Genomic DNA, 56,535 nt, shown 5'->3' on the forward strand with positions numbered 1-56,535 from the left:
ACCATAGACGTTTGTTCAAACCCGTACACAACATGTTGTATCAAGAAAAATAACTAACCATTTGATTCAAAAAAGAAATTGACCGCGAATCATCTGTCAGGGCATCCTAGTCTCAACCAAGAGCACACAATGTGCCGGGGCAGAGGCAGTTATTATGAAGACGATCACAAAGGGTGCAGACGCACTTCCCTTGAACACAATTATTGCGGGCGATTGCATTGATGCGATGAATGCGCTGCCCGAGGGATCGATCGATCTGATCTTTGCCGACCCACCCTATAACCTGCAATTGCGGGGCGATTTGCATCGTCCTGACAATTCAAAGGTTGATGCGGTTGATGACGCGTGGGACCAATTTGCGAGCTTTGCCGTATATGACGAGTTTACCCGTGCCTGGCTGAAAGCCGCCCGCCGGTTGCTAAAGCCGAATGGCGCAATCTGGGTGATCGGCAGCTATCACAACATCTTCCGTGTCGGATCGGCCTTGCAGGACCAAGGGTACTGGATTCTGAACGATGTTATCTGGCGCAAATCCAACCCGATGCCAAACTTCCGCGGGAAGCGCTTTACCAACGCCCATGAAACGATGATCTGGGCCGGGAAAGACGAGAATTCGAAATACACCTTTAACTATGAGGCGCTGAAAGCCCTAAATGAAGGTATCCAGATGCGCAGCGATTGGGTTTTGCCGATCTGCAACGGTCACGAGCGCCTGAAAGACGACGCTGGCGACAAGGCGCATCCAACGCAAAAACCCGAGAGCCTGCTGCACCGTATTTTGGTCGGCTCTACCAATCCGGGCGATGTTATTCTTGACCCGTTCTTTGGCACAGGCACAACCGGTGCTGTTGCCAAGATGCTGGGCCGTGATTTTATCGGGATTGAGCGTGAGGAAGCGTACCGCAAGGTTGCCGAGAAACGTATTAAATCGGTGCGCAAATTTGACAAAGAAGCGCTGCAGACCACAATATCCAAGCGCGCCGAACCACGTGTGCCGTTTGGCCAATTGGTTGAACGCGGGATGTTGCGCCCGGGAGAAGAGCTTTATTCGTTGAACGGTCGCTATTCGGCCAAGGTCCGTGCCGATGGCACGCTGATCGGCAACGAGGTCAAAGGTTCCATTCACCAAGTGGGGGCCGCCTATGAAAAGGCACCCAGCTGTAATGGATGGACCTACTGGTGCTACAAAAAAGATGGCAAGCGTGTGCCGATCGATATTTTACGCCAGCAAATCAGGGCAGAAATGGCCAACTAGGCCGCGCCTTTTCACACAGTTTTACGAACACCGCCGGTGCCCCGCGTCCTTCCACATGAAGGTACGCCCCAAAGGGTACTCACCTTGGCCCCGCCTGTATGGCGGGGTCTTTTTCGTTTGAAGACGTGTCAGTGCAATTGCGGTTTCGCATTTTTAGCATGGTTGAACGCGTCCATCAGATAGTGCTGTCCGAACTCTGACTTGTTGACCACATGCAGCACGCCTGCTGTTGCGGCTTTTTCCCACATAAAGGGGGAGGGCCAATCGCTGACCATGACAACGGTGACATGGGAAAAACCCCCGAGTGTTGACAGTTCAACGGCAAAGTCGGCACCAAGGCCGTCTGGCAGGCGATTGTCGAGCAGGATCATCGACACAGGGTATTTTGCCAGTGTCTGCCGTGCCTCTCTTAGGGTGGCTGCGACATAGACTTGCATGCCTGAAAGGCTTCGGCTGATCATTCGCTTCATCTTGAGTTGGTCGAATTTGCTGTCTTCGATGATCAAGCAGGCTTGTGGCACGAGTGCGCTGTTTGCCTGTTGGAAAAGTTGCTGACTTGGCATGAATACCTCCACCATGATCGAGAATAGCTTCAATCATGGCAGAGGTAGATTAACATGCCGTCAACGGGGATAGGGGGTCGTTCCCTTGTTATAGTCGGACCAATCCGTGATTTCGGGGTAATACATGTCGCGCCATCTGCGCACGCGCGGGTTCATGACGCGCCGCCAGACCCAAGGCATCATCGCCATAACGGTCATGACCGGATATCCATAGGGCAGCTGCGGGGCCGTTGCGTCGCCATAGTTCTGGAGCACCGGAAAACGGCGATCCGGTTTGTAGTGATGGTCGGAATGCCGCTGCAAGTTGATCAAAAGCCAGTTTGATGCGCGATGCGCTGCGTTCCACGAATGGCGCGGCTGGACGTGTTCGTATTTTCCATCGCCCAGATGTTTGCGGGTCAGGCCGTAATGTTCGATGTAATTCACCAGTTCAAGCTGCCAGATTGCAGTGCCTGCTTGGACCAAAAAGAGCAGCAATCCGGTCCAGCCGCCCAGAATAATGGCCAGGGTTAAAAACACCGCCTGCAATGCCCAGTATTTGAAGAACGGGTTGCGCCTGTCAGTCCACGGTTTGTCTTTGCGCGCCAGCATGGCTTTTTCTGCGCGAAACGCGGATTTCATGCTTTGCCGCAGCACCCGGGGGTAAAAGCGGTGGAAGCCTTCGTTATAATGCGCCGTGACCGGGTCGCGGGGCGTCGCGACATAGCGGTGATGCACCAGCAGGTGTTCGGACCTGAAATGCGAATAGAGAACCATCGCCAAAAGAACGTCGGCCCAGAACCGTTCAAGCTTGTTCTTTTGGTGCATCAATTCGTGTGAATAATTTATGCCAACAGTGCCGGTCATCACACCCACACCAAAGAACACAAAGAACTTTTCCCAGCCGCCCAAATGGTCAGCTTGCGGCACATACCACAGCAGCCCGAACACCGTCAGAAACTGCGCTGGCATCCAAAACAGGGTGATCATGCGGTACCAGAACAGATCATCATCGGTCGCTTCGGGGTCTGCGTTATCGAGGTTCAGCCCAACGATGCTGTCGATGATCGAAAACAGATACCACGTGACGAGGGGCAGCAGGATCACGGTCCAGCCGCCGACAAAGGCGGTGATCCACGCCAAAGGAACCAGCGCAAAGGACAGCGCAAATGGTACAGCCCTTTTGAGTTGCGCCAACTGGTCGGTGCTGATGTCGGGGGATGTTGGGGTCATGCTGATATTGCTTTCGAAATCACTGTCTCTTCATAGCGCATCATTGCACCGTTTGTCACTGTGGCGCGCTGCCGCTAGCGGACCAAATCAAACGCCTTGCGCATGACGGTGGGCAGGTCGGACGGGCGGAACTGGTCGGGCGCAATGAATTCTGCATCCGGGTGCAGAATGCTGTCGGGGGCGGCGGTATACATAACGGTCAACATCAGGTGAAAATGCGTAAACGTATGGCGCACTTCGCCGGGCACCACCTGCCAGTCGGCTGTGGCAGGCGGGGTGCCTTGGGGGCGGGTTTCACTGGCGTCGATCCAGTCAGACCCCGGCCAACCGAGCATACCGCCCAGCAACCCTTTTTCGGGGCGGGTTTCCAGCAGCCACGCGCCATCGCTGCGCCGGGTCAGGTAAACGGTGCCGTGGCGGATGGGTTTGGGCTTTTTCGGGGTCTTTTTCGGCAATTCGGGCGCTGTGCCGCGTTGCCGCGCAAGGCATGGGCTGCGCCACGGGCAAATGCCGCAGGCCGGTGATTTGGGGGTGCAAATGGTGGCCCCCAGATCCATCACCGCTTGGGCGTAATCCCCGGGCCGGTCATCTGGCGTCAGGTTTGCGGCGCGCTGCATCAATTCCGGTTTGGCGGCCGGCAGGGGTGTGTGAATGTCGTAAATCCGCGCCAAAACACGCTCTACATTGCCATCAAGCACAGCGTGGGGCAGATCAAACGCAATCGATGATATGGCGGCGGCGGTGTAGGGGCCGATGCCCGGCAGTTTCAACAGCTCTGCGTGATCTGCTGGAAACTGCCCGTCATGGTCGGCAACAACCGCGCGGGCACATTTCAGCAGGTTGCGGGCGCGGGCATAGTAGCCAAGGCCGGCCCATTCCCCCATCACATCCGCGTCTTGGGCCGCAGCGAGATCGGCAACAGTGGGCCAGCGGGCGGTGAAGCGCTGGAAATAGTCGCGCACCGTGGCCACGGTCGTTTGCTGCAGCATCACCTCGCTTAACCAAATGCGATACGGGTCTGGATATTGGCCTGCTTTGCGGTCAGACGGGGCGACACGCCACGGCATTGCCCGCGCATGAACATCGTACCATTCGAGCAAGATAGGTGGCAGGTCGCTTGTTTCGTCTGTGTCACGCAATCTTTATGGCCTTTGCAGTTGGGATGGGCTGGCGATACGGTCCAGTATCGCTATGTTGTGTTGCATCGCTACGTTGAACTTTGTCATCCAGGAAAGATAGTCATGCCGCCGCGGCGTTCCAGTACAAAAGGGTTCAAACGCACAGACAGCCTGCTTTCGGCAAAGATCCGTCAGGCCAGCGAAACGCGTGGCTTTGCGCAATCGCGGCTTTTGACCCAATGGGCCGAGATCGTGGGCGAGGATGTTTCCTCCATCTCGAGGCCGGTCGAAGTCAGCTATGGGCGCGGCGGCATGGGGGCGACCCTGACCTTGCTGACCAACGGGTCAAATGCACCGATGCTCGAGATGCAAAAAGAACAACTGCGCGCCAAGGTAAATGCGGTTTACGGCTATAACGCCATCGCACGGGTGCGGGTCACGCAAACGGCGGCGACTGGCTTTGCCGAAGGGCAGGTCGCGTTCGAGGCAAAGCCAAAGGCGCGTGTTGATCAGGCCCCTGATCCGGTCATCCGCCAACGCGCCGCCGAAACCGTCGGGACAATGGGTGACGAAAGCCTGCGCGATGCCCTTGCACGTCTGGGCGAGAACATATTGAACAAGACGAAACGCTGACAAAGGAAATCAAATGAAACGCACTTTTCCAATTCTTGCGGCTGTTGCCGTGGTCGCTGCTGGCGGCTGGTATGTATTTGGCGGCACGGATGCAGTGAACAGCACATCGCTCAGCCCCATTGCAGGGGCTGCAAATGCGCAGACCACCGAAGCTGCCGAAGTCGATACGTCGACAATTCAGGACATGAGCCTGGGCAACGCCGAAGCCGCTGTGCAGATCGTTGAATATGCGTCTTTCACCTGCCCGCATTGCGCCGCATTCGATCAAGGTGCCTACAAGCAGCTCAAGGCCGACTATATCGACACCGACAAAATCGGCTTTACCTACCGCGAGGTGTATTTCGACCGCTATGGTCTGTGGGCATCCATGGTCGCGCGCTGTGATGGCGAAAACAAATTCTTTGGCATCGCTGACCTGATTTACAAAGGTCAGTCCGAATGGGTGCGCGCAGGCGAACCCGCTGCCATCGTGGAAGAGCTGCGCAAGATTGGCCGCCTTGCCGGTATCGAGAACGAAACTCTTGAGGCCTGTTTGCAAGACGGTGAAAAAGCACAGACTCTTGTGGCCTGGTGGGAAGAGAACCAAAAAGCCGATGATATCTCAAGCACGCCAAGCTTTATCATCAACGGCAAGAAATATTCCAACATGCCCTACGCCGAGATGAAGGAAATCATCGACGCGGCACTGGCCGAATAATGGCGGCCCCACTGGCAGGGCTCAAGGTGATTGAGCTGGCACGTATTCTGGCAGGGCCTTGGGCCGGCCAGACCTTGTCTGATCTTGGGTGTGAAGTCATCAAGGTGGAAAGCACCGCCGGTGACGACACACGCCAGTGGGGCCCCCCTTTCATCGAACGGGGGGATGACAAATCAGCATCCTATTTCCATTCGACCAACCGGGGCAAAGCGTCCGTTATCGTTGATCTAACCACCGCCGAAGGTCAGGCCAAGATGAAAGAACTGCTGGCCGACGCGGATATCCTGATCGAGAATTTCAAGACCGGCGGTCTGGCGAAATACGGCATGGATTATGCCAGCCTGTCCAAGGAATTCCCCAAGCTGGTCTATTGTTCGATCACCGGGTTCGGGCAGGACGGCCCCTATGCACACCGCGCCGGATACGACTTTATCATTCAGGGCATGTCCGGCCTGATGTCGATCACCGGAGAAGCCGAGGGCCAGCCGCAAAAACATGGCATGGCGATTACGGATATCTTTACCGGAATTTATGCGACGACTGCAATCTTGGCGGCCGTGCACCAGCGCAGCCACACGGGCGTCGGGCAGCATATCGACATGGCCCTGCTTGACTGTGCCGTGGCGGTCACGGGCAATCAGGCGATGAACTATCTTACCACGGGCAAGCCCCCGCATCGTATGGGCAACGCGCATCCCAATTTGACCCCGTATGAAGTGTTCGAATCCTCTGATGGTCATTTGATTATTGCCACCGGCAATGATGGCCAGTTCCAGCGGCTGTGCCGGATGCTGGGGCTGGACGATATGGCGGAAGCCGCGGAATATGCCAAGAATGCGGACCGTGTGGCGAACCGGCCGGAAATGATCCGTCGGTTGAATGATGCAACACGCCAGCGCACACGGGATGACCTGCTGGCAGCCTGCGAGGAAAAGGGCGTGCCTGCCGGACCGATCAACAACATGGAAGACATGTTCAATGATCCTCAGGTGATTGCGCGCGGGATGAAGATCGAACTGGACGGCGTGCCCGGTATCCGGTCGCCCTTCGTGTTTTCGGGTGCCGAACTGGCGCTGCATCGCGCGTCCCCCAAGCTTGGCGAAGACGACATTGGCTGACAGGTGGCGGCGTTTTCTTTAAAGAAAACGGGTCGGAATTTTTGAAAATTCCGACCTACCTAAGCGTGCTTGGGAAGCGCATTCAGGGCCTGAACAAGCGCATTGTCATCGGCCATTTTCAACCGCACGGGCAGGGTGATTACCTTCATCCTGAACGCCGCAGGCAGTCGCACGGCGTCTTTTTCTGTCGTTACCAGTTGCGCCCCGCTGGCAAAGGCATCTGCCTCAAGCCGGGTCATCAGCGCGCGTGTCAGCGGCTGGTGATCGTCCAGCGCTTCGGCATGAACAATCTCGGCCCCGAGTGCGCGCAACGTCGCGAAAAACTTTTCCGGATGGCCAATCCCTGCAAAGGCCAAAGCGCGGGTATCCGACCAGTCCATACCGGTTTGCAGGGGGGCCAATTCGGCCTGCACATGGGGCAAGCCCGCGGGCAGTGGGGTATGGTTGAACGCGGCCTGATCTTCGGCGCTGCCAATCGACAGCAGCAGATCAGCCCTGGCCAAACCGGTTTGTACCGGTTCGCGCAGCGGTCCGGCAGGCAAGCACAGCCCGTTGCCAAACCCTTTGGCGGCATCCACCACAACAATGCTGAGATCCTGCTTGAGCGCGGGGTTTTGAAATCCGTCATCCAGAACAATGACGCTTGCCCCTGCCGCCGCAGCGGCCTGTGCACCCGCAGCGCGGTCACGGGCCACCCAAACATCGGCAAAGGCAGCCAGCAAAAGCGGCTCATCCCCGACCTGCGCCGCTGAATGCCGCGAAGGGTCTACCAAAAGCGGCCCTTTTTCGGTGCCGCCATAGCCCCGCGATACGATGTGTGGCGTGTGGTAAATGTTGCGCAGATGTTCGACCACGGCCATCACTGTCGGCGTCTTGCCCGTGCCGCCCGCGTTAATATTCCCGACACAAACAACCGGAATGCCCAGGTCCAGGGGCTCTCCATGCGCCAAACGCCGCGCGGTGGCTTTTGCGTATAGCGCGCCCAGGGGCTGCAACAGGCGCGCGCGCCAGTCGGGCTTGGGCGAAAACCAAAAGGAAGGGGGGCGTTTCATCGTTCGGCCTCTTGCTGGTCAAGGGTGTCCTGGACCAGATCTATCACCTTGTCCGTCAGGGCGGCACCGCGGCTGATCACATCCCAACCGGCATGTGCCATCACGGCAGCCTGATCCGGCGCAATCAAGCGGCTGACGGCGGTTGCAAGGGCCGTTGCATCATTCACAATCCGCGCGGCCCCTTCAGATGCAAGGCGCGTGTAGGACGGCAGAAACCGCCGCACCTTTGGGCCATACAAAACCGCCGACCCCAGGGCTGCCGCCTCGAACGGATCACAGCCGCCGGGCCCCCCGGTCAGCGAACTGCCCAGAAAGGACACAGGTGCCAGACGATAGAACAACCCGATTTCGGCAGGATCATCGGCCAGCATGATCTGGGTCGAGCTGTCGGGATATCCATCGTCCCCCCAGCGAAGAACGCGAAAATCCTGTTGCGCCATATAGGTGGCAAACTTGTCGGCTTGACCCGGGTCGGCCGGCATCACGACCAGCAGCAACCGATGTGACAGACGCAAAGCCTGCCGGTGCGCCCGAAGCACAGTGGGAAGTTCGTCTTCCAAAATCTGATTGGCAAACCAGACGGGCCGCCCGACCAAGGCGGCAGAAAGATCCGCCATGTCGGAAACGATACAGGGCAGCGCCTGCCCTCCGGCCTGAAGTGCGGGCGTCATTTCGATGCTATCGCGCGAAATACCAAGACGGATCAACCGTTGAAAACCGGCTTCGGACCGCGCCAGAATCGCTGAAAAGGTCGATACCAGTTCAAAGGTCAAATCCCGCATCCAGCGGTCACGACGCCCGTCAAACCCGCCGCTATCTGCATCGATCAGAAACAGCGGGCATTTCCGTTGCGCCGCAGCCAGGATCAAATTCGGGCGGAGCCTTCCCCAGGCCCAGATACATGCGTTGGGTTTCCAGTGGTTCAAAAACGCGGCGACGGATGTTGGATGATCATCGGGAAGATCATCAATGATAACGTCCGCGTGGGGTGATGCCGGGCGTTCGGCACCGGTATCGCTTTTGGGCAGTGTAATCAGAACGCGCAGGCCCGACCGGCTGCGGCATAAACGTATTGCAAGGTCTTGAATGGCCAGCAAACTGCCCGGTTCGGGGGCATGGCACCAAACCAGCTCACCGTCCGGGCGATCTGCAACAGGCGTATACGGCACCGCTGAGCCGCGCCCCGAGTAGGCGCGATACGCAGTCAGCGCAAGGGACCGCGCCATATGGAATTAGCCCAGTTCTTCGGTCGAGGACGCAGCGGCTTCCTCGTCGCGCAAGCGGTGCAGATGCGCGATGAAATACCGCATATGCGCGTTGTCTACGGTGCGCTGCGCTTCGTTCTTCCAAGCATCATAGGCGCTGGCATAATTCGGGAAAATGCCGACCACGTGAATGTCATCTACATTTTTGAACGCTGTGCCGGTCGGTGAAACCAGTTCTCCGCCAAAGACGAGGTGTAGGCGTTGGGTCATGGTGCAATCCTTTGTTTTCGGATGAATGCCGATGCCGGTATCTAAGGCAACGGGTTATGCGGGGGCAAGGCTGCTAAGCAAATCCGCATGGATCGAAGCGCTGGCCGCAAGGACGCCATTTAGTCGCGGATCAGGGTTGTTGAACCGTAAAGCCGCGCCGGTTTTATCGGTGCAATAGCCGCCGGCTTCGGTCACGATCAGCGCACCGGCAGCAATGTCCCATTCCCAGCTTTTGCGCAAAGTGACCATGCCGTCGAACCGCCCTTGCCCCACCAGCCCAAGCCGGTAGGCCAGCGACGGGCGGTGTGCCCGTTTGAAACCCGGATCACCTGCGATCCAGTGGTGTTCGGCCATGACAGGTTTGGTTGCCAGCACTGTTGCGTTGCTCAGACCTTGGGTGGTTGATGCCGCGATTTTCAGATCATTCAATGTGGCACCACCGCCCAGCGACGCGGCATAAAGCCGGTCGAGCATTGGCAGGAACACAACGGCTGCGGTGATCTTGCCGCCTTGGGCAATCGCCAGCGAATGGGACCAGGTATCAGACCCTTCGATAAAGCTGCGGGTGCCATCAATCGGGTCGATAATAAAGACGTGGGATTGATCCAGCCGCCTGTCGCCGTCTTCGCTTTCCTCGGACAGCCAGCCGTAATCGGGGCGGGCTGTCGTCAGGGTTTCGTGCAGCATTGCATTCACGGCCAGATCGGCCTCGGTCACGGGGCCGGCATCGCCGGGCTTGTCCCAGCGTTTCGCGGTTTGCCCGGTATAGGACGTGGCGATCTGGCCAGCCTTGCGGGCGCAGTCGATCAATAGGTCAAGATCACGCACCGGCAAGGGTCATTCCTGGAACAAGCAAGGACGGCACGACGCGGCTGAGGTGCGTGCGTGCGTCATTTGCGGGGATAATGCTGCGCAGCATGTCGCGCAAATTCCCTGCGATGGTGCATTCATTTATCGCATGGGTAATTTCGCCATTTTCGATCCACAGACCAGAGGCACCCCGCGAATAATCGCCCGTGTTAGGGTTGATCGTAGAGCCTATCATAGAGGTCACGAGCAATCCGGTGCCCATCTGTTTGATCAGGTCGTCACGGGTCGCATCGCCTTGGGTCAGGGCAATATTCCAGACCGCAGGGCCGGGGTTTGATCCGGTGCCGCGCGCGGCGTTGCCGGTCGGAGCCATGCCCAGTTTGCGGGCAGTCGCCAGATCAAGGGTCCAGCCTTTCAGCGTCCCGTTTTCGACAATCACACGCCGGTTGGTCGGCAGGCCTTCACCGTCAAAGGGGCGCGATCCAGATGTGCGCGGGCGGTGGGGGTCTTCGATGATCGACAGGCCGTCCGGCAACACCTGTTCGCCCATCGCGTCGCGCAACCACGACGCACCGCGCGCAATGGCAGCACCGCTGACCGCCGCCAGAAGATGCCCGATCAGCGTGGATGAAATCCGTTCGTCGAACAAAACCGGATAGGCCCCTGTCGGCGGTTTGCGGGCATCCATCCGCAGCAAAGTCCGCTCTGCTGCGGTGGTTCCGATGTCTTCGGGACTGCGCAGGTCGGCCTGAAAAATCCGGCTGTCGCCGTCATAGTCGCGTTCCATCGCGGTACCGCTGCCTGCGATGGTGACACAAGACAGCCCCCGATCCGTGCGGGTATACCCACCTTCAAAACCGTTGCTGGCCGAAAGATAAACCTGCTGCTCCCCATAGGCTGCGCTGGCGGATTGCACCTGCGAGATACCTTTGACGGCCAACCCTGCCGCTTCGGCCCGTGCGGCATCGTCTTGCAACGTCTGCGGCGATGGCTCCGGCGTCGGGTCGGACAGTTCGAGCGCGTCAATATCCCAGCTGGTCGCCAATTGGTCTGGGTCGGCAAGGCCGGAATAGGGGTCTTCGGGCGCTTCTTTTGCCATTGCAACGGCCCGCAGTGCCATTTCCTCGATCGTGCGATCTGAGGTGTCGGACGCAGATACGTTTGCCGACCGTTTGCCAACAAACACCCGCAGGCCGATGTCGACGCCTTCGGACCGTTCCGCTTGCTCAAGGGCTCCGCCACGGACGTCAACACTGACCGATGTACCGCGCACAGCCATTGCATCGGCGCTGTCTGCGCCGGCATCTTTGGCAGCGCGCAGCAATGATTTTGTCAGCGCATCAATGGACTGCTGCATGGGAATTCTCCTAAATATCTCAATGGTTAGCTAGCGACCCCACTGCCAGTCTGCAAGGGATGGGGGTCGCATCGACAAGGGCCGCGTCTTTATTTGATCCGCTGACCATTGGCCAAAATCGCGCCTGACCGGGTAAATTCGATCTTTGTCTCAAGCGTATCTTCGCCGTCGCCGGGGATCGTAAACATACCCATCACCATGCGCGCACCCATGGCCATCTGATCTGGCAGCAGACCTGCTTCGACAAGGCTGTTGATCAGGGTGTTGCCGCCCACCAGTTTCAGATCAACCGCCCCCGTCGGCTTGAGCGTGCCATCCTGTGTATCGGTGCCCGAATTGTCAAAAGTTGCAGCACCATAGCCGGTCAACCGCGCCCCGAGCGCGTCAACAATCAGCGAATTCAGCTTTACGCTTTCAGGTTTTGCAGGAACGTCCATGGCATCCGACATCTGATCGGCGTTTTGCATATCCAGGTAATCTGCCAGCAGCGTCGCAGTGCCGGTCATATCAAGCGCAACCGTGGCCGGATCGCGCGGCAGAGTGCCCTGAGGGTTCAGCATCCCCCAAACCAGATCCGACATCGTGAAATCCGTCAGGTTCAGGCCCAAGGCAAAATTCTGGGGCGCGTCCGATCTCATCACAGGCGCGCTTAGGTTAAAGGCGGCGTTATCCATGGCAAAGGACAGCAAGAACGGGAATTGCGGCGGCTGTACCGACACTGTCATGCCTTCGCGGGTTCCGGCATAGCTGAAGCCATCCGCACTGGTCTCTACCGCAAGCGTGCCGCTTTCAGCGGCCATCGCAATGGCCATATCGCCGCTGACGGGGTCCTCAATGTTGAGGGTCATTGTGCTGTTTCCGGCAGTCACGGTGCCTGCAACATCCATACCGGCACGCAACAGCCCGGCCGTATCGCTGACCTGCGCCAGTGCAAGCGGCAGAATTCCGTTCGCCTTGAAACCCAGGTTGGCCGATGTTCCCTGTACCGTGGCAATTGCCGGTTCGTTCGGATCCTTGAACCGCATCTCATAGGTGGCGGACCCGATTGTCGCGGTTTGATCATAGTCGCGCATGCTGGCCAGTTTGCTGTCTGTTCTGCTTTGAACATCCTGCATCGTAATGGCCATCTTGGCGTTCTCGGGGCCAACAGTTTCACTGCCGACGGTCAATTGATCCAGGGTTAGTCCCACCATCCCGGCGGAATAGCTGCTGGTCATGTTGGTCGGGGTCCCGCTGACCACCATATCCTGGGCGGACTGGTTGATGGTCAGGGTCATAGTGACCGGTTCGCCTTGTCCTGTGGCGGGGCTGACGCTGACTGATACCGGCATGACCGGGGGAAACAGCACGGTTACGCTGCCGTCGTCATTCTGGGCAAAACCGATGCTGCCAAGGGTCACTGACATGTCGCCCTGATCGGGGTCCATTGCCAGATCAAGCCGCAGGTCGCTGACGGTCAGCGTATTGCCCGAGGTGCTTTCCTTGGCGGTCAGGCTGTATCCGATGCTTTGAATGTGGTCGCGCCAATCCTGCCAGACATCATTGGGGGTCACATCTGCGGTTGCGAAATGTGCACTCGACAAAAGGGCAAAGGCTGAACAGCCAAGCAATGTTTGAAATCGGTTCATCGTGAAAGTTCCTTTGTCGGGCGGCTGCGGCACGGGGTCATTTGTGCCTAACAGATAATTGGTATGGATCATCTTACAAGGCAAAGCGCCCTTCGTCCAAGATTGGGCTTTTGGCTGGCATCGGGTTATGTAGATGCTAAGTATCTTCTGATTACACGGTTAATTACATGGTTTGGCGGATTTCCAAGCCTGATAACGATGAAAGATGGGATGAACGATATGGAAATGGCAGGCAAAACCGTCATGATCACCGGCGCAAGCCGCGGTATCGGTGCCGAAACGGCACGTCTTTTCGCCAAAGCGGGGGCGAATGTGGTGCTGCTGGCCCGATCCCAAGACGCCATCGCCGATCTGGCGGGCGAGATCGGGCATAAGGCCATCGCGATCCCCTGCAACGTGGCCCGCTTTGGGGAAATGTCGTCGGCAGTAGAAACGACGGTGCAGGCGTTTGGCAGTCTGGATGTGCTGATCAACAATGCCGGTGTGATCGACCCGATTTCGCATCTGGCCACCTCTGACCCCGATGCTTGGGGGCTGGCGATCGATATTAACCTCAAAGGTGTTTACAACGGCATGCGGGCGGCATTGCCCGTGATGAAACATGCCGGTGCCGGCACCATTCTGACGGTCAGTTCCGGTGCTGCGCATCACGCGATCGAGGCATGGAGCGCCTATTGTGCGTCCAAGGCGGCGGTGAACATGATCGGCCGGTCTGTCCACCTTGAGGAAGCCGCCAACGGCATCCGCGCCATCGGTTTGTCACCCGGCACCGTTGCCACCCAAATGCAACGCGAGATCAAGGCAAGCGGCATCAACCCTGTCAGCGAACTGGCGTGGGAAGACCACATTCCCGCCGACTGGCCAGCCCGCGCCCTGCTGTGGATGTGTAGCCCAGCGGCAGACCGCTTTTGCGGCGAGGAAATATCGCTGCGTGACGAAAGCATCCGCAAAGAGGTTGGCCTGATATGATTGATTTTTCCCGCGACGGCGACATCTGGACCGCGACCCTGAACCGCCCTGAAAAGGCCAATTCGCTTACCCATGAAATGCTGGTGTCTTTGGCCGAGTTCATGGAGGACGCGCAAGCCGCCCGCGCTGTCATCCTGACCGGCCAAGGCAAGGTATTCAGCGCGGGGGCCGATCTGGACGAAGCCCGCGCAGGTCTTGCGACTTCGGATATCTGGGAACGGCTGTCGGGGGCCATTGCAGCGTTGCCGGGTCTTAGCATCTGCGCGATGAACGGCACATTGGCGGGCGGTGCGATGGGCATGGCGCTGGCCAGTGATCTGCGCATCGCAGTGCCCACGGCCAAGTTTTTCTATCCGGTGATGAAGCTGGGGTTCTTGCCGCAACCCAGTGACCCCGCACGGATGTCGGCATTGATCGGCCCCGCGCGGACCAAGCTGATCTTGATGGGCGGGCAAAAGATCACGGCGGATGAGGCCCTGTTGTTCGGTCTGATCGACAGGATCGTCGAACCGGATACCCTGCTGGAGACAGCCCGTCACATCGCCGCAGATACCGTCGCCGCCACGCCTGAAATCGCGGTCGGAATTAAAGCCATGTGCACACCACAGTCCGGTGCATCAGATGCGCCCCTTAGATAAAGGGCACAAACGGCACGCCACAGGCGCTAACTGCGGTTAATGTGGTCAAAAGAATGTAAAGCCGCATATGGGTGTGCCTGCCTGTTTTGGGTCAATTGCCATCATCATCGTGCAATTGCCTTTCGGTCAAGTTAAGTCAGGCCCTTAGTTTCGTATTTTCAGCAAAGGCATCCCCATGACCTCTTTGGCAGTGACAGAAAAACAGGCGGTCGTAATTGGCGCAGGTCCGGCGGGGCTGATGGCGGCTGAAATGCTGGCGGCAGCCGGTCTGTCGGTGACGGTCTGCGACCATAAACCGTCGGTCGGGCGCAAATTCCTGATGGCGGGCAAGTCGGGGTTAAACCTGACCAAAGTTGAACCGGATGATGCCTTTTTGAACGCCTTCACCGACGCCAAGGGCGTGCTTGCGCCGATCATATCTGCATTTGACAGCGCTGCGGTTCAGGAATGGGCCACAGGGTTGGGGCAAGAGCTTTTTACCGGGTCGACAGGCCGGGTTTTTCCGACAGTGATGAAGGCGTCGCCCCTGTTGCGGGCCTGGCTGGTCCGGTTGACCGAGGCCGGTGTCCGGATCAACACACGCTGGGATTGGACCGGCTGGGACGCAGACGGGCTGGTTTTCGAGACACCCGATGGCCGGCAGGTTTTGCAGCCGGATGTGACCGTTTTGGCGATGGGCGGGGCAAGCTGGGCGCGGCTTGGGTCAACCGGGGATTGGGCCAAAGTGATGGCAAGCGACACGCCGTTCACGCCATTCGCGCCCGCAAACGTGGGCATCGCGGTGGATTGGTCCTCGCATATGGAGGCGCATTTCGGCACGGCGCTGAAAGGTATCGCGCTCAAGTCCGGCACGTATCGTTCGCGGGGCGAGGCACTGATTTCGCGTCAAGGGTTTGAGGGCGGTGGCATTTACACCATCTCGCGCGGGGTGCGCGAAGGGCATCCGCTGATGTTGGACCTGCTGCCGGATCAAACGGTCGAGGCTTTGACGAAAAAGCTGGATCAGCCGCGCGGCAAGATGAGCATGGCCAATTTCATGCGCAAGGCGCTCAAGCTTGATCCGGTAAAAATCGCTGTTTTGCAGGAAATGGCGCGGCCCTTGCCGCAAGACACCAAGGCGCTGGCGAAACTGCTTAAGGCGCTGCCGATCAAACACGCGGGTTTGCGCCCGATGGATCAGGCAATTTCGACGGCTGGCGGGGTAAAGTTCGACGCCGTGGATGACGCGTTGATGTTGCGCAACCGTCCCGGTGTTTTTGTCGCGGGCGAGATGCTGGATTGGGAGGCCCCCACAGGCGGCTATCTGATTTCGGCCTGCCTTGCGACAGGCCGATGGGCGGGGCAACATGCCGCCGCTTGGGCGCAAAAGGCCTAGCCTTCTTTGGTTGCGGCCGCTTTGAACGCGGGGCGGTCGCGCATGGATTTGGCCCAGTCGCCCAGCTTGTCATCCACACGGTCGAACCCCGCGCCGATGGACCAGTTGATGCAATGGGTGGCCAGCAGATCAGGCACGGTTATCTCATCCCCCATCAAAAACGGCCCTTCCAGACGATCTGACAGAATCTTGGCCGAACGGGCGAACTCTGCCTTCAGGCTTGGCTTGATCTCGGGAACGCGCTGTTCTTCGGGAAAGACAAAGCTGTGTTTGGCCGCGGCCCACAGGATCGCGTCCATTTCGTCGATCAGCCAAAAGGTCATGGCATCCTGACGTGCGCGGGCGGGGGTGCCGGCCGGGGCGGTCAGCATGCCGTGTTTGTCGGCCAGATACTGCATGATCGCCACAGAATCGGTCAAAACCTCATCGCCATCGACCAATGCAGGGATTTTTCCTGACGGATTGTATTTCTTGGCCTCGTCTGACGCCGGCCCACACGGGACATGCTCGTATGGCTGGCCCAGTTCTTCCAGCATCCACATGACGCGCAAGGCGCGTGATTTTGTGGCTCCGATGACTTTGTACATTTCGCTCTTCCCTTGATATTTCAACCAAGGTTAGCGTTGTGCGCCCAACATTGCCAGCCGGATGAACGCCCGTTCGACCAACGCCATCGTGGGCGCATGTTGCCCCGCCGATCGCAGCGTAAGGTCGGTATCTGTCAGCACCGTCAAAGCGGTTTCCAGCTTGGTGGCACCCCAGTTTTTGGCCTGCCGCATGGCGCGGTCACGGTCGCGCACACCCCAGATCTGGCCGCCGGGGTTGCTGGCGATGCGGTACAAGGTGCGAAAGTGGCGGGTGGCCATGATGATCAAGGTCACGGCGTTCACGCCTTGCGCTTGCAGCTTGGCCATCACCGGCCCGATATCGCCGGCACGGGCTTCGGCCACGACATGCAGGATATCGTCGACTTCGGCCTCGGTAGAGGTGGGCGCGCAATTGCCAACGTCCAAGGCGGTCAGGGGACCATTGTCACCGATCTTGTAAAGCGTGATTTTTTCGACCATCTGGCGGAAATCGCCGGGGTCCAGCACGCGGGCAAGCTCGCTGAGCGACCCCATGGCATCGGGTTCGGGGCTTAGCTTTGCCTCGGACAGGATACGCTCTATCTCGGCGCGGTCGGGCGGAGTGTCATAAATCGGCGTGGCAAAGGCGGTTTTATGCGCCTCGAATGCCTTGAGCACCTTTGACGTTTTCTTGAGGTCACCAGCCGTCACCACGATCTGTGCATCACCGGGCTGCCAATCGGCAAGCGCGTCGATCAGTATCTTGGCGATGTTGTCGTTGGCATCTTCGACAAAGGCGGCGCGAGGGCCGGGAAAGAAACCAACCGCTTTTAACGCATCCAGCAGCATTGGCGGGTCGCGGCGCAGGTCGGCGGCCTGAATGCGGGTCAGCCGCATTTCTTCTTCGGCATTGGTGCCTAGCAACGCCTTTAGAAATTCCTGCCGTTTCAAGGCAACGCGCATCGCATCGCTGCCATAGATTAGCAGCCCTGTTTTGTTCGGGTCAGGCTTTTTGAAATAGGCAGTTGCGTCGCGTGGCGGCAGTTTCATTGTGTCAGGTCAGCCGCATAAAGCCGGGTCACGATCTGATCGGCCAGCATCGTCATCAGGCGCACTTGGGCATCGCGTTCAGCGGCGAGGGTCGCAACGGTAGACCCGGTCGCGGAATAGCCGGTAAAGTTTTCGACATCACCCGATGAGACGATTTGCCCGGTGCCAAGGTCACGCAGCGCAAAATCGGCTTTGCCAATCAGATTATAGCGTCTGGTGTTATCGGCGCTATCAATCGCCAGACCTTCTTGGCTGGTGGTCACGGCAAGGGCCAATCCGTATTTGGCAGCTGCCGGACGGCCCAGACGGGTTTCGATCTCGCGGACCAGCGTATAGCTGAACGCGTCGTCTGGCGCGTCCACTGCAACACTGTTTTTCAAGGCTGTCCCCGTGCCGCCGGGGCCGTAAACCGGCTGAAACCCGCAGGCGGCCAGCGCCAGCAAAGGCAGCGCCAGCATAAGGCGGCGGCTAGGCAACGACATTGACGATCCGTCCGGGCACTACGATCACCTTTTTGGGCGTGGCACCATCAAGGGTGCGAATAACAGCTTCGTGGCTGAGCGCGATCTTTTCAACCTCTTCTTTCGACATATCGGCGGGCACCTGAATTTCTGCGCGCCGTTTGCCGTTGATCTGGATCGGCAAGGTCACGGTGTCATCAACCAGCATCGCCTCTGATGCCTTGGGCCAAGGTGCCGTGGTGATCAGGCCCGTGCCGCCCTGTGCGGACCAGATTTCTTCCGACAGGTGCGGGGTCATCGGGGCCATAAGCTGTGCAAGGGTCATGATCGCCTCGCGCTGTGCGGCACGTCCGGCCTTGGATTTGTGCAGTGTCGCGGTAAAGGCATAGAGCTTGGCAATGGCTGCGTTAAAGCCGAAGGATTCGACGCCCATGGTCACATCATGAATGGTTTTATGCATGGCGCGCAGCAGATCGTCGTCGCCTTCGCCATTGGCATCATTCGCCATCTCGGTGATCCGGTTCGAAATATTCCAGACGCGGCCAAGGTGTTTATAGGCGGCTTCGGCACCTGACGCTGTCCATTCCACATCCCGTTCGGGGGGGGAATCGGACAAGACAAACCAGCGCGCGGTATCTGCGCCATAGCTCGCGATGATTCCCAGCGGATCGACGACGTTCTTTTTCGACTTCGACATTTTGGCCGAGGGGATGATCTCCACTGGTGTGCCATCGGCAAGTTTACCGTCGGTGACGTCCTCGGGCAGGTGATAGACAGGGCGGCCGTTTTCGCCCTTGGTCTGGTAAATCTCGTGGGTCACCATGCCTTGGGTGAACAACGCGTCAAAAGGTTCGATCGCTTTTTCCGGCAAATGGCCGGTGATCTGCATCGCGCGGGCAAAGAACCGCGAATACAGCAGGTGAAGAATCGCGTGTTCAATGCCACCGATATACTGATCGACGTTCATCCAGTATTCGGCGTCTTCCATGACAGTCGGTGTATCGGCGTGGGGCGCGGTAAAGCGGGCAAAGTACCAGGACGAATCAACGAATGTGTCCATTGTGTCGGTTTCACGCTTGGCAGGCGCACCACAGGACGGGCAGGCACAGTCGCGCCATGTCGGGTGGCGGTCCAAAGGATTGCCCGGCACGTCAAAGCTGACGTCATAGGGCAGTTCGATCGGCAGGTTTTCTTTCTTTTCAGGGACCACACCGCAGGCATCGCAATGCACCACGGGGATAGGGCAGCCCCAATAGCGCTGGCGGGACAGGCCCCAGTCGCGCAGGCGGTATTTGGTCACGCCCTGACCGACGCCTTGGGCTTCGCAGGCTTCAATCGCTGTTGCGATGGCCTCGTCGCCGGTTTGCCATTTCTCGCCGGCAAAGCCGCCATTGTAGTAAACCCGTTCGGATTTGGCCGGAACAAAGGCTTCGGTGATCTTTGGATCGGCATCTTCGGCCGGAAGGAAGGTCGAAATGATCGGCAGGCTGTATTTTGTCGCGAATTCAAAGTCGCGCTGGTCATGTGCGGGGCAGCCAAAGATCGCACCCGTGCCATAATCCATCAGGATAAAGTTGGCGATGTAGACAGGCAGTTCCCACGACGTATCAAACGGGTGACGCACGCGCAGGCCGGTATCCATCCCCAGCTTTTCAGCGGTTTCGATGGCTTCTTCGGTCGTGCCCCCCTTGCGGCATTCCGTGCAGAATGCGGCGAGTTCAGGGTTGTCCTTCTCGAGGGTTTTGGCCAGCGGGTGGTCGGGCGAAATACCGACAAAGCTGGCACCAAGCAACGTATCGGGGCGGGTGGTATATACCTCGATCCGGTCAAAACCGTCCGGCGCGTCGATGGTCGAGAACGCGAATTGCAGACCGCGCGATTTGCCGATCCAGTTGGCCTGCATCAGTTTGACCTTGGCGGGCCAGTTATCAAGCGTGTCGAGCGCGTTGAGCAATTCTTCGGAGTGGTCGGAGATCTTAAAGAACCACTGCGTCAGCTCGCGCCGTTCAACCAGCGCGCCCGACCGCCAGCCGCGCCCGGCCTCGACCTGTTCATTGGCCAGAACGGTCATGTCGACCGGGTCCCAGTTCACCACGGCATTCTTGCGGTAAACCAAACCTTCCTCAAGGAAATCAAGGAACAACGCCTGTTGCTGGCCATAATATTCCGGATCGCATGTGGCGAATTCGCGGGACCAGTCAATGGACAGGCCCAGCGGTTTCATCTGGCCGCGCATGTCTGCGATATTGCCATAGGTCCAGTCTTTGGGGTGGCCGCCGATGGCCATTGCCGCGTTTTCGGCGGGCATCCCGAAGGCGTCCCAGCCCATCGGATGCAGCACGTTATGGCCGGTCGCGATCTTGTAGCGCGCGATCACGTCACCCATCGTATAGTTGCGCACGTGGCCCATGTGGATACGGCCCGACGGATAGGGGAACATCTCGAGGACATAGTATTTCGGCTTGTCGGCAGAGCGGACAGCCTTGAAAACATCGTCTTTTTCCCAGGCGGCTTGCCAGCGGGCTTCGATTTCGGCGGGGGTGTAACGGGACATCTTGGCTGACCTTATCAAACGAAAAACGCCGGGCGAGCGACTAGCGCGTGGCCCGGCGTTGGAATGGAGAATGGGGTAGAAGCGGGCTTAGAATTTATTGTCGGCAATCCGCATTTCGCGCGCACGGCTAAGAATCGCATCTTCTACGGCACGCGACGTCGCTTTGTTGACCGCGCGCCCGCCACGGGTTTGCAGCGAAATGTTCAATGACCGCGCATCCAGCGCCGGATCGTCGATCAGAACGGTGGCGCGGTAGGACTGGCCGCTGCCGGGCGGTGTGCCGTATCCGGTCACGATAACCCCGGTGTAAGGGTCGATCGACTGGATCGGCAAAAAGTTGAGAACCTCGAGCGACGCAGACCACAGATACTTGTTAACGGATACGCTTGTGTCTGTGTTCTTGCGGTTGAAAATCGACCAGATCGTGTTCTCCTGGTTCGTCTCGATGCTGCTTGGCACGTTCGGGCCGGCGGCTTCTGCAGCAGAGGGACCAACAGGCGCACCTAGGTTAAACGCACCACATGCGCTTAGCGATGCAGCGGCCATAAGGGCCATTGTGGATTTAAATACCGAAGCGTGCGCCATTCCAGCCGTCCTTTGCCTATTTGGACACTGGTCTAAACAAGCAGGGTACTATCGGCAAGCGCAATGTCGGATCGCACATAGTATAGCGCTCTTTAATAGATGTTTTACCTGTGCGACGGCCCGCCTGCTGCTGCTGCCCCTCAAGTCGGACTGTGGCAAAGCTGCATCAGAGTTTTCAACATTGAGGCAAACCGTTTCGCGATCCTTGCCAAAACTGGGGCAAAAGAACAAAAGACCTTCATACCCTTTCCGGATTCCCCGGTCAGGGCATGTGAATTCAAACCGATGGGATAACTCATGAAAAAAGTTCTCTTCGCTACAACAGCCCTGGTCGCAACCGCAGGCGTAGCAGCAGCAGACGTAACATTTGGTGGCTACGGCCGCTTTGGTGTTCTGTACAACTCCACCGCTGGTGCGGACAACATCTTCGACACAGCAGATGACGTTTCGTCCTCCAACATCACATCGCGCTTCCGCCTGCAGATCACTGCAACAGCAGAATCCGACATGGGTGTTTCCTTCGGTGCGATGACCCGCATCAACCAGGACAATGGCGGCTCCGGCACTGGCCTGAACGGCGTTCGCTTCTTCGCGAAATCCGGTGGTCTTGAAGTTGGCGTTGGCAACATCTACGGCGCTCTGGAATTCATGCCTGGCATGTACCCAATCGATCTGGGCCTGACCGGTCTGGGTTACGACTACACCGCATATAACTTCAATGGCGATGCGTACTCTTCCGGTGGTGCCGGTGCATCCCAGCAGAACGGTGTTGAAGTAACGTACAAAATGGGCGACCTGTCCATGCACCTGTCGGCTTCCGACGGTGGTACAACATTCAACAACAACACAGTTGCTGGTAACCCAGTTGTTGGCGCAACAGCCATTCAGCGTGACCGTGTTGCTGCGCACATCGCGTACACATTCTCCGGCTTCACGTTCGCTTTGGGCGGCCAAGACTCCAGCGACGATGGCGACACAAAGTTCGCAGCATCCGTTGGCGGCAACGTTGGCATGGCAAACGTAACATTGGCATATGCTGACAACGGCACAAACGGCGACCAAGTTACTTTGGCTGCTTCGTTTGATGTTGGCGCGGCTACAAAAGTCCAAGCTTACTATGCTGACCGTTCCGGCGCGACAGCTCTGCGCGGCAACGACGGCACAGTCTACGTTGCAGGTACCGAGTACAATGGTGACTCGTACGGTATCGGTGTTCACCACGACCTGGGTGGCGGTACTTCCATCCGTGGTGGTGTTGCACGTCAGTTCACAGGCATCACACGTGCCGACGTTGGTGTTCGCTTCAACTTCTAAGTTGAACGCAACCATCTAAAAGAGGGGCAGGCCATTGGTCTGCCCCTTTTCTTTTGTGCCAAGCTGTAGTTCTGTGCCACCGGAAACAGGGGGCGTATCATGAGCTTGCACGACATCAAAATCCGCATCGCAAAAGCCGAAGAAAACGCAGGCCGTGCACCGGGCAGCGTCAAACTGATCGCTGTCAGCAAGGTGCAGCCCAATGCGCGGGTGCAGGCGGTGCTGGACGAAGGCCACCGTTGTTTCGGTGAAAACCGCGTTCAGGAAGCCGAAGGCAAATGGCCCGACTTCAAAAAATCCTATAGCGGGATCGAGCTGCATCTGATCGGGCCGCTTCAGTCAAACAAAGCCCGCGCCGCGATGGAGCTGTTCGACGTTATTCACACCTTGGACCGTCCGAAACTGGCCACAACCTTTGCCCGGCTGGCGCAAGAGATGGGCCACTGTCCCGACATGTTCATTCAGGTCAACACAGGTGAAGAAGACCAGAAAGCAGGTGTGATGCCCGCCGATGCAGACGCATTTATCAAGGAATGTCAGGGTCTTGACCTGCCGGTGCGTGGTTTGATGTGTATCCCCCCCGTAGACGAGGAAGCCGCGCTGCATTTCGCGCTGCTGGCCAAGATCGCAACGCGCAACGGGTTGGATGGCCTGTCGATGGGCATGAGCAGTGATTTCGAAAAGGCCATCGCCTTGGGTGCGACCCATATCCGCGTGGGATCAGCGATCTTCGGGGAGCGCGTTCCTGCCTAGCGGGGCGGTGGGTTGGCACCCAGCTTACGCAACAATCAGGCGGGTTCGGTGTTTGATCTTGGGTGCAATGTGATGCAGATGCGCCCGTGAAAGGGCAATGCACCCTTCAGTCGGATAACCGGGCCGGCGATATTGGTGCATGAAAATCGCCGAACCCCGCCCCTTGACCGCATAGGGCCAGTTCCAATCGGTCAGCAAGATCAGGTCGTACAGCGGATCAGCGCGGCGCAAGCGTTCATGGCTGTGCGGGTAGGGCGCACGGACCATCATGTTGTAGTCTTGATCGCGAGGATCATCTGACCACAGATCCAGCGGGCCAATCGGTTTTGCCCACTGCGCAGGCCGCGCAATACGGTCGGGGCGGTACAGCATACCGACAATCCGGTGAATGCCCCTTGGCGTGGCCCCGTCGCCTTCGCGTTTGCGCGACGTGATGCCGGTTTTGCCGATGGTGCAGGGATAGGTAAGGCCCTGAAACCGCAACCCCATTGGCGTCAAAACCATATCGTCAGGGGTCACAGCAAATGCCCCGATTTGGCGGCCTTGGTTGCAAGATATGCGGTGTTGTGACGGTTTTCACCGACTTTAAGGGGGACCCTTTCGGTGACTTTGATGCCGCTTGCCTCCATCATCTCGACTTTGCGGGGGTTGTTGGTTAGCAGGCGCACGGCTGAAAATCCCATTGATTTCAGGATGTCAGACCCAAGGCGAAAATCACGCTCGTCATCCTCGAACCCCAAGCGGTGGTTGGCTTCGACCGTGTCAAACCCTTGATCCTGAAGGGAATAGGCGCGCATCTTGTTGGCCAGACCAATGCCGCGCCCTTCTTGATTCAGATACAGCAAGACGCCGTTCCCCTCGGCCCCCATCTGGGCAAGTGCGGCGTGCAACTGTGGCCCGCAGTCGCATTTCAGGCTGCCCATCAGGTCGCCGGTAAAGCAGGCGGAATGCAATCTTGCCAACACGGGTTTGCTGCGGTCGGGGCGACCGATTTCGATGGCATAATGTTCTTCGCCGCCATCATCGGGCCGGAAAATATGCAGCCGACCCGCCTCCGATACCTCCATCGGGAGACGTGCGTTGACAACGGGGTGCAGCGGGCTGCGGCTGGCAAGGGCGGGCAGGGCTGCCGCCAAATCAAGGGTGGTCAGGCCGTGGGTCGCGGCAAAGCCGGCGGCTTCGGGCAGACCAAGGACAATCGCGGCGGGCAAAAGCCGCGCAGATTTCACCAGTTGCAACGCGGCCCCATGGGCCGAAGCATCCCCGCCGCGGGCGCATTTCAGCGGCCCTTTCATCGGGCTGCGCAGATCGTCTGCGGGGTCTGCGATGGCTTGCACCCATCTTGGCGTCGCGTCTTGGGGCAGCACAACACGGGCAAGGGCCCCGTCATAGGCCGGTGCCTTGAGGGTTTCGGCCCGCCGCGCTGTGATTGCCAGAACGGGATCACCGCCAAGCGCCAGCAGGTCGGTCAGACGCTGGGCGCTCAACGTCTCGGCGGCAATGACCAATACGGGGGCATCGCCCAGGAAAACGACCGGCACACCCATGCGCAAATCTGCGCGGGCCCGGGCCAGTTGTTCGGTAATGTCGGGGCCAAATGCCATCTTTTGTAATCTTTCAGGTCTGTTGTGACAGAATACTTAGGTGAGTTGGGCTGGAAATGAAACATTTGCTGTGTTTTGCGCACGGTCCTGTGAATAAAGCTCTGGCCCCCTTGTCCGCACGGGTTTGTGAACACACCTTTAGTGGGAGTTGTAAAGGATGAGTAATATGGCCCAGTTGAAGAAAATCCTGCTTGTGGATGACGACGACGACCTGCGCGATGCGCTGAGCGAGCAATTATTGCTGACCGAAGATTTCGACGTTTTCGAAGCCGCCAATGGCGCAGACGCAAAAAACCGTGCAGCCGAGGCGCTGTACGATCTGGTGATCCTTGATGTGGGGCTGCCCGATATCGACGGGCGTGACCTGTGCCGTGAATTGCGGACTCTAGGCGTGAAAAGCCCGATCCTGATGTTGACGGGTCATGACAGTGATGCCGATACCATTATGGGGCTGGATGCCGGTGCCAATGACTATGTCACCAAACCGTTCAAATTCCCGGTTTTGCTGGCGCGTATCCGTGCCCAACTGCGGCAACACGAGCAATCCGAAGAGGCGATTTTCCAGCTTGGGCCCTATACCTTCAAGCCGTCAGCGAAATTGCTGGTAAGCGAAGACGACAAGAAAATCCGCCTGACCGAGAAAGAAACCAACATCCTGAAATTCCTGTACCGTTCTGCGGCAGGGGTCGTCCCGCGGGATACTTTGTTGCACGAGGTTTGGGGCTATAACGCAGGCGTGACCACCCACACGCTGGAAACCCACATTTACCGTCTGCGCCAAAAGATCGAGCCCGATCCGTCGAATGCACGGATTTTGGTAACTGAATCAGGTGGTTACAGATTAATTTCCTGACGTTGGAACTTAATTAATACTGACCTGTTATATTCCCGAGCGGCGGGGTTTTCATGACCCGCCAATCGGTTTGAACCCCGACGCATGTATCCGGGTTATGATACATTCCTCCCTGTTGGACTTGGCCGGGCCATTGCGCCCGGCCTTTTTTTGTCCGCCGATGCGCCCAATTCGTCATGGTAGCCACAACGCCTTTCAGGTTAGGTTGCGCAGGATCAGATTTGGGGGATTATCCATGCCATTTACGCTTGCGACTTGGAACATCAACTCGGTTCGTTTGCGCGAACCGCTTGTGCTGAAGCTGCTACAAGAGCACGGGCCTGACGTTCTGTGTTTGCAGGAATGCAAAAGCCCGGTTGATAAAATCCCGACCGAGGCATTTCACGCCGCCGGATACACGCACATGGTTGCGCGCGGCCAAAAAGGGTACAACGGCGTTGCGATCCTGTCGCGTCTGCCGCTTGAGGATGCGGGCGATCAGGATTTTGCCACGCTGGGCCACGCGCGTCATGTCGCGGCGAGACTTGAAAACGGTGTGACCATCCAGAACTTCTATGTGCCCGCAGGTGGCGATGTGGCAGACCGTGAAGTGAACGAGAAATTCGGCCAGAAGCTGGATTACCTTGCCGGTATGCGTGACTGGTTCCACAGCGAGAAGCCCCAGAAATCCATCCTTGTGGGTGATCTGAACATCGCCCCGCGCGAAGATGACGTATGGGGGCATAAACAGCTTCTCAAGGTTGTCAGCCACACCCCGATCGAGGTGGAAAAGCTGGCCGAAACCCAGGACGCAGGCGGTTTTGTCGACATCACACGTCAGGACATCCCCGAGGGGAATTTGTACAGTTGGTGGTCGTACCGTGCCAAGGATTGGGATGCCGCCGACAAGGGCCGCCGGCTTGACCATGTGTGGGCCACGCCGGATATTTCGAACGCAGCGCATTCCAGCAAAATCCTGCGCGATGTGCGCGGTTGGGAAAAGCCAAGCGATCACGTGCCGGTCTTTGCAACATTCGACCTTTGAATTAACGGGGCCAGCCCACATATAGAGGGCAACCCCAAGTGAGGATATTGAAATGATGGATTTGAACCTTTCGCCCGCACCAGGCACCAACCTGATCAAGGACACGACCGAGGCGACGTTCATGGCCGATGTGGTCGAGGCATCGCAAGACGTTCCGGTTATCGTTGATTTCTGGGCACCGTGGTGTGGCCCCTGCAAGACTTTGGGCCCTATGCTGGAAGACGCCGTGCGCGCCGCCAAGGGCGCGGTCAAGATGGTCAAGATCAACGCAGACGAGGCGCAACAGATCGTCGGTCAGATGCAGATCCAGTCCCTGCCGACTGTCTATGCGTTTTTCAAAGGCCAGCCGGTTGACGGCTTTCAGGGCGCGCAGCCGCAATCCGAGATCAAGGCGTTTATCGACCGTGTGATCAAGGCAGCCGGTGGTGAGGCCCCCGGCGAGGCGTTGAACGAAGCCGTTGCCGCCGCCGAAGATATGCTGGCCGAAGGGGCGGCACAGGATGCCGCCGACACTTTTGCCGCCATTCTGGGCGAAGACCCGAACCACGCCGGTGCCTATGGTGGCATGGTGCGCGCCTACATCGCGCTGGACCTGCTGGACGAGGCCGAGGCCCATCTAAACGGTGCCCCGATCGAGATCTCGAAATCACCCGAGCTTGAAGCGGCCCATGCGCAGCTGGAACTGGCCCGTCAGGCTGCCGATGCCGGTCCGGTGGCCGAACTGCAAGCGGCCGTGGATGCCAACCCCGATGACCTGCAGGCGCGGCTTGATCTGGCCAAGGCGCTTTATGCCCATGGTGACATTCAAGGTGCGGTTGACCAATTGCTGACCTTGTTTGGCAAGGACCGTGAATGGAATGACGGGGCTGCCAAGACACAGCTTTTCACCATATTCGATGCACTAAAGGCCAATGATCCGATTGCGCTGAACGGGCGCCGGAAACTTAGCTCGATGATATTTGCTTAAGGTGTTTCGCGCACTAGATAGACCCTCATGATAAAGCAATCAGAGCTACCAGACACGATCGCAATTTTCCCGCTTGGGGGGGCTTTGTTGCTGCCCCGTTCGCGGCTGCCATTGCACATCTTTGAACCCCGTTATCTTCAGATGATCGAGGATAGTCTAAAGACGTCCGGACGTCTGATCGGCATGGTTCAGCCCAATGTTGTGCCCGGCCGTGAAGGGCCGGGTTTGCAAACGATCGGGTGTGCAGGGCGAATTACCCAGTTCTCTGAAACCGAAGACGGCCGGTACATGATCACATTGGGTGGCGTGTCGCGGTTTCGTGTGGTCAAGGAAGTCGAAGGCTTCACACCCTATCGGCGCTGCGAAGTGAACTGGGACGGGTTCGAGCGTGATCTGGGCAAAGACGAGGAAGACTGCGATTTCGACCGCGAAAAGTTTCTCGATACGCTTGGCCGGTATTTCGACGCGCGCAATCTGTCGGCGGACTGGGATACGTTGCAAGAGGCCGATGACGAATTACTGATCAATTCGCTGTCGATGATGCTGGACCTCGAGTCCGAGGACAAGCAGGCACTGCTCGAAGCTCCGTCGCTGTCGACGCGCCGCGAAACGTTGCTGACATTGATTGAATACACCCTGCGCGGTGGACATGAAGGGGAGATGATGAATTGAGCAGTGAAGAAATCCAGTTCGACCGCCGGATGCTTGAGGCGTTGATTTGCCCGCGCACGCGGACAACCCTCAGCTATGATGCCGAGAAACAAGAGCTGGTGTCCAAAGCGGCGGGTCTTGCCTATCCGATCCGCAACGGTATTCCCGTGATGCTGGTTGACGAAGCGCGGGTTCTGGACTGACCGCTTACAGCGGTTCACCCTGCATGAGCCGTGGCAGATCACCCGTCAAACCGGCCGCTTCGCGGATAAACCCGCGGCGCGCGCCGGGCAGGGCATTAATAGCGGCCATGCCCACATCACGTGCGATGCGCAGCAACGGGTTATCATTTGAAAACAGTCGGTTAACACTGTCGGTCGCCAGTGCCAATGTGGTGTTATCAAAGCGCCGCCAGATCTGGTATTGATCCAGAACCGTAACGCTGCCGACGTCCTGACCGCGGCGCATGGCATCTGCGATGACCTCGGCCAAGGCGGCAACGTCGCGCATCCCCGCATTCAGCCCCTGGCCCGCAATCGGGTGAACCCCATGCGCGGCATCGCCCAGCAAGGCCACGCGGTCCGCCACCATCGAATGGGCCAGTGACAGGCTTAGCGGGTAGGTGAACCGCGCCCCTGCCAGTGATATTTCACCCAGAAAATCGCCAAAGCGGGGCCGCAAAACATCCAGATATGCCGCGTCCGGCAGCGCGTTGATCCGTGCGGCATTTTCGGCGGTTTCGCTCCAGACGATGGAGGACCGGTTTTCGGTCAGGGGCAATATCGCAAGCGGGCCGGGCGGCATAAAGAACTGGTGCGCGACCCCGTTGTGGGGCTTTTCATGCGAAATCGCACAGACCAGTGCCGTTTGCGCGTACCCCCAGCCGATGCGTTTGATCCCTGCGCGCATGGCCGTGCCCGAACCGCGCCCGTCCGCGCCAACCAGCAGCTTTGCCCGCACGGTCTTGCCGCTTGCCAATGTCAGGGTGACACCGGATGCATCCACGTCTTGGGCGACAACGTCTTCGCCGTTCAGCAGGGTGATGCCATCTACGGCTTTCGTTGCGTCCATCAATGCGACCCGGAGGTGCCGGTCTTCGACCATGTGGCCCATCGGGCCTTCCTCGATCTCGGCGTGGTCGAAATGCATGAAAAACGGCGAAGGCCCTTCGCCGGCACGCCCGTCTGTTACCTTGATCTCGAGCATCGGCTGGGCATTTTCTGCCACGGCGTCCCACACGCCGATACCGTCCAGCAACCGCGTCGAGGTCAGCGCCAAGGCATAGGACCGCCCGTCGAAACCGGCGTCGCTGCGCACGTCGCTTTCCAGCCGGTCAATGATGGTTACCCGCAGCCCGATCCGGGCCAGTGCCAAACCCAAGGCGGGGCCGTTCAGCCCACCGCCGACGATCGCGATATCTGTGTCAAAATCCATATGTCTAAATATGTGCGTGCGTCAGGGATTGTCCATGCGCGCAACGGTCGCTACCGTCCGTTTCGGTAGATTAACGAGGGAATGACATGCAAGACTGGCTGACAATGACTGCCGCGGATCTGGGACGGGGCATTGAAGAGGGTCAGATTGACCCTGTCGGTCTGTGCAAAACATATCTGGATGCCATCGATGCGCATCCGCTGCGTGACCAGATCTATGCCCGCGTCACCGCAGACCGCGCCATGTCCGAAGCCCGCGCCGCATCGGTGCGTGCAAAGGCAGGGCAGCGTTTGTCGCCTTTGGATGGCGTGCCAATCAGCTGGAAAGATTTGTTCGATACCGCCGATGTGGTGACCGAAGCGGGGTCTTTGCTGTTGAAAGACCGCGTTCCCCAAAATGACGCCCATGTGCTGAAAAACGCGACGGCGATGGGTCTGGTCTGCCTTGGTAAAACCCACATGAGCGAACTGGCTTTTTCGGGGTTGGGCCACAATCCGTCAACGGCAACACCCCCATGCGTTAACGATCAGGCGGCTGTTTCCGGGGGGTCATCCTCTGGGGCGGCGGCGTCGGTTGCCTTTGGTCTGGCCGCAGCGGCGATCGGGACTGATACGGGCGGATCTGTGCGCATTCCTTCGGTCTGGAACGATCTGGTCGGGCTGAAAACCACGGCAGGTCGCGTGTCGTTGGAGGGCGTTGTCCCCCTTGCCTTGAAATTTGATACTGTCGGCCCGCTGTGCCGGTCAGTCGAGGATGCGGGGCTGTTGCTGGCCGCGCTCGAGGGGACGAAACCGGCCGATTTATCCAGCGTTGATCTGGAAGGTCGCCGCCTTGCGATTTTGCGCACCGTGGCGATGGATGATCTGGCTGATATACCCGCAGCAGCCTTTGACTCGGCGGTTGAAAAGCTGCGCGATGCCGGGGCCATCGTCGAAGACCTGCATTTCAGGGATCTGGAAAACGCGATGCCGCTGAGTGGCTGTTTGTTCACCGCCGAAGCCTACGGTCTGTGGCGCGATGTGATCGAGGCAAATCCGGATGCAATGTATGCAGAAATTCTTGAACGGTTCCGTCTGGGCAAAAACCACTCCGGCCCAGATTATGTTGCCGCTTGGGCCAAGCTTGAGGGGATACGCAAGCTGTACGCCCGTGCGACTGCCGGCTTTGATGCGGTGATTTTGCCAACGGCCCCTATCTTGCCGCCCAAGCTGGAACGGCTGGAAAGTGACCATGACTATTACGTGTCGTCCAACCTGTTGGCATTGCGCAACACGCGCATCGGTAACCTGATGGGGGTCTGCGCCATGACCTTGCCAACAGGCACTGCGTCCTGCGGTCTGATGATGATGGCAGCACCGGACACCGAGGAGCGCCTGTTGCGCCTCGCCGTCGCCGCAGAAGAGGCACTGGCCTAAAAGACACAAAAGCAGCCTGATGTCCTAGATTCTCTGGACGTGAGGCAAGCCCTTGGGTAGTTTGAAAGAAACGGGGCGCTTATGATCCCGAACCCGAGGCAGTTGTGATGTTATATCCCGAGCGGTTTTCGAACCTTCCGGCCCATGCGTGGCCGCGCCTGCGTGCATTGCTTGATGTGCATGAAGGCGGTGGTGTGCCTATTCATATGACGATAGGCGAGCCGAAACATGCGTTTCCGGCGTGGGTCACCGATGTGATCACGCAAAACGCCGCAGGCTTTAACAGCTATCCCCCCAACGACGGGTCGCCCGAATTGCGCGGTGCCATCGCCGACTGGATCAAGCGGCGTTACGGTGTGACCGTGGATGCCGATACGCAAGTCATGGCGCTGAACGGCACGCGCGAAGGGTTGTACAACGCTGTGATGGCGGTTTGCCCTGAAACCAAGAACGGTCAAAAACCGGCGATCCTGATGCCGAACCCGTTTTATCAGGTCTATATGATTGCCGCGATTTCCGGTGCCGCTGACCCGATCATGGTGCCCGCAACGCTGGAAACCGGCCATCTGCCGGACTTTGCCAGCCTACCTGCGGATGTGCTGAACCGGACCACCGCTGCCTATATTTGTTCGCCCGCCAACCCGCAGGGCGCAGTGGCAAGCCGTGAATATTGGACCGATCTGCTGGCGCTGGCCGAGAAATACGATTTCAAGATTTTTGCCGATGAGTGTTATTCCGAGATTTACCGCGATACGCCCCCCGTCGGTGCGTTGCAGGTCGCTATGGAAGTCGGGGCTGATCCTGACCGCGTCGTGATCTTTCATTCGCTGTCAAAACGGTCGAACCTTCCGGGGCTCCGGTCAGGCTTTGTCGCGAGCGGGCCGAACACCATGCGCGAGATCAAGCAGTTGCGAAACTATGCGGGTGCGCCGTTGCCGCTGCCGTTGCAGGCGGCTGCCGCAGCGGTTTGGGCAGACGAAGAACACGCTGCCCAAAGCCGCGCGCTGTACGTCGAGAAATTCGAAGTGGCCGACCGCATTCTGGGCAATGTGCCCGGATATGTCAGCCCCGAGGCGGGTTTCTTTTTGTGGCTTCCGGTCGAGGATGACGAGGCCGCCGCGCTGAAACTGTGGCGTGAAACAGGCGTGCGGGTGCTGCCCGGCGGTTATCTGGCGCAGACTGTTAACGGGGAAAACCCCGGCAAGAAATACATCCGGGTGGCCATGGTCGCCCCATTAGAAGAGACAACGCGCGGGATCCAAGCGATCCGCGACTGTCTCTATCCAGAATAAGACGAGGGATCAGAGCAATGGCATACCAGACACGCGGACGCGACCCCCTGCTAGACAGCAAAATGGCCGAGGCGATTGAAAAACGCGGCAAGGAATTGCTGGGCGTCGGGCTGATTGTCTTGGGCCTGATGGCGGCAATGATGATCGGCAGCTATACGCCGGATGATCCCAACTGGATGGTGTCCACCGACGCGCCTGCGCAAAACTGGCTGGGCCGCATGGGCGCATCTCTGGCCGCGCCTTTGTTCATGATTGTGGGCTGGGGAGCCTGGGCTGTTGCCGCGATCCTGCTTGCGTGGGGCGCGCGGTTTGCGTTGCACCGTGGTGCCGATCGCGCGATGGGCCGCCTGATCTTTGCGCCCATTGCCGTGGCGCTATGTGCAATTTACGGCGCGACCCTGACGCCTGATGCGGAATGGCTGCAAACCCACAGCTTTGGTCTGGGTGGTTTGTTTGGCGATACGGTGATGGGGGCGATCCTCACGATCCTGCCCATCGGGTCGACCTTTACGATCAAGATGATGTCGCTGTTGATGGGCGGGGCGATCCTTGCCCTTGGTGCCTTTGTCATGGGCTTTACCAAGGTCGAACTGAACCGCATTTTCCGCTTTATGCTGGTGGGTGTGATTATGGTTTATGCGGGCATTATGAACGTGCTTGGCCGTGGTGCATCCGGTGCGGTTGTGGCCGCGCAAGGGCTGCAAGCCCGCCAGTCCGAGCGCCGCGCACGCAACCGTATCGAGGCGGAAGAGAACGCAGAATTTGCAGCGTCTCAGGCCTATTACGACGACGAGATGCCCGCCCATGCCCCAGTTGCCGCGCCCAAAACCGGCCTGTTGGCAAAAATGCCTGCCTTGGTAAAGCGGACCGAACCAATGCCCGAACCAGAGCTGGTCGAGGATTGGTTTGACGCAGAAATCGACCAAGCGCCAAGCGATGACCGGATCAAATCCAAGATTGCCGATGTCATCAAAAACCGTGTGCGGACAGCGAGTGCCGTGCATGCCCCTGTCACAGCGCCTTTGACCCGCGGGCGCGGTCGCGGTCCTGATCCGCTTGTCCTTGATACGACCCCGCGCAGCCACCTGCGCGAGGAGCCGCCCCTGACCGGTGCGGCCCGCGCAGAGCCACCCCTGACCGCATCGCGTCTGTCGATCAACCCGGCAAAACCCGCACAGCCTGTGCCGCAGCCGGAAATCGCGACGGATAACATCTTTGTCGAAAATGATGTGTTGCCGCTTGAGGATGCTGCGGTTGATGACGCCATTCATATCCCTGTCGCCGCCCCGCGCAAAGTCGTGCAGCAACCGATCCGCAAGGCCATCCAGCCCAGCAAAAAAGCGCAGGCCGAAGCCCAGCCCGGTCTGACCTTCGAAGACACGCACCCCGGGTTTGAACTGCCGCCGCTGAACCTGCTTGAAAGCCCCGATGTCGTAGAGCGCCTGCACCTGAGCGACGAAGCACTGGAAGAAAACGCCCGCATGTTGGAAAACGTGCTGGATGACTATGGCGTAAAGGGTGAAATCGTTGCCGTGCGTCCGGGCCCTGTTGTCACGATGTACGAACTTGAACCTGCCCCCGGTTTGAAAGCCAGCCGTGTGATCGGTCTGGCGGATGACATCGCGCGGTCGATGGCCGCGTTGTCTGCGCGTGTTTCGACCGTTCCGGGGCGCAGCGTCATCGGTATCGAACTGCCGAACGAAAACCGCGAAAAAGTCGTTCTGCGTGAAATTCTGTCGGCGCGTGATTTCGGTGACAGCACCATGCGTCTGCCGCTTGCCCTGGGCAAGGATATCGGCGGCGATCCGGTGGTTGCGAACCTTGCCAAGATGCCCCACCTGCTGATTGCGGGTACGACGGGTTCGGGTAAATCGGTGGCGATCAACACGATGATCCTGTCGTTGCTGTACAAGCTGACGCCGCAAGAATGCCGGATGATCATGATCGACCCCAAGATGTTGGAACTGTCGGTCTATGACGGCATTCCGCACCTGTTGTCGCCCGTTGTGACCGACCCGAAAAAGGCCGTTGTCGCGCTGAAGTGGACCGTGGGCGAGATGGAAGAACGCTATCGCAAGATGTCCAAAATGGGTGTGCGCAACATCGAAGGCTATAATGGCCGCGTCCGCGAAGCGCTGGCCAAAGACGAGATGTTCAGCCGCACCGTTCAGACCGGATTTGACGAAGAAACCGGCGAGCCGATCTTTGAGACGGATGAGTTCAAGCCCGAAACCTTGCCCTATATCGTCGTCATCGTTGACGAAATGGCCGACCTGATGATGGTCGCAGGCAAGGAAATCGAAGCCTGCATCCAACGTCTTGCACAGATGGCGCGGGCATCGGGTATCCACCTGATCATGGCCACGCAGCGCCCGTCGGTTGACGTTATTACCGGCACGATCAAGGCGAACTTTCCGACGCGTATTTCGTTTCAGGTCACGTCCAAGATCGACTCGCGGACCATTCTGGGTGAAATGGGCGCGGAACAGCTGCTGGGTATGGGTGACATGCTTTATATGGCGGGCGGGTCCAAGATCGTGCGTTGCCACGGGCCGTTCGTTTCCGACGAAGAAGTCGAGGAGATCGTGAACCACCTCAAGGCCTATGGCGAACCGGACTATATCTCGGGTGTGGTCGAAGGGCCGCCAGACGACCAAGAGGGCAGCATTGATGCAGTTCTGGGCCTTGGCGGCAATACCGACACCGAAGATGCGCAATATGACACGGCTGTTGCGATCGTGATCAAAGATCGCAAATGTTCGACTTCGTATATCCAGCGCAAACTGGCGATCGGATATAACAAAGCGGCGCGGCTGGTCGAGCAAATGGAAGAGCAGGGCCTTGTGTCGCCTGCCAACCATGTTGGTAAACGCGAAATTCTAGTGCCTGAACAGGGTTAACCGGAACGAATGACGGTTATGCGGGGTTAGCTTGGTGACAGGCTGACCCCGTTTCGTTTTGTAGGTTGTTGCTAAGCGATAACATGCCGCGTGATATCGCATATCAACACGCGGAACCCTATGTTGGGGTCAAGCCACCCGAATAACGTTAGGAATACTTAGATGCGTTTTGTGACCACAACTGTACTGGCCCTCGGCCTTGGATTGGCCGCTGCGTTTCCCGCTACGGCGGAAAAGCTGCCGTTGAATGCGATTTCGAGCTATCTGAATTCGCTAAAAACCGCCCAAGGTGATTTTACCCAGATCAACGACGACGGTTCGATCAGCACGGGCACCATATATATCAAACGCCCTGGGAAAGTGCGTTTTGAATATAATGCGCCCGACACGGGCATCGTGATTGCAGGCAGCAACACGGTTGTCATCTATGACAAAAAGTCGAACCAGCCTGCCGAAACCTATCCGCTGTCAAAAACGCCACTGTCGATTATTCTGGCGGCCAATGTGAACCTGGGTCAGGCGAAAATGGTCACCGGTCACAGCTATGACGGGACATCGACGACTGTTCGCGCACAGGACCCCGAGCATCCCGAATACGGTAACATCGAGCTGAAATTTACGGAAAATCCGGTCGAGCTGCGGCAATGGGTGATCAATGACGGCAACGGCAGTCAGACGACTGTCATTCTGGGTGACCTGAAAAAGGGCGGTCAGCTGGCCAACAGCATTTTTGATACCAGCGGCAATGCGCCGGGAATAAATCGCTAATTAAAAAGGCCCAAGGTTAACCACCTTGGGCCTTTTGCTTTACCAGCGGCGCAGACGGCACCCGGCAATCTGGTTTTCGTACATTTCAGCGCGCAATTGAACCTTGCGTGCGACGCCGATCAGCCAGGGTTTCGAGTTATAGCTTTGACGCGCAAAGCCGGTGTTGCCTTCGTGATAGGCAAGGTACTGATTTTCAGCATCGTGCAATGAAATGCCGTTTTTTGCCCGGCTTTTCGTCATGTACCATCCCATGAAATCGGCCGCATCGTTGATGCGGTCCCGCTTGGCAAAACGGGTGCCGGTTTCGGACAGGTATTCATCCCAAGTGGCATCCAACGCCTGACTATAGCCAAACGCGCTGGATTGGCGCCCCATGGGGATCACACCGATCACATAGCGGAACGGGGTCCGCGCATCGGCGATGAATTTGCTTTCTTGATGGATCGTGGCCATCTGGACATGCACAGGCACACCCCAGCGACGCTCGCTTGCTTTGAAAGCTTTGTAATATTCCGGGCGCTCCTTGAGAATCGCACAGGCGTTGTCCAGATTTCTCGGGGCGCTGGAAGGGCCACCGCCCCCGCCGCAAGACGCTAGAAACACTGCAATAATCAGGGCGCAAAAGGTTCTGCTCATTTGCCTCTCGCTCTATCTTTTTTTATTAATGCCAGTTTACCAGATTTCGCAGGAGGCGCACACCGAAATTTTATAACAAAAACGCCAGCAGGACAGGTAACGCCGCCACCGACATTAATGTTGATGCCACAACCAGTCCGGCCACCGATTGCGCATCGGCACCGTATTTTTCGGCGAGTAAGTAAGACGTTACCGCGACCGGGGTCGCGACCTGCAAAACCAAAACGCCAAGGGCTGTCGAGTCGAGTTCGAAATACGTCCCCGCAGCCCAGGCGATGGCGACGCAAATGACCAGTTTGACTGCCGACAACAGCACAGCGCGGCCAATACCGCCGGGGGTCAGGCGCGCGACGGCAACCCCAAGGGTGATCAGCATTATCGGAATGGCCATCTGCCCCAACAGGCTGAGTGTGTTTGTTAGAAACTTCGGCGTTTCCCAACCCTGGATGAGAAACAGCGCGCCCAGCAGCGTGCCCCAGACCAGCGGTTCGCGGATCACTTTCCCAAAAGACCCCGCGCCAGCCACCAGCCAGATGCCAAAGGTGAAAGACCAGATGGCCATGATCGCGAACACCACAACGGCATAGCTAAGCCCCGCATCGCCAAAGGCGAACAAAGCCAGCGGCAGGCCCAGATTGCCGGTATTGCCAAAGATCAGCGGGGCCAGATAGGTGCGGCGGTTCAGGCCCATCCCCCAGACAAGTGCCGCCGCCACCAAGGTCACAGCGCCATATGCAGCCACAGTCGCCAGCGACAAGGCGGTCAGCGCGGCAGGGTCGATCTGCGCATTCATCAAGGACACAAAGATCAGGCAGGGAACAGACAGGGTCATTGCCAGTTGGGTGACAAACTGGATGCGGTATTCAAACCCCAGTTTCACCCAGACATATCCGATCCCGGCAAGCAGGAATACCGGGGCGACGATCTCTAGCACTGTCAGCGTTAGGTTCACACACTGTTTCCTTGTCTTGGTATTCTGTGATTGGACAAATGCCCCTTGAAGGGATTACTAACGAAAGGTAGGTGCATCAATGTTATGATTAGAACACGCGCAAAATATCATCTTGGCCAGATTGTTCGGCACAAAAAACACCCGTTTCGCGGGGTGATTTTTGACGTGGACCCGGAATTTGCCAATACCGATGAATGGTACGAAGCGATTCCCGAAGACAGCCGCCCCATCAAAGGCCAGCCCTATTACCATTTGCTGGCTGAAAACGACCAAAGCTATTACGTGGCCTATGTGTCCGAACAGAATTTGGTCGCTGATTATTCTGGTGAACCTGTCGATCATCCCGATATTCCCGATCTGTTCGGGCCGTTCACCGATGGCGCATATCCCCTGCATTTCCAACTGAACTAAACGGGAAGGCGCGTTTCCACGCCCTCCCTTTTGCATCAGTAGCCCAAGGCGCTGCCGTCTTTGCGCGGGTCGCTTGCCCCTTCCAAAACGCCATCGCCGCGCAATTTGATCGCTTGCGCCCCGCCAATCGCGGTTCGAGGGATTTCGACCTTGTGACCCATGTCCGACAGCTTGGCGCGGACATCGTCGGAATATCCGCGCTCCACATTCAGCACACCTTTGTCGGTAAACGCACGTGGCGCATCAATGGCGGTCTGCGGGTCCATGCCGAAATCGGTCAGGTTTGAAACAAGCCGCGCATGACCGTTGGGCTGATACGCGCCGCCCATCACACCAAACGGCATCATGACTTTGCCGTTCTGGCGGATCATGCCCGGAATAATCGTGTGCATCGGGCGTTTGCCGCCTTGCAGCTCGTTCACATGCCCTTCTTCCAGGGTGAAGCCCGCGCCGCGGTTTTGCAGCAAGATGCCGAACTTATCCGACGCAATACCCGACCCAAACCCGTGGAAAATCGAATAGATCAGCGAAACCGCCATGCCATCCTTATCGACCACAGTGATGTAAATCGTGTCTTTATGCACGGCCTCGGACAGGGGGGCCGGGTCTGCCATCGCCTTGGACGGATTGATCAGCGCGGCCAGTTTCTGTGCGGTGGCCGGATCCAGCATATGTGCCAACCGCGACGTGTGATCGGGATCGGCAAGGAAACGGTTGCGCGCGTCATAGGCCAGCTTTGCGGCCTCGGCTTCGATGTGCACACGTTCCGCGCCAAACGGGTCCATCGACGCGATATCAAAATGACCTAGCATATTGAGCATCAAAAGCGCGGTGGCACCCTGGCCGTTGGGGGCGTGTTCCAACACTTCGAGGTCTTTGTAAGCGGCCGCGATCGGGTCGCCATAGGTGCAGGCGGTATTTGCGAAATCCTCGGCTGTGTGCAGCCCGCCAAGTTTGCCAAGCGCCGCAACCATGTCCTCGGCGATTTCGCCGGTGTAGAATGCATCGCGGCCGTCTTTGGCCACCCGACGCAACACTTCGGCCTGGCCGGGCGCACGGAAGATCGCACCAGACTTCGGTGCCTTGCCCTCCATCAAATACACATCACGCGCCTTGCCCTGCAACGTGCCGGCATCATTGGCCCAGTCAAAGGCCACGCGCGCAGCAACAGGTACGCCGTTTTCAGCATAGTGGATGGCAGGGGCCAAAAGCGTATCAAGACCCAGTTTCCCAATGTCGTTCGACAAGGTGCAGAACGCATCCATCGCACCGGGCACGGATACGGCATGGGCACTCGTCAGCGGGACTGTGGTTTCGCCTGCGTTACGCAAAATGCCTGCGTTCAGGGCCTTGGGCGCGCGACCCGATCCGTTCAGCGCATGCACCTCGTCGCTGCCGGCAGGGGAATAGAGCACAAAGCAATCGCCGCCGATGCCCGTCATTTGCGGCTCGCAAATCCCCAGCAGAACAGCACCTGCAATTGCGGCATCCATGGCGTTTCCGCCCTGCTCAAGGATGTTGATCGCAGTCTTTGCGGCCAAGGGATGTGATGTGGCGCACATGCCGTTTGTCGCCAGAACGGGGGACCGTCCGGGAAATTGAAAGTCGCGCATGATGAGAGGTTTCCTGTTGCGATTGTGATTTGCGCCGAACCTAGCGCGGCACAAGTCGGAAAACCAATTTTTTCTGGGGGGTAAGAACCTCAACGTCGCGCACTGGGTGGGGGCTATTAGACGCGACGTTGAGGGAAGCTATTGCAGCTACGTCTTATGGTATGATGGCCAAGATGGGCGAAACTGTGATGCCGCTGCGGCGGTTTTGGGGTGAAAACAGGAAATAATAAGGCTTTCTAAGCCGGGATTGTTTTTATTACCATGCGGGCGGTCTGTCGGCCGGTAACCCGCTATTGCCGCGTTTTGTCATCGAAGTCTGTGCTTACGTGCATTATGATCGTCAGTCTGTTCAGCCGGTCACAGCGCCGGTAAGAAACGCTATCGGTCAGGCTGTGTATCAAATGCCAGCCAAATCCTCCCTCGGGCAAGGATTTAGGGTCTGTTGGCCCCCTCTCAAACGCGGTGGGGGGCAAGGTACTGCCGAAAAAGGGCGCGCCGGAATCCTGGAACACGAGCGAAAGGGCGTCGCCCTTTAGTGTGCAGGACATTGAAATCGGGTTGTCGCCTGATTGGCCGGTCAAAGCATGTTCAACAATATTGTTCAGGGTTTCAGCCATCACCAGTTCTATCTGGTCCAGCGCGGTCTGATCGAAAACAACTGTTGAAAGACGTGTCCGGCATGTCGCCAGAGCATCCCTGACATTACGGGCGGTCCCGCCAAGCGATAGGTTGAAAACCTGTGCTGGTCCGGTGCCACTGTCTGTTTGGTTCCTAGGGCTGTGTGCAATCATATCTAGAATTGATCTTGCAGCGCATGGTCCAAAGTGGGGTAAAGCGAAAAGACGCTATCCATCCGCGTCAGGCGAAAAACACGGTCAACCGGGCCATTCAGCCCTGCAAGCACCAAGGTTTTTCCAGGCGACAAATGTTTCATCGTGGCGACGATTGCACCCAACCCACTGGAATCGATGAAAACCACAGCACTCAGGTCAAGCAGGACTTTTTCAGGCGCGTTTTCTGTTATCTGGCGCATATTTTCCTTGAACTCGAGCGCAACGGCTGCGTCGATCCGGTTGTCCAGGACAGTGACAACTTGCAGTAGCTCTTCTGTTCTTGCGGAGAGTCTCATATGCTGGTTCCAAAAATATTGCAGTGTTCCAGCGGGATAAAGCAGATATCTTACGATTCGGTATTCAAGTCCTTTGGGGAGAGCCAAAAATGCAGAAAGTTGTAATCGCAGGTGCTTCGCGCACGCCGATGGGTGGATTTCAAGGCATTTTCGCCGATATGACAGCTGCCGATCTTGGCGGTCATGCGATCAAGGCCGCCATGGAAGGTGCCGGGGCCAAGACTGTGGACGAGGTGCTGATGGGCTGTGTCCTGCCAGCCGGGCAAGGTCAGGCACCCGCACGTCAGGCAGGTTTCAAGGCGGGTCTGGGCGAAGACGTCCCCGCCACGACCCTCAATAAAATGTGCGGTTCCGGGATGAAGGCCGCAATGATCGCCTTTGACCAAATCGCGCTGGGCCAAACCGGTGTCATGGTCGCGGGCGGCATGGAAAGCATGACAAATGCCCCCTACATCCTGCCTAAAATGCGCAGCGGGGCCCGTTTGGGCCATAGCCAGGTGATCGACCACATGTTCCTGGACGGGCTCGAAGACGCCTATGACAAAGGACGCCTGATGGGCACCTTTGCCGAGGATTGCGCCGAAACATTCCAATTCACCCGCGCTATTCAGGATGACTATGCACTGGCCTCCCTGTCCCGTGCGCTCCACGCACAGTCCTCCGGCGCTTTCGACAACGAGATCGCGCAGATGGAACTGACCTCGCGCAAGGGCAGCATCACCGTCAGCGCCGATGAACAACCCGCAAATGCGCGCCCTGAAAAGATACCGAATCTCAAGCCCGCCTTCCGTGAGGGGGGCACCGTGACTGCGGCGAATTCGTCCTCGATCTCGGATGGCGCGGCGGCTTTGGTGCTCGCTTCCGAACAAGCGGCCGCTGATCAGGGTCTGACCGTGCGCGCGTATATCATGGGCCACGCCAGCCACGCCCAGGCCCCCGGTCTTTTCACCACCGCCCCTGTTCCGGCCGCGCAAAAATTGCTCGCACGGCTTGGGTGGCAAAAAGAAGATGTCGACCTGTGGGAGGTAAACGAAGCCTTCGCCGTGGTTCCGCTTGCCTTCATGCACGAGATGGGGCTGTCCCATGACATCGTGAACGTCAACGGCGGCGCATGTGCGCTTGGCCACCCGATCGGGGCCTCAGGGGCAAGAATTATCGTGACCTTGCTCAACGCCTTGGAAAAACGCGGCCTGAAACGCGGCATCGCGGCGATCTGTATTGGCGGCGGCGAAGGCACCGCCATCGCAATCGAACGTCCCTAACTTCCAAATGGTTTTAAATCCTCGGGGGGATTGGGGGGCAGACAGCCCCCCTTCAACCGTCGTTTCAAAAGGCACCCCATGCAAATCGACTACTCCACTCTTTCACAAACGCTCAAGTCCCTGACAGAGGGCGAAACCGATGCTGTCGCCTTGATGGCCACCGTCACCTGCGAGGTGCATCACGCGGATGACCGCTTTGACTGGACCGGATTTTACCGGGTCACCGAATCGGAACTGCTGAAAATAGGTCCGTATCAGGGTGGTCATGGCTGCCTGGTGATCCCGTTTTCACGCGGCGTTTGCGGGGCTGCTGCACGCACGGGGCAGACCCAGCTGGTGGCCGATGTTGATGCCTTTGAAGGTCATATCGCCTGCGCAAGCTCTACCCGTTCAGAACTGGTTTTGCCCGTGTGGAACGGGTCTGGCGATTTGATCGGCGTGTTCGATATCGACAGCAATCAACCCGATGCTTTCACCCAAGATGACGCGGATCATTTGCAGGCCATTCTGAAAGATTGCTTTGCGGGCGTGAAATAGTTCTGGATTTTTTCATAAAGCTGGCGCAGCGTGAAATTATCATCAGTAATTTCACGAGCCCCCGCCAGTGCAACACGCCCCGCTTTCCTCATCGCAAACCCTGGGTGCTGATCTGCGTGCCCTGCGCAAGGCGCGCGGGCTGACTCTGCACGCGCTCGCGGATGTGTTGAACCGGTCGGTGGGATGGATGAGCCAGGTCGAGCGTGATTTATCCGATCCGTCCATCACGGATCTGCGGCACATTGCAAAGGCGCTTGGTGTTTCTGTTTCAATGTTGTTCCGCCACGCGGCCGCACCGGCACACGAGGCGGGGTTTATCGTGCGCAAGGGCGCGCGCCGCCCCATCGGATCGTCCGTGGCGGGGCTGGTCGAAGAACTGCTGTCCCCTGATCTGACCGATGATTTCGAGATGGTCCATTCCACATTCCTGCCGCATAGCCGGATCAAGGACCGGGTCACGCGCCCGACCCAAGAGGTCGGCTACATCATCTCGGGCAGCCTCGAGATCGAGATCGGCACGACGACCCACATATTGCACCCCGGCGACAGTTTCCGCGTACGCGGAGAGCCGTTTCGCTGGGCCAATCCCAACCCCGACCCCGCTGTTGCGATCTGGGTCATTGCCCCGCCGGTGTATTGATGAGCTTTGAGGCATGGATCATCTTCGCGTTGTTTTGGGTGGTGTTCGTGACCACGCCCGGGCCGAATGCGGTTAATTGCATTAACAATGGTATGAACCTCGACTTCAGCCGCGCGATGATCGGGGTGCTGGGGATACTGACGCAGGCCGCCTTGTTTCTTGTCCTGTCCGCCTTTGGGATCACGGCACTGATCGCAACATCCCAGACCGCCTTTACCGTGGCTAAACTGATCGGTGCGGGGTTTTTAATCTATCTTGGCGTGCGCGGATGGATCAATGCGAAAACGGCTGTCAGCATTATTGAACGCCCCACGCGGTCCATCTATCTGCGGGCCTTTGCCATCGCCACGATCAATCCCAAATCTGTTGCCGGATATCTGGCCGCGTTCAGCCAGTTCGTACAGCCTGACGTGCCGATCTGGGATCAGATGCTGGTCATTGTTCCCACCGCGCTCACGCTGACCGCACTCAGCTACACGGGGTTTACCGCGCTTGGTGCAGGGTTGGGGCGCGCAGCGATGGGGGCTGTTTTCAACGTTTGGGTGCGCCGCGTGATGGCGGCCAGCTTTATCCTTTATGGCATTTTGCTCGGGGCAGCGTCTGCTCCGGCGGGAAGGGGCTGACCATGATGCAGGGAAGCTGTTTGTGCGGCGAGATCACATTTCAGGCCGAGGCGGCAGCGCGGGAACCGGCGGCGTGTCATTGCACCCAGTGTCGCAAGCAATCGGGGCATCATTGGGTTTCGGTTCAGGTGATGGACAGCGCGCTAAAGATTAACGGCAGCCCGCGCTGGTACACGTCGTCCCCCGGCGTGCGGCGCGGGTTTTGCCCGACATGCGGCAGTTTCCTGTTCTGGAAATCCGACGCCGACCCGGATACGGGCGTTTCCCTTGGTGCGGTTGACGGCCCCACGGGGCTGCACCTGACGCGGCATATCTTTGTCGCGGACAAGGGCGATTATTACGACATCCCCGATGGTGTCCCCCAAGAGGAGAAGGAAGATGGCTGAGTTTCCCACAACAGCACGGGTTGTCATCATCGGAGGCGGTGTCGTCGGTGTGTCGTCCCTGTACCATTTGGCGAAAATGGGCTGGACCGATTGCGTCTTGCTGGAAAAGAACGAACTGACCGCCGGATCGACCTGGCATGCGGCAGGCAACTGCCCCAGTTTCAGCACCTCGTGGGCGGTGATGAACATGCAGCGCTATTCGCTGGGCCTGTACAAGGGGCTTGCCGACGAGGTTGACTATCCAATGAATTACCACGTCACCGGATCGGTCCGGTTGGCCCATGGCAAAAACCGCATGATGGAGTTCGAGCGCGCCTGTTCGATGGGCAATTATCAGGGCCTAAACCTCGAGATGATGGACCTTGCCGCGATCAAGGAAAAATACCCGTTCATTGAAACCCATGATCTGGCGGGCGGCCTGTATGATCCCGATGATGGCGATATTGACCCCGCGCAACTGACCCAGGCACTGGCCAAAGGCGCGCGTGACATGGGCGCGCGGATCGAACGGTTCTGCCCCGCAACGGGGGTGAGCCGCGAGAATGGCGAATGGATCGTGCACACGGCCAAAGGCGATATCCGCTGCGAAAAGGTGGTGAACGCCGCTGGCTACTATGCGCAGCGCGTGGGCGAATGGTTCAAACCCTATGGCGGGCGCACGGTGCCGATGGCCACGATGAGCCATCAGTATTTCCTGACCGACGACATCCCCGAGCTCAAGGAATGGACCTTGGCCCAAGGTCACAAGGTGCCGCTGTTGCGCGACGTCGATAGCTCTTACTACCTGCGCCAAGACAAATACGGGCTGAACCTTGGCCCCTACGAGCGGAACTGCAAAGGCCACTGGATGCGGCCCGATGATCCGATGCCCGATGACTTCTCGTTCCAGCTTTACCCTGACGATCTGGAACGGCTCGAATGGTATATCGAGGACGCAATGGCCCGTGTGCCGATCCTTGGCACGGCAGGTGTCGGCCGTGTGATCAACGGCCCGATCCCCTATGCACCCGATGGTCTGCCCCTGCTGGGCCCGATGCCCGGCGTGCCCAATGCGTTCGAGGCGTGCGTGTTCACCTTTGGCATCACCCAAGGCGGTGGTGCGGGCAAGGTGCTGGCCGAATGGGTCACCGAAGGCCAGACCGAATGGGACATGTGGGCGACAGACCCGCGCCGCTATACCGATTACACCGATCAGGACTATGCCAACCAGAAGGCCATCGAAGTCTACGGCCACGAATACGCCATGCATTTCCCGCGCCACGCCTGGCCTGCGGGGCGCGATAAAAAGCTGTCGCCTGTGCATGACCGGATCATCGCACAGGGCGGGCAGATGGGGGCCTATAACGGCTGGGAACGCGCCAATTGGTTCGCAGCTCCGGGCGATGATGTGTCAGAGGAGGCGACCCAGACATGGGACAGAAACGGCCCGTGGGCGCAGCGCATCCGCGAGGAATGCGAGGCGGTGCGCGATCATGTCGGCGTGCTGGATTTGCCGGGGTTCTCGCGGTTCAATCTGTCAGGGGCAGGGGCCGCTGAATGGCTGCGGGGCCGGATCACGGGCGGGCTGCCCAAGATCGGGCGGATGAACCTTGCCTATTTCGCCGATGACCGCGGGCGCATTGTGACAGAGATGTCGGTGCTGCGGCATGGCGATGATGCCTTTACCCTGATCACCGCCGCCACCGCCCAGTGGCATGATTTCGATGTGCTGCGCCCTGCGATCGAGGCAGGCCTGACCCTGAGAGACCACACGCGCGACTATTCGACGTTGATCGTCACAGGCCCGCAGTCACGTGAGCTGTTCAAGGCGCTGGATACGCAGGCTGATTTGTCTGCGTCTTGGTTGTCACATCAGGCCGCTGTCGTCGCAGGGCAAAATTGCGCTTTGGCACGGGTCAGCTTTGCGGGCGAGTTGGGCTGGGAAATTCACGCCGCCAATGCGGATATGCCGGTGATTTATGATGCGGTCATCGCAGCCGGGGCAAAACCCTTTGGCATGTGGGCGCTGAATTCACTGCGGATGGAAAAGGGCTATCGCGCGTGGAAAGGCGATTTGTCGACGGATTATACCATGCTGCAAGGCGGGCTGGACCGGTTCGTGAAACTGGACAAACCGCAGGATTTCCCCGGCAAGGCCGCGTTGCAAAACGAACAGCAACAGGGCGTCTCAAAACGCTTTGTCACGCTGGTTGTCGAAGCGGGGGATCAGGATGCGCCCTATATGTCGACGCTGTCGCATAACGGTGAAGTGGTTGGTGAAACGACCTCGGGCGACTGGGGCTACCGTGTGAACAAATCAATCGCTTTCGGGATGCTGCGGGCCGACCTTGCGACAGCCGGAACAGAAGTCTACGTGGACATCTTCGGCACCAAGTGCCGCGCAATTGTGCAGGCGGACCAGCCGCTATGGGATCCGGAAAACGAGCGCCTGCGGGCGTAGTCGTTTTCTTTCAAAGAAAACGGGCCGGAATTTTCTGAAAATTCCGGCTCAACAGGAGATGCTATGACAGAAATCATCCTTCTTGATGGTGGCATGGGGCAGGAATTGGTCCATCGTGCTGGCGACAAGGCAACGCCGCTTTGGGGCACGCAGGTCATGATCGACCACCCCGGTATGGTCGAGGCGGTGCACCGCGATTACTTTGCCGCCGGTGCCACCATCGCGACAACCAATACCTACGCGATCTTTCGCGACCGTCTGGACGGCACCCCCTACGAGAGCCGCTTTGCCGAGTTGAACGATGCGGCGATGGCCGAAGCCAGGGCCGCTGCGGCTGATTTTGATGGCGCGCGCGTTGCCGGTGGTATTGGCCCGATCAAGGCCAGCTACCGCCCGGATCTGCACCCCGACTATGACACTGCCATCAAGATTTACCGCGAAAAGGCGCAGTTGACCGCCCCGTTGTCGGACCTGATCCTGTGCGAAACCGTGGTGTCTGTTTTGCATGCACGCAGCGTTCTGGATGCCGCGCTGGAAACAGGTCTGCCGGTTTGGGTGGCCTTGTCGGTCGATGACCAGGACGGCACGCGCCTGCGCTCGGGAGAGCCTTTGGCCGATGTGCTGCCCTATGTGGGCAAGGCCGCCGCACTGCTGATCAACTGTTCTTCACCCGAAGCGATCAAACCTGCCCTGGATATCCTCAAGACTGCTGGTCTGCCCTTCGGGGCCTATGCAAACGGGTTCGAGAAGATCACGCAGGAGTTTCTGGAAGACAAACCCACCGTTGATGCCCTGAACGCACGACAGGACCTCACGCCCGCGGCTTATGCCGACCATGTCATGGACTGGATCGACCAAGGGGCCACGATTGTTGGCGGCTGCTGCGAAGTCGGCCCCGCCCATATCAAAGAAATCGCCAAGCGTTTGCGCGCGGCCGGTCACACCATCGTCTAAGGAACACATCTTATGGCACTCCCCTCTCAAGCGCGCGTTGTTATCATCGGGGGAGGCGTCATTGGATGCTCTGTCGCCTATCACCTGACCAAACTGGGGTGGAAGGATGTGGTGCTGCTGGAACGCAAGCAGTTGACTTCGGGCACCACATGGCACGCGGCTGGCCTGATCGCGCAGTTGCGTGCAACCGCCAATATGACGCGGCTGGCCAAGTATTCCCAAGAGCTTTATGGCGGCTTGGAGGTGGAAACCGGTGTTGCGACAGGGTTCAAACGCTGCGGGTCGATCACCGTGGCCCTGACGGATGAACGGCGCGAAGAGATCTTCCGCTCTGCCGCCATGGCCCGCGCCTTTGGTGTCGATATCGAAGAAATCGGTCCCGAGGAGGTCAAGGCCCGCTATCCGCATCTGAACACGGACAGCGTCACGGGGGGTGTTTTCCTTGATAAGGACGGGCAGGGCGATCCGGGCAATATCGCCTTGGCGCTGGCCAAGGGCGCACGGCTGCGCGGCGCGCAGATATTCGAGCGGGTGAAAGCCACCAAGGCCTTGCGCGACGGGCGGCGGATCACGGGCGTGGCATATCTGGCCGAAGACGGCACCCAGGGCCAGATCACCTGCGACCATGTTGTGAACTGTGCGGGGATGTGGGGGCATGAGGTTGGCGCGATGCTGGGTACAAGCGTCCCGCTGCAAGCCTGTGAACATTTCTATATCGTGTCCGAGCCGATCCAGGGGCTTGAGCAACTGCCGGTGCTGCGGGTACCGGATGAATGTGCCTATTACAAATATGACGCGGGCAAGATCATGCTGGGGGCGTTCGAACCCGTGTCAAAACCCTGGGGGATGCAGGGCATTCCCGACAGTTTCGAATTCGACCAACTGCCCGAGGATTTCGACCACTTCGAGCCGATCCTCGAGGCTGCCGTGAACCGGATGCCGATGCTGGCCGAGGCGGGCATTCACACGTTCTTTAACGGCCCCGAAAGCTTCACCCCCGACGATGCCTATCATCTGGGGCTGGCCCCCGAGATGGACAACGTCTGGGTCGCGGCGGGCTTTAATTCCATCGGTATTCAATCGGCGGGCGGTGCTGGCATGGCACTGGCGCAATGGATGGAGGACGGCGCGAAGCCCTTTGATCTGGGGGATGTCGATATTGGCCGGATGCAGCCCTTTCAGGGCAACAAAACCTATCTGGTGGCGCGGGCAAAAGAAACGCTGGGCCTGCTTTATGCCGATCACTACCCTTACCGCCAAAAGGCGACTGCACGGGGGATCAGGCGGACACCATTCCACAGCCAACTGCTGGAACAGGGTGCCGTGATGGGGGAACTTGCCGGCTGGGAGCGTGCCAACTGGTTCGCCAATTCCGGCCAGACCCCTGCGTATGAGTATAGCTGGAAGCGGCAGAACTTCTTTGGCAATGTTGCCGCCGAACTGGCGGCGGTGCGCAGCAACGTCGGCATGTATGATATGTCGTCCTTTGGCAAAATCCGTGTCGAGGGGCGCGATGCCACCGCGTTCATGAACCATATCGGCGGCGGTCAGTATGACGTGCCCGTGGGCAAGATCGTCTATACGCAATTTCTGAACGACCGCGCGGGGATCGAGGCGGATGTGACTGTCACCCGCCTGTCTGAAACCGCCTATCTGGTGGTCACACCTGCGGCGACCCGACTGGCAGATCAGACGTGGATCCAGCGCCATCAGGGCAATTTTAACGTGGTGATCACGGACGTTACAGCAGGCGAGGCTGTGCTGGCTGTGATGGGGCCGAATGCCCGCAAGCTGATGCAGGCGGTCAGCCCGAATGACTTCTCGAACGAGGTGAACCCCTTTGGCACCGCGCAAGAGATCGAGCTGGGCATGGGCCTCGCCCGCGTGCACCGCGTCACCTATGTGGGCGAGCTGGGGTGGGAGGTTTACGTGAGCACCGACATGGCCGCCTATGTATTCGAGACGTTGATGGCGGCGGGGCAGGACATGGACCTGAAACTATGCGGGATGCACATGATGGACAGCGCCCGCATTGAAAAAGGCTTTCGCCATTTTGGCCATGACATCACCAGCGAGGATCACGTGCTGGAGGCGGGGCTCGGCTTTGCCGTCAAGACCGACAAACCCGCATTCATCGGACGTGATGCTGTGTTGCGAAAGAAGGAAACCGGGCTGGAACGGCGCTTGGTGCAGTTCAAGCTGACCGACCCCGACCCACTGCTGTATCACAACGAACCGATATTGCGTGACGGGCGGATTGTCGGCCATCTGTCATCGGGGGCCTACGGCCATCATCTGGGCGCAGCGATCGGCATGGGCTATGTGCCTTGCAAGGGCGAAGCCGCAGCAGATGTTCTGGCATCAACTTACGAGATCGACATCGCCGGAGCGCGGGTGAAGGCCGAGGTATCGCTGAAACCCATGTACGACCCGTCTGCGGAGCGCGTGAAAGTTTGATGCTGGCAGTTGGCCCGCGCCACGCGTAAGCAGGGGGCCAAGGAGACCAACATGCGCAATCCAGACACCCTTTCTGCCGACATCCCGACGAAATCCGAAGACACGCTACAAGGGTTGGGCTTTGCGGTCGGGGCCTATGTCATGTGGGGGTTTCTACCGCTGTACATGAAGGCGATGGCGCATATCCCTGCGGCCGAGATTGTTGTGCACCGGATCATCTGGTCCGTCCCCGTCGGCGCACTGGTTCTGATCCTGCTGGGCCGCACCGCGACACTGCGCGAGGCATTCCGGTCCCCGCGCACCTTGCTGATGGGTTGCGTGACGGCATCGCTGATTTCAATCAACTGGGGCATCTACATCTGGGCTGTCAATTCGGGCCACGCGCTGGATGCGTCGTTGGGGTATTACATCAACCCGCTGTTCAGCATTCTGCTGGCGTCAGTCCTGCTGGGCGAACGGTTGTCAAAACTGCAACTGGCCGCGATTGCCCTGGCGGCGGTTGCCGTGGCGATTTTGACGATAGAGTCAGGGAAATTCCCTTGGGTGGCACTTAGCCTGACGCTGACCTTTGGCTTGTACGCTTTGGCCAAGAAACGCCTGCCGATCGGCCCGAACCAGGGGTTCCTGCTTGAGGTGTTGATCCTGTTGATCCCGGCGTTGATCTATCTCGGATATCTGAGCGCCACGGGCCAGATGCATTTCTTGCAAGGAACGCCGTTTGACACGTGGATGCTGTTAGGCTGCGGGCTGGTCACGGCGGTGCCGTTGATTTTCTACGCCAACGGGGCCAAGCGGTTGCGCCTGTCGACCATCGGCATCTTGCAATACATCGCACCGACGATGATTTTTCTATGCGCTGTTCTGGTGTTCGACGAACCCTTTGGCCACGCGCGGATGATCGCGTTTCCGCTGATCTGGGCGGCTTTGGTGATCTATTCGATCTCGTTGTTCAGGCAGATGCGGCACAAATAGGGGGGCAGTCCACCGCCCCCCATAGCGGCCTATGACAGCGCGTCTTTGAAGGCGAGGAAGCTGGGGTCTTTCATCACCCGTGCATTCATCGCATCGCGCAGCGCGCCGATGGATTTATGCGGGCGCATGGCGACCTCGAATTTGGCGATCAACCCGTCGTCGCCAAGGGTAATCAAATCAACGCCTACGGCATCCAGATCGCCGATCTTGCATTGAAATTCCAGCGCCCAGTCGTTGCCTTCGCCCATGATGCGGCGGTACTTGAAGTCGCTGAACACTTGCCCCACATGACCCAGCACAGCAGCAACAGGGGCGCGGCCGGTCCATGTCTTGTAATAGGTCGGCGGCATGAACGTGACATCCTCGGCCAGCAGCGGCGCGATCCTGTCGGCCTCGCCTTTGGCGACGACGTCAATCATATTGGTAATTGTGGGGTGCATGGTCGGTCCTTTGCAGCAGGTGGGTTGAAAAACCACCCTACATCTGAGACGGACAGGTATGGAAACAGAATATAGCCCCCCGCAAGATCCTTTGGTGGTTTTGCACGAAGACGCCGAAGTGTTGCTCGTCGATAAACCCGCAGGTTTGCTGTCGGTCCCCGGCAAGGGTCCGCATCTGGCGGATTGCCTGATTGCGCGGATACAGGCCGTGTTTCCGGACGCTTTGCTGGTGCACAGGTTGGACCGCGACACATCCGGCGTGATGATCTTTGCGCTGACGCCCTATGCGCAGCGGCATCTGGGGTTGCAGTTTGAAAAGCGCATGACCCGCAAAACCTATGTCGCGCGTGTCTGGGGTGTGCCCGAGGAAAAGTCGGGCACCATTGATCTGCCATTGATCGTGGACTGGCCGAACCGGCCGCTTCAGATGGTGTGTCATGAAACGGGTAAATCCGCGCAAACAGACTGGCGGTTGTTGAAGGACGAAGGCGATACATCGCGCATCCGTTTGTCACCCAAAACCGGCCGCAGCCACCAGTTGCGCGTTCATATGCTGAGCCTTGGCCATCCGATCTTGGGTGATCCGTTTTATGCGACGGGTCCGGCCCTGGATTTCCCGCGCATGATGCTGCATTCCGAAGAACTGCGGTTCAACCATCCACAAGGCGGGCATTCGACCAAGGTCAGGGCAAAAGCACCGTTCTAGGGGCGGGTTTGGCCGGGCTTGGCCGGGTTTGACGCTCCGGAAAGGTTAAATTCTGATCCAGCCGTCGGCCAATATGTCGATGTCGATACGCTTTGGGTCAACGAACCACTTTTTGGGGCCTGCAACACGTTTTTCTGGGTTCTTGTTCAGCCACGCCGCCCACCAGCTGAAAGATGAATTGGCGATTACATTATGTTCGCACAGGGACATTAACCGCTGGTCTTCGTAATCGGTTTCGGGGCCGTTGAAATCGACGACAACTTTCTTGAACGGCAATGGCAGATGGTCTTTTGCCCATTGCGGATCATCAGAGAACACAAAGACTGTGGGGTCTTTTAGCCCCTCCGATACGGCAGCAAGACCCTTTTCATAATAGCTTTGATCGCAAAAAGTATTGACGCCCAGATCAACAAAATCACCGCGTCTTACATGCAGGCAGATCGACGTTGTTTCGGCAATCTGCTGGGCCATTTCCGCGTTTTGTGACGACATCGGATAGCGGTAAACAAATGCTTTGCGCAGCTCGTCTTCTACATTGGAGAAGTATTTCTCGGATAGCCAATAGCCGTGCAGGTAAGTGCCGTTGCCAAGCGTCTCGAAATTCGGGTCATAGGCCAGGGTGCGTTCGCGGTAGATCTTTGGAGAGGTCTTGAACGCGCGCCACAGATAATAGGCCAGGGGGCGTTCGTTCTGTGAAGGGGGGAGTTTTTCAGGCTCTGCCCAGTCGAGATCAAAGACGCGACGCAATTCACCTTCGCCCTTATAGACAGCGCGGCGGGTGTCGATTGAAAAGGGTACCGACAACCGCGCAGCAAGACCACAAGCTGCGGCGTACTGAAACATCTGGTTGCCCAAGCGGCCGTGCAGTCGCGCGTAGATCATAAGTGTCCCCCCAATATTTTCAAAGCTGCATAGATGATGTCACGTATTTGCGAAACCCTGGAAATACCGTCGGCTACCACCGCGCGAATGATCCGCCAGTAAGAAAGGCCATCTGATCCAGATGGCCTTTCTTTCGTTTTCTAGCCGTTTACTCGGCAGCCCAACCGGACACTGCCTTGATCTCGGTGAAATCCTCGATCCCGTACAAGCCGCCCTCGCGGCCATTACCGGATTGTTTCATCCCACCGAATGGCGAGCCTGCTGCGCGGCTTTGGCCGTTCATCTCGACCATGCCGGACCGCAATTGGCGGGCCAGACGGTTGCGACGTGCGCCGTCCTGGCTTTGGACATAGTTGGTCAGGCCATAGACCGTGTCATTGGCGATCTGAACGGCTTCTTCCTCGGTGTCGAACTTCATGATCGACAACACCGGGCCAAAGATTTCCTCGCGGGCGATGGTCATGTCGGGTGTCACGTCAGCAAAGACGGTCGGTTTGACAAAGAAACCACGGTTCAACCCGTCAGGGCGACCCGTGCCACCAGCGACCAGACGGGCACCTTCGTCGATGCCTTTTTGGATCAGGTCCTGGATCTTGTTGAACTGGCTTTCGTTGACGACGGGGCCAATGTGGCGGCCTTCCTGGGATGCGGGGCCAACGGTCACTTGCGCTGCCACTTTCGCCGCTTCTTCGACGGCTTTGTCATAGACATCGGACTGCACCAACATGCGGCTGGGCGCGTTACACGACTGGCCGGTGTTGTTCATCATATGCAGAACGCCGCGTTTTACGGCCTTGTCATCCGCATCGTTAAAGATCAGGTTCGCGCCTTTGCCGCCCAGTTCCAGATGCACTTTCTTGAGCGTATCTGCGGCCGCTTTGGAAATCAGCGTGCCCGCGCGTGTGGAGCCGGTAAAGCTGATCATGTCGACATCTTTGTGGCAGGACAACTGGCTGCCAACGCCGACGCCGTCACCGTTCACAAGGTTGAACACACCTTTCGGGAAACCGGCCTCGTCCATCATCTCGGCAAAGATCATCGCGTCCAGCGGGCTTTCCTCGGAGGGTTTCAGAACCATCGTGCAGCCCGCAACCACGGCGGCACCGACCTTGAGGGTGATCTGGTTCATTGGCCAGTTCCAAGGGGTGATCAGCGCTGCAACGCCAACCGCTTCGCGGATGATGCGGTCGTTGGGGGCGTGATCGCCAAGGGGCTGTTCGAATTTGAATTCTTTCGCGGCCTTGATAAAGTTGCTTAGGTGCCATGTGCCGGCACCAACCTGCGACGTGCGGGACAGTTCCAGCGGGGCACCCATTTCGGTGCTCATGGCAACGGCCAGATCTTCGCCGCGGGCTTGATAAATCTCAAGCAGTTTTTCCAGCAGCGCGATACGTTCGGCAGGTGGGGTTGCCATCCAACCGGGCAGCGCGGCTTTGGCGGCGGCAACTGCTGCGTCTGTATCTGCTTGATCACCAAGGGAAATAACCGCACAGGGTTCCTCGGTGGAAGGGTCGATCACATGGTAATCATTCGGCTTTGCGGGCGATACCCATTCGCCGTTAATATAGAATTCGCGTTTCTCTAGCATTGGAAAGCTCCTTTTATGATATCGCAGCACGGGGGTTGCCCTTGCCATTTGCGCACACCATGTCACCACAGTGTCGCACCTGCAAGTGAGGCCTTTCACAGGCCTGCAAAAGACATTTAGGGAATGCGGAATATGAATTTTAACAATAACAGGAGACTTTAAAATGGCTTTGCGTATTAACGATACTATCCCCGACATGACCGTCGAAACGGATCAGGGCACGATCAATCTGCACGAGTGGATCGGTGACAGCTGGGCGATCCTTTTCTCGCATCCCAAGGACTTTACGCCAGTTTGCACGACCGAATTCGGTGCCGTGGCGCAACTGGCCGACGAGTGGGCCAAGCGCGGCACGAAGGTGATGGGTATTTCCGTGGACAGTGCCGAAGAGCACAAGAAATGGAAGACCGACATCGAAGGTTTCGCCAAAGCCAAGGCCGGTTTTCCGATCATCGCTGACGAAGATTTGAAGGTGGCCAAGGCGTTCGACATGCTGCCCGCCGAAGCGTATTTGCCCGATGGCCGCACACCGAACGACAGCGCGACTGTGCGTGCCGTGTTCATCGTCGGGCCAGACAAAAAGCTGAAGCTGTCGATGACCTATCCGATGTCCGTCGGCCGTAACTTTGCCGAAGTTCTGCGCGCCCTAGACGGTTTGCAGATGTCGTCTGGCAAAGGTGTCGCGACACCGGCGAACTGGAATGTGGGTGATGACGTGATCATCCCGACATCTGTTTCGGATGCCGATGCCAAGACCAAGTTTGGCGAATTCACAACTGTGCTGCCGTATCTGCGCACGACCAAAGCACCGAAATAAGGGCAGCTTAGGGCCGTTGTGGCCGCAGTCTGACCTGCGCGCGGTACCACGCGCGCTTGATCTCCCGCATCAGCTTGCCGCTGGTGCGGGTTTTTTGTTGGATCGTTGATCCGCCAATTTGCCCTGCGATTTCGCTTAGCCCGTTGGGCAGCAGCGTGTGGACCGGCTGTCCGGTGACCCAGTGCATCTGCAGCCATGTATCAATGGGCCGGTCAATCTGTTCCGACTTTGCCAACAGCCGTTTTGCAGCTTCGCGGCCCACGACCTGACAGCCGGTTTGCAACCCGATTTTTCGGGGCAGCAGCAGCCGTGTATCGCCGTCCGTCGCAATGACGATGCCGGTCTTCTCGCGGTTCTTAAAGGGCAGGCGTATGAACATGTCGGGGGTCATATGGGCCGTGATCATCGACAGGGTGCGGGCGAAATCGGTTAATGAAACGGCCACGTCATCCTCGGCCACGATTGCATAGTCCCATCCGTTATCCACGATCATCTGCCAGCACTTGCGGTGGCTGGCAAAACAGCCCATTTCGCCGCCCTTCAGCGCAAAAGGATAGGCTGGCTTGTGCAGATTTCCGGGTAAAGCCCTCAAATCAGCCACTTGGGTCGTGTCACGCCCGTCAACGGCGTCAACAAGCTGCGCGTGGGGAAGATCGCGCAGCAGTTTTTCAGCGTTGGGACGCCGTTCAATGCTGCCGGGCATGTGGATGATAAGAGAGTTCATTGCCGTGGAATAACCCGTTTTATGGGGGTTTCAAAGCTTTGATATGGTGGCCCGGCATGTCGGTGCCCAAGGCGCAAAAAAGCCCCGGCGTTTCCACCGGGGCTTTGTCGTTTCCGAAAGGGGCTAAGGATTACTCCTCGGCACCTTCTTCTTTTTTGATCTCTTCGCCAGTTTCCTGATCGACAACTTTCATCGACAGGCGCACCTTGCCGCGATCGTCAAAGCCCAGAAGTTTGACTTTCACTTCCTGACCTTCCTTCAGAACATCCGAAGGG

58 protein-coding genes (2 of these 58 running past the window's edge) are annotated in these 56,535 nt (G+C 58.3%); 31 read left to right on the forward strand and 27 right to left on the reverse strand.

Going from position 1 to position 56,535, the window contains the following annotated elements:
• Positions 1–53, forward strand: partial view of a ribonuclease HII gene (locus tag HGT1_RS05585; RefSeq protein WP_176249061.1) — the 3' portion only. Its footprint begins 565 nt before the window's first position; 53 of the gene's 618 nt are visible here — the last part of the coding sequence; the start codon falls outside the window, past its left edge; the stop codon is at positions 51–53.
• Positions 54–154: 101 nt separating this feature from the next.
• Positions 155–1,255, forward strand: a complete 1,101-nt coding sequence (locus tag HGT1_RS05590; RefSeq protein ID WP_176248935.1) for a site-specific DNA-methyltransferase — start codon at positions 155–157, stop codon at positions 1,253–1,255.
• A gap of 128 nt (positions 1,256–1,383) precedes the next feature.
• On the opposite strand, the gene HGT1_RS05595 is transcribed toward HGT1_RS05590, so the two are convergent.
• From HGT1_RS05595 to mutY, 3 genes are all read right to left on the reverse strand, one after another.
• Complete coding sequence (locus HGT1_RS05595) at positions 1,384–1,818, reverse strand: response regulator (protein ID WP_176248936.1); 435 nt, start codon at positions 1,816–1,818, stop codon at positions 1,384–1,386.
• A 60-nt stretch (positions 1,819–1,878) separates the two neighbouring features.
• Positions 1,879–3,030: an alkane 1-monooxygenase gene (locus HGT1_RS05600; RefSeq protein ID WP_176248937.1), complete on the reverse strand. Its 1,152-nt coding sequence runs from the start codon at positions 3,028–3,030 to the stop codon at positions 1,879–1,881.
• A 74-nt stretch (positions 3,031–3,104) separates the two neighbouring features.
• The gene (gene mutY / locus HGT1_RS05605) at positions 3,105–4,169 is read right to left on the reverse strand and encodes an A/G-specific adenine glycosylase (RefSeq protein WP_176248938.1); all 1,065 of its coding nucleotides are present in this window, start codon (positions 4,167–4,169) and stop codon (positions 3,105–3,107) included.
• A gap of 102 nt (positions 4,170–4,271) precedes the next feature.
• Here mutY and HGT1_RS05610 point away from each other — a divergent pair, with 102 nt between their 5' ends.
• From HGT1_RS05610 to HGT1_RS05620, 3 genes are read left to right on the forward strand one after another with little or no spacing between them, the layout of a single operon-like run.
• On the forward strand, positions 4,272–4,781 hold the full coding sequence (locus tag HGT1_RS05610; RefSeq protein ID WP_176248939.1) for a DUF721 domain-containing protein: 510 nt from the start codon (positions 4,272–4,274) through the stop codon (positions 4,779–4,781).
• 13 nt (positions 4,782–4,794) lie between these two features.
• Complete coding sequence (locus HGT1_RS05615) at positions 4,795–5,478, forward strand: DsbA family protein (protein WP_176248940.1); 684 nt, start codon at positions 4,795–4,797, stop codon at positions 5,476–5,478.
• A complete protein-coding gene (locus HGT1_RS05620; protein WP_176248941.1) occupies positions 5,478–6,596 on the forward strand; it encodes a CaiB/BaiF CoA-transferase family protein in 1,119 nt (372 codons plus the stop codon). Before HGT1_RS05615 ends, HGT1_RS05620 begins: the two co-directional genes overlap by 1 nt.
• A 59-nt stretch (positions 6,597–6,655) precedes the next feature.
• On the opposite strand, the gene lpxK is transcribed toward HGT1_RS05620, so the two are convergent.
• The 6 genes from lpxK to HGT1_RS05650 form a co-directional block, all read right to left on the reverse strand.
• Positions 6,656–7,648 carry a tetraacyldisaccharide 4'-kinase gene (lpxK, locus tag HGT1_RS05625; protein ID WP_176248942.1) on the reverse strand — a complete coding sequence of 331 codons (993 nt, stop codon included), beginning with the start codon at positions 7,646–7,648 and terminating at the stop codon, positions 6,656–6,658.
• Positions 7,645–8,874 carry a 3-deoxy-D-manno-octulosonic acid transferase gene (locus tag HGT1_RS05630; protein WP_176248943.1) on the reverse strand — a complete coding sequence of 410 codons (1,230 nt, stop codon included), beginning with the start codon at positions 8,872–8,874 and terminating at the stop codon, positions 7,645–7,647. Before HGT1_RS05630 ends, lpxK begins: the two co-directional genes overlap by 4 nt.
• A gap of 6 nt (positions 8,875–8,880) precedes the next feature.
• Positions 8,881–9,123 carry a DUF4170 domain-containing protein gene (locus tag HGT1_RS05635; RefSeq protein WP_037228020.1) on the reverse strand — a complete coding sequence of 81 codons (243 nt, stop codon included), beginning with the start codon at positions 9,121–9,123 and terminating at the stop codon, positions 8,881–8,883.
• 54 nt (positions 9,124–9,177) lie between these two features.
• A complete protein-coding gene (locus HGT1_RS05640) occupies positions 9,178–9,957 on the reverse strand; it encodes a 3'(2'),5'-bisphosphate nucleotidase CysQ (protein WP_176248944.1) in 780 nt (259 codons plus the stop codon).
• Positions 9,944–11,290, reverse strand: a complete 1,347-nt coding sequence (locus tag HGT1_RS05645; protein WP_176248945.1) for a TldD/PmbA family protein — start codon at positions 11,288–11,290, stop codon at positions 9,944–9,946. The genes HGT1_RS05640 and HGT1_RS05645 overlap by 14 nt, the downstream gene beginning before the upstream one ends.
• Before the next feature lie 89 nt (positions 11,291–11,379).
• Positions 11,380–12,918 (reverse strand): DUF2125 domain-containing protein, encoded by a 1,539-nt coding sequence (locus HGT1_RS05650; protein ID WP_176248946.1) that lies wholly within the window; start codon positions 12,916–12,918, stop codon positions 11,380–11,382.
• 219 nt (positions 12,919–13,137) lie between these two features.
• Between HGT1_RS05650 and HGT1_RS05655 the strand changes: the two genes are divergently transcribed.
• The 3 genes from HGT1_RS05655 to HGT1_RS05665 all read left to right on the forward strand — a co-directional run bounded on the left by HGT1_RS05655 (position 13,138) and on the right by HGT1_RS05665 (position 15,900).
• Positions 13,138–13,887 (forward strand): SDR family oxidoreductase, encoded by a 750-nt coding sequence (locus HGT1_RS05655; protein WP_176249062.1) that lies wholly within the window; start codon positions 13,138–13,140, stop codon positions 13,885–13,887.
• Entirely contained in the window at positions 13,884–14,525 is a 642-nt protein-coding gene (locus HGT1_RS05660; RefSeq protein WP_176248947.1) for an enoyl-CoA hydratase/isomerase family protein, read from the forward strand. Before HGT1_RS05655 ends, HGT1_RS05660 begins: the two co-directional genes overlap by 4 nt.
• Before the next feature lie 175 nt (positions 14,526–14,700).
• On the forward strand, positions 14,701–15,900 hold the full coding sequence (locus tag HGT1_RS05665) for a TIGR03862 family flavoprotein (protein WP_176248948.1): 1,200 nt from the start codon (positions 14,701–14,703) through the stop codon (positions 15,898–15,900).
• On the opposite strand, the gene HGT1_RS05670 is transcribed toward HGT1_RS05665, so the two are convergent.
• From HGT1_RS05670 to HGT1_RS05690, 5 genes are all read right to left on the reverse strand, one after another.
• Positions 15,897–16,487 (reverse strand): glutathione S-transferase family protein, encoded by a 591-nt coding sequence (locus tag HGT1_RS05670; RefSeq protein WP_176248949.1) that lies wholly within the window; start codon positions 16,485–16,487, stop codon positions 15,897–15,899. The genes HGT1_RS05665 and HGT1_RS05670 overlap by 4 nt on opposite strands.
• A 30-nt stretch (positions 16,488–16,517) precedes the next feature.
• Positions 16,518–17,516, reverse strand: coding sequence for a DNA polymerase III subunit delta (gene holA / locus HGT1_RS05675; protein ID WP_176248950.1), 999 nt, complete (start codon positions 17,514–17,516; stop codon positions 16,518–16,520).
• Complete coding sequence (gene lptE / locus HGT1_RS05680; protein WP_176248951.1) at positions 17,513–17,998, reverse strand: LPS assembly lipoprotein LptE; 486 nt, start codon at positions 17,996–17,998, stop codon at positions 17,513–17,515. The genes holA and lptE overlap by 4 nt, the downstream gene beginning before the upstream one ends.
• Positions 17,985–20,531, reverse strand: a complete 2,547-nt coding sequence (gene leuS / locus HGT1_RS05685; RefSeq protein ID WP_176248952.1) for a leucine--tRNA ligase — start codon at positions 20,529–20,531, stop codon at positions 17,985–17,987. Before leuS ends, lptE begins: the two co-directional genes overlap by 14 nt.
• Before the next feature lie 87 nt (positions 20,532–20,618).
• Complete coding sequence (locus tag HGT1_RS05690) at positions 20,619–21,116, reverse strand: DUF3576 domain-containing protein (protein WP_176248953.1); 498 nt, start codon at positions 21,114–21,116, stop codon at positions 20,619–20,621.
• Between the two features lie 297 nt (positions 21,117–21,413).
• Between HGT1_RS05690 and HGT1_RS05695 the strand changes: the two genes are divergently transcribed.
• Positions 21,414–22,430, forward strand: coding sequence for a porin (locus tag HGT1_RS05695; protein ID WP_176248954.1), 1,017 nt, complete (start codon positions 21,414–21,416; stop codon positions 22,428–22,430).
• Positions 22,431–22,529: 99 nt separating this feature from the next.
• Complete coding sequence (locus tag HGT1_RS05700; protein ID WP_176248955.1) at positions 22,530–23,183, forward strand: YggS family pyridoxal phosphate-dependent enzyme; 654 nt, start codon at positions 22,530–22,532, stop codon at positions 23,181–23,183.
• 24 nt (positions 23,184–23,207) lie between these two features.
• Here HGT1_RS05700 and HGT1_RS05705 read toward each other — a convergent pair whose 3' ends face one another.
• Complete coding sequence (locus HGT1_RS05705) at positions 23,208–23,702, reverse strand: L,D-transpeptidase (RefSeq protein ID WP_176248956.1); 495 nt, start codon at positions 23,700–23,702, stop codon at positions 23,208–23,210.
• Entirely contained in the window at positions 23,699–24,787 is a 1,089-nt protein-coding gene (ribA, locus tag HGT1_RS05710; RefSeq protein ID WP_176248957.1) for a GTP cyclohydrolase II, read from the reverse strand. Before ribA ends, HGT1_RS05705 begins: the two co-directional genes overlap by 4 nt.
• 166 nt (positions 24,788–24,953) lie before the next feature.
• On the opposite strand from ribA, the gene HGT1_RS05715 reads away from it, so the two are divergent.
• From HGT1_RS05715 to HGT1_RS05735, 5 genes are all read left to right on the forward strand, one after another.
• Entirely contained in the window at positions 24,954–25,640 is a 687-nt protein-coding gene (locus tag HGT1_RS05715; protein WP_176248958.1) for a response regulator transcription factor, read from the forward strand.
• A gap of 235 nt (positions 25,641–25,875) precedes the next feature.
• Positions 25,876–26,664, forward strand: a complete 789-nt coding sequence (locus HGT1_RS05720) for an exodeoxyribonuclease III (RefSeq protein WP_176248959.1) — start codon at positions 25,876–25,878, stop codon at positions 26,662–26,664.
• A gap of 52 nt (positions 26,665–26,716) precedes the next feature.
• The gene (locus HGT1_RS05725; RefSeq protein WP_176248960.1) at positions 26,717–27,631 is read left to right on the forward strand and encodes a co-chaperone YbbN; all 915 of its coding nucleotides are present in this window, start codon (positions 26,717–26,719) and stop codon (positions 27,629–27,631) included.
• A gap of 27 nt (positions 27,632–27,658) precedes the next feature.
• Positions 27,659–28,303: an LON peptidase substrate-binding domain-containing protein gene (locus HGT1_RS05730; protein WP_176248961.1), complete on the forward strand. Its 645-nt coding sequence runs from the start codon at positions 27,659–27,661 to the stop codon at positions 28,301–28,303.
• Positions 28,304–28,332: 29 nt separating this feature from the next.
• Positions 28,333–28,485, forward strand: coding sequence for a Trm112 family protein (locus tag HGT1_RS05735; RefSeq protein WP_176249063.1), 153 nt, complete (start codon positions 28,333–28,335; stop codon positions 28,483–28,485).
• Positions 28,486–28,489: 4 nt separating this feature from the next.
• Here HGT1_RS05735 and HGT1_RS05740 read toward each other — a convergent pair whose 3' ends face one another.
• Positions 28,490–29,716: an FAD-dependent monooxygenase gene (locus tag HGT1_RS05740; RefSeq protein WP_176248962.1), complete on the reverse strand. Its 1,227-nt coding sequence runs from the start codon at positions 29,714–29,716 to the stop codon at positions 28,490–28,492.
• An 86-nt stretch (positions 29,717–29,802) separates the two neighbouring features.
• Between HGT1_RS05740 and HGT1_RS05745 the strand changes: the two genes are divergently transcribed.
• The 4 genes from HGT1_RS05745 to HGT1_RS05760 all read left to right on the forward strand — a co-directional run bounded on the left by HGT1_RS05745 (position 29,803) and on the right by HGT1_RS05760 (position 36,091).
• Entirely contained in the window at positions 29,803–31,131 is a 1,329-nt protein-coding gene (locus tag HGT1_RS05745) for an amidase (protein WP_176248963.1), read from the forward strand.
• A 107-nt stretch (positions 31,132–31,238) separates the two neighbouring features.
• Complete coding sequence (locus tag HGT1_RS05750) at positions 31,239–32,423, forward strand: aminotransferase class I/II-fold pyridoxal phosphate-dependent enzyme (protein ID WP_176248964.1); 1,185 nt, start codon at positions 31,239–31,241, stop codon at positions 32,421–32,423.
• A 17-nt stretch (positions 32,424–32,440) separates the two neighbouring features.
• Positions 32,441–35,323: a DNA translocase FtsK gene (locus tag HGT1_RS05755; RefSeq protein ID WP_176248965.1), complete on the forward strand. Its 2,883-nt coding sequence runs from the start codon at positions 32,441–32,443 to the stop codon at positions 35,321–35,323.
• A 162-nt stretch (positions 35,324–35,485) separates the two neighbouring features.
• Positions 35,486–36,091, forward strand: a complete 606-nt coding sequence (locus HGT1_RS05760; protein ID WP_176248966.1) for an outer membrane lipoprotein carrier protein LolA — start codon at positions 35,486–35,488, stop codon at positions 36,089–36,091.
• 39 nt (positions 36,092–36,130) lie between these two features.
• Here the strand turns inward: HGT1_RS05760 and HGT1_RS05765 are convergent, their stop codons facing one another.
• The gene (locus HGT1_RS05765) at positions 36,131–36,727 is read right to left on the reverse strand and encodes a lytic transglycosylase (RefSeq protein WP_176248967.1); all 597 of its coding nucleotides are present in this window, start codon (positions 36,725–36,727) and stop codon (positions 36,131–36,133) included.
• A gap of 70 nt (positions 36,728–36,797) precedes the next feature.
• Entirely contained in the window at positions 36,798–37,679 is an 882-nt protein-coding gene (locus HGT1_RS05770) for an AEC family transporter (RefSeq protein ID WP_176248968.1), read from the reverse strand.
• 84 nt (positions 37,680–37,763) lie between these two features.
• On the opposite strand from HGT1_RS05770, the gene hspQ reads away from it, so the two are divergent.
• A complete protein-coding gene (gene hspQ / locus HGT1_RS05775) occupies positions 37,764–38,090 on the forward strand; it encodes a heat shock protein HspQ (protein ID WP_176248969.1) in 327 nt (108 codons plus the stop codon).
• A 35-nt stretch (positions 38,091–38,125) separates the two neighbouring features.
• Here the strand turns inward: hspQ and ggt are convergent, their stop codons facing one another.
• The 3 genes from ggt to HGT1_RS05790 form a co-directional block, all read right to left on the reverse strand.
• On the reverse strand, positions 38,126–39,703 hold the full coding sequence (gene ggt / locus HGT1_RS05780) for a gamma-glutamyltransferase (protein WP_176248970.1): 1,578 nt from the start codon (positions 39,701–39,703) through the stop codon (positions 38,126–38,128).
• 290 nt (positions 39,704–39,993) lie between these two features.
• Positions 39,994–40,494 carry an ATP-binding protein gene (locus HGT1_RS05785; RefSeq protein ID WP_176248971.1) on the reverse strand — a complete coding sequence of 167 codons (501 nt, stop codon included), beginning with the start codon at positions 40,492–40,494 and terminating at the stop codon, positions 39,994–39,996.
• Between the two features lie 2 nt (positions 40,495–40,496).
• Entirely contained in the window at positions 40,497–40,832 is a 336-nt protein-coding gene (locus tag HGT1_RS05790) for an STAS domain-containing protein (RefSeq protein WP_176248972.1), read from the reverse strand.
• 89 nt (positions 40,833–40,921) lie between these two features.
• On the opposite strand from HGT1_RS05790, the gene HGT1_RS05795 reads away from it, so the two are divergent.
• From HGT1_RS05795 to rarD, 9 genes are all read left to right on the forward strand, one after another.
• On the forward strand, positions 40,922–42,094 hold the full coding sequence (locus HGT1_RS05795) for an acetyl-CoA C-acyltransferase (protein WP_176248973.1): 1,173 nt from the start codon (positions 40,922–40,924) through the stop codon (positions 42,092–42,094).
• A gap of 78 nt (positions 42,095–42,172) precedes the next feature.
• The gene (locus HGT1_RS05800; protein ID WP_176248974.1) at positions 42,173–42,631 is read left to right on the forward strand and encodes a GAF domain-containing protein; all 459 of its coding nucleotides are present in this window, start codon (positions 42,173–42,175) and stop codon (positions 42,629–42,631) included.
• A 67-nt stretch (positions 42,632–42,698) separates the two neighbouring features.
• Positions 42,699–43,271, forward strand: a complete 573-nt coding sequence (locus HGT1_RS05805) for a helix-turn-helix domain-containing protein (RefSeq protein WP_176248975.1) — start codon at positions 42,699–42,701, stop codon at positions 43,269–43,271.
• On the forward strand, positions 43,271–43,894 hold the full coding sequence (locus HGT1_RS05810; RefSeq protein ID WP_176248976.1) for a LysE family translocator: 624 nt from the start codon (positions 43,271–43,273) through the stop codon (positions 43,892–43,894). Before HGT1_RS05805 ends, HGT1_RS05810 begins: the two co-directional genes overlap by 1 nt.
• A 2-nt stretch (positions 43,895–43,896) precedes the next feature.
• Complete coding sequence (locus HGT1_RS05815; RefSeq protein WP_176248977.1) at positions 43,897–44,280, forward strand: GFA family protein; 384 nt, start codon at positions 43,897–43,899, stop codon at positions 44,278–44,280.
• On the forward strand, positions 44,273–46,720 hold the full coding sequence (locus HGT1_RS05820; RefSeq protein ID WP_176248978.1) for an FAD-dependent oxidoreductase: 2,448 nt from the start codon (positions 44,273–44,275) through the stop codon (positions 46,718–46,720). Before HGT1_RS05815 ends, HGT1_RS05820 begins: the two co-directional genes overlap by 8 nt.
• Before the next feature lie 63 nt (positions 46,721–46,783).
• Entirely contained in the window at positions 46,784–47,674 is an 891-nt protein-coding gene (locus HGT1_RS05825; RefSeq protein ID WP_176248979.1) for a homocysteine S-methyltransferase family protein, read from the forward strand.
• A gap of 12 nt (positions 47,675–47,686) precedes the next feature.
• A complete protein-coding gene (locus HGT1_RS05830; protein ID WP_176248980.1) occupies positions 47,687–50,131 on the forward strand; it encodes an FAD-dependent oxidoreductase in 2,445 nt (814 codons plus the stop codon).
• Between the two features lie 51 nt (positions 50,132–50,182).
• Positions 50,183–51,103, forward strand: a complete 921-nt coding sequence (gene rarD / locus HGT1_RS05835) for an EamA family transporter RarD (RefSeq protein ID WP_176248981.1) — start codon at positions 50,183–50,185, stop codon at positions 51,101–51,103.
• Positions 51,104–51,132: 29 nt separating this feature from the next.
• On the opposite strand, the gene HGT1_RS05840 is transcribed toward rarD, so the two are convergent.
• Positions 51,133–51,543, reverse strand: a complete 411-nt coding sequence (locus HGT1_RS05840) for a nuclear transport factor 2 family protein (RefSeq protein WP_176248982.1) — start codon at positions 51,541–51,543, stop codon at positions 51,133–51,135.
• A 58-nt stretch (positions 51,544–51,601) separates the two neighbouring features.
• Here HGT1_RS05840 and HGT1_RS05845 point away from each other — a divergent pair, with 58 nt between their 5' ends.
• Complete coding sequence (locus HGT1_RS05845; protein ID WP_176248983.1) at positions 51,602–52,249, forward strand: pseudouridine synthase; 648 nt, start codon at positions 51,602–51,604, stop codon at positions 52,247–52,249.
• A gap of 45 nt (positions 52,250–52,294) precedes the next feature.
• On the opposite strand, the gene HGT1_RS05850 is transcribed toward HGT1_RS05845, so the two are convergent.
• The gene (locus tag HGT1_RS05850) at positions 52,295–53,131 is read right to left on the reverse strand and encodes an alpha-1,2-fucosyltransferase (RefSeq protein WP_176248984.1); all 837 of its coding nucleotides are present in this window, start codon (positions 53,129–53,131) and stop codon (positions 52,295–52,297) included.
• Between the two features lie 148 nt (positions 53,132–53,279).
• Positions 53,280–54,719, reverse strand: a complete 1,440-nt coding sequence (locus HGT1_RS05855; protein ID WP_176248985.1) for an aldehyde dehydrogenase family protein — start codon at positions 54,717–54,719, stop codon at positions 53,280–53,282.
• 163 nt (positions 54,720–54,882) lie between these two features.
• On the opposite strand from HGT1_RS05855, the gene HGT1_RS05860 reads away from it, so the two are divergent.
• Positions 54,883–55,536 (forward strand): peroxiredoxin, encoded by a 654-nt coding sequence (locus tag HGT1_RS05860; protein ID WP_176248986.1) that lies wholly within the window; start codon positions 54,883–54,885, stop codon positions 55,534–55,536.
• A 7-nt stretch (positions 55,537–55,543) separates the two neighbouring features.
• Here the strand turns inward: HGT1_RS05860 and HGT1_RS05865 are convergent, their stop codons facing one another.
• Both HGT1_RS05865 and pnp read right to left on the reverse strand, forming a co-directional pair.
• Complete coding sequence (locus tag HGT1_RS05865; protein WP_176248987.1) at positions 55,544–56,260, reverse strand: glycosyltransferase family 25 protein; 717 nt, start codon at positions 56,258–56,260, stop codon at positions 55,544–55,546.
• A gap of 130 nt (positions 56,261–56,390) precedes the next feature.
• Positions 56,391–56,535: the 3' end of a polyribonucleotide nucleotidyltransferase gene (gene pnp / locus HGT1_RS05870; RefSeq protein ID WP_176248988.1), read on the reverse strand. The gene runs 1,991 nt beyond the window's last position; the window shows 145 of its 2,136 coding nt (coding positions 1,992–2,136); its start codon lies off the right edge, out of view — the gene reads right to left on this strand; it ends in the stop codon at positions 56,391–56,393.

The sequence above is a fragment of the Sulfitobacter sp. HGT1 genome, from assembly GCF_013282155.1.
In the GTDB taxonomy this organism is placed as follows: Bacteria; Pseudomonadota; Alphaproteobacteria; order Rhodobacterales; family Rhodobacteraceae; genus Sulfitobacter.

Bases quoted from the DNA above. Each gene is read 5' to 3' on its own strand.
- HGT1_RS05590 (WP_176248935.1), top strand. From the start codon at position 155: ATGAAGACGATCACAAAGGGTGCAGACGCACTTCCCTTGAACACAATT.
- HGT1_RS05595 (WP_176248936.1), bottom strand. From the start codon at position 1,818: ATGCCAAGTCAGCAACTTTTCCAACAGGCAAACAGCGCACTCGTGCCA.
- HGT1_RS05600 (WP_176248937.1), bottom strand. From the start codon at position 3,030: ATGACCCCAACATCCCCCGACATCAGCACCGACCAGTTGGCGCAACTC.
- HGT1_RS05610 (WP_176248939.1), top strand. From the start codon at position 4,272: ATGCCGCCGCGGCGTTCCAGTACAAAAGGGTTCAAACGCACAGACAGC.
- HGT1_RS05615 (WP_176248940.1), top strand. From the start codon at position 4,795: ATGAAACGCACTTTTCCAATTCTTGCGGCTGTTGCCGTGGTCGCTGCT.
- HGT1_RS05620 (WP_176248941.1), top strand. From the start codon at position 5,478: ATGGCGGCCCCACTGGCAGGGCTCAAGGTGATTGAGCTGGCACGTATT.
- lpxK (WP_176248942.1), bottom strand. From the start codon at position 7,648: ATGAAACGCCCCCCTTCCTTTTGGTTTTCGCCCAAGCCCGACTGGCGC.
- HGT1_RS05630 (WP_176248943.1), bottom strand. From the start codon at position 8,874: ATGGCGCGGTCCCTTGCGCTGACTGCGTATCGCGCCTACTCGGGGCGC.
- HGT1_RS05635 (WP_037228020.1), bottom strand. From the start codon at position 9,123: ATGACCCAACGCCTACACCTCGTCTTTGGCGGAGAACTGGTTTCACCG.
- HGT1_RS05645 (WP_176248945.1), bottom strand. From the start codon at position 11,290: ATGCAGCAGTCCATTGATGCGCTGACAAAATCATTGCTGCGCGCTGCC.
- HGT1_RS05650 (WP_176248946.1), bottom strand. From the start codon at position 12,918: ATGAACCGATTTCAAACATTGCTTGGCTGTTCAGCCTTTGCCCTTTTG.
- HGT1_RS05655 (WP_176249062.1), top strand. From the start codon at position 13,138: ATGGAAATGGCAGGCAAAACCGTCATGATCACCGGCGCAAGCCGCGGT.
- HGT1_RS05660 (WP_176248947.1), top strand. From the start codon at position 13,884: ATGATTGATTTTTCCCGCGACGGCGACATCTGGACCGCGACCCTGAAC.
- HGT1_RS05665 (WP_176248948.1), top strand. From the start codon at position 14,701: ATGACCTCTTTGGCAGTGACAGAAAAACAGGCGGTCGTAATTGGCGCA.
- HGT1_RS05670 (WP_176248949.1), bottom strand. From the start codon at position 16,487: ATGTACAAAGTCATCGGAGCCACAAAATCACGCGCCTTGCGCGTCATG.
- holA (WP_176248950.1), bottom strand. From the start codon at position 17,516: ATGAAACTGCCGCCACGCGACGCAACTGCCTATTTCAAAAAGCCTGAC.
- lptE (WP_176248951.1), bottom strand. From the start codon at position 17,998: ATGTCGTTGCCTAGCCGCCGCCTTATGCTGGCGCTGCCTTTGCTGGCG.
- leuS (WP_176248952.1), bottom strand. From the start codon at position 20,531: ATGTCCCGTTACACCCCCGCCGAAATCGAAGCCCGCTGGCAAGCCGCC.
- HGT1_RS05690 (WP_176248953.1), bottom strand. From the start codon at position 21,116: ATGGCGCACGCTTCGGTATTTAAATCCACAATGGCCCTTATGGCCGCT.
- HGT1_RS05695 (WP_176248954.1), top strand. From the start codon at position 21,414: ATGAAAAAAGTTCTCTTCGCTACAACAGCCCTGGTCGCAACCGCAGGC.
- HGT1_RS05700 (WP_176248955.1), top strand. From the start codon at position 22,530: ATGAGCTTGCACGACATCAAAATCCGCATCGCAAAAGCCGAAGAAAAC.
- ribA (WP_176248957.1), bottom strand. From the start codon at position 24,787: ATGGCATTTGGCCCCGACATTACCGAACAACTGGCCCGGGCCCGCGCA.
- HGT1_RS05715 (WP_176248958.1), top strand. From the start codon at position 24,954: ATGGCCCAGTTGAAGAAAATCCTGCTTGTGGATGACGACGACGACCTG.
- HGT1_RS05720 (WP_176248959.1), top strand. From the start codon at position 25,876: ATGCCATTTACGCTTGCGACTTGGAACATCAACTCGGTTCGTTTGCGC.
- HGT1_RS05725 (WP_176248960.1), top strand. From the start codon at position 26,717: ATGATGGATTTGAACCTTTCGCCCGCACCAGGCACCAACCTGATCAAG.
- HGT1_RS05730 (WP_176248961.1), top strand. From the start codon at position 27,659: ATGATAAAGCAATCAGAGCTACCAGACACGATCGCAATTTTCCCGCTT.
- HGT1_RS05735 (WP_176249063.1), top strand. From the start codon at position 28,333: ATGCTTGAGGCGTTGATTTGCCCGCGCACGCGGACAACCCTCAGCTAT.
- HGT1_RS05740 (WP_176248962.1), bottom strand. From the start codon at position 29,716: ATGGATTTTGACACAGATATCGCGATCGTCGGCGGTGGGCTGAACGGC.
- HGT1_RS05745 (WP_176248963.1), top strand. From the start codon at position 29,803: ATGCAAGACTGGCTGACAATGACTGCCGCGGATCTGGGACGGGGCATT.
- HGT1_RS05750 (WP_176248964.1), top strand. From the start codon at position 31,239: ATGTTATATCCCGAGCGGTTTTCGAACCTTCCGGCCCATGCGTGGCCG.
- HGT1_RS05755 (WP_176248965.1), top strand. From the start codon at position 32,441: ATGGCATACCAGACACGCGGACGCGACCCCCTGCTAGACAGCAAAATG.
- HGT1_RS05760 (WP_176248966.1), top strand. From the start codon at position 35,486: ATGCGTTTTGTGACCACAACTGTACTGGCCCTCGGCCTTGGATTGGCC.
- HGT1_RS05765 (WP_176248967.1), bottom strand. From the start codon at position 36,727: ATGAGCAGAACCTTTTGCGCCCTGATTATTGCAGTGTTTCTAGCGTCT.
- hspQ (WP_176248969.1), top strand. From the start codon at position 37,764: ATGATTAGAACACGCGCAAAATATCATCTTGGCCAGATTGTTCGGCAC.
- ggt (WP_176248970.1), bottom strand. From the start codon at position 39,703: ATGCGCGACTTTCAATTTCCCGGACGGTCCCCCGTTCTGGCGACAAAC.
- HGT1_RS05785 (WP_176248971.1), bottom strand. From the start codon at position 40,494: ATGATTGCACACAGCCCTAGGAACCAAACAGACAGTGGCACCGGACCA.
- HGT1_RS05790 (WP_176248972.1), bottom strand. From the start codon at position 40,832: ATGAGACTCTCCGCAAGAACAGAAGAGCTACTGCAAGTTGTCACTGTC.
- HGT1_RS05795 (WP_176248973.1), top strand. From the start codon at position 40,922: ATGCAGAAAGTTGTAATCGCAGGTGCTTCGCGCACGCCGATGGGTGGA.
- HGT1_RS05800 (WP_176248974.1), top strand. From the start codon at position 42,173: ATGCAAATCGACTACTCCACTCTTTCACAAACGCTCAAGTCCCTGACA.
- HGT1_RS05810 (WP_176248976.1), top strand. From the start codon at position 43,271: ATGAGCTTTGAGGCATGGATCATCTTCGCGTTGTTTTGGGTGGTGTTC.
- HGT1_RS05815 (WP_176248977.1), top strand. From the start codon at position 43,897: ATGATGCAGGGAAGCTGTTTGTGCGGCGAGATCACATTTCAGGCCGAG.
- HGT1_RS05820 (WP_176248978.1), top strand. From the start codon at position 44,273: ATGGCTGAGTTTCCCACAACAGCACGGGTTGTCATCATCGGAGGCGGT.
- HGT1_RS05825 (WP_176248979.1), top strand. From the start codon at position 46,784: ATGACAGAAATCATCCTTCTTGATGGTGGCATGGGGCAGGAATTGGTC.
- HGT1_RS05830 (WP_176248980.1), top strand. From the start codon at position 47,687: ATGGCACTCCCCTCTCAAGCGCGCGTTGTTATCATCGGGGGAGGCGTC.
- rarD (WP_176248981.1), top strand. From the start codon at position 50,183: ATGCGCAATCCAGACACCCTTTCTGCCGACATCCCGACGAAATCCGAA.
- HGT1_RS05840 (WP_176248982.1), bottom strand. From the start codon at position 51,543: ATGCACCCCACAATTACCAATATGATTGACGTCGTCGCCAAAGGCGAG.
- HGT1_RS05845 (WP_176248983.1), top strand. From the start codon at position 51,602: ATGGAAACAGAATATAGCCCCCCGCAAGATCCTTTGGTGGTTTTGCAC.
- HGT1_RS05850 (WP_176248984.1), bottom strand. From the start codon at position 53,131: ATGATCTACGCGCGACTGCACGGCCGCTTGGGCAACCAGATGTTTCAG.
- HGT1_RS05855 (WP_176248985.1), bottom strand. From the start codon at position 54,719: ATGCTAGAGAAACGCGAATTCTATATTAACGGCGAATGGGTATCGCCC.
- HGT1_RS05860 (WP_176248986.1), top strand. From the start codon at position 54,883: ATGGCTTTGCGTATTAACGATACTATCCCCGACATGACCGTCGAAACG.
- HGT1_RS05865 (WP_176248987.1), bottom strand. From the start codon at position 56,260: ATGAACTCTCTTATCATCCACATGCCCGGCAGCATTGAACGGCGTCCC.